This is a genomic window from uncultured Phascolarctobacterium sp. (genome assembly GCF_937920985.1).
In the GTDB taxonomy this organism is placed as follows: Bacteria; Bacillota; Negativicutes; order Acidaminococcales; family Acidaminococcaceae; genus Phascolarctobacterium_A.
Map to the genome: position 1 here is coordinate 1 of NZ_CALDXR010000033.1, position 57,158 is coordinate 57,158.

Sequence of the window (57,158 nt, forward strand, 5' to 3'; positions counted from 1 at the left end):
TTATTTGTGTTGCATAAAATACCACTACATATACGGAATTTTTTTCTTACCAACCTCTTGACTTTTTATAGTTAGTCTTCCCCTTTAATTATATACCTATCAATTTGACGATTATACACTAATTGTTTCATATGATATTGCTCCTTTCAGACCAAGTATTTACACTATAACAAATCTAATTTTGCGAACGTATCAGCAGCATGTTTTTGTAGATTTGGCACCAGATTATAGTAGATATTAAGCGTTGTAGAGACCGAACTGTGCCCAAGACGTTCGCTCACAGCTTTAATATTTTCGCCTGCTAACAACAGCAGTGTTGCATGGGTATGCCTCAGACCATGAAAATTAAACCCTTCTGGTAAACCGGCTGCTTTAACTAATTTCCGCCAATAACGACGATAAAAATTAGTGTGATTGTACATTTTACCCCAACTATTAGTAAAAACCAAATTTATTTCATTGTCGTAAATTGAATGGTATTGCTTTGCATAACGATTCTGATATTCCCGCCATTCTTTCAGCAAGTTGATTGTTTTTTCATCTATTTGGATAAGTCGTTGAGACCTTATCGTTTTTAATGTTCCAAGTTCTCTACCGTTAGATCTATGCTGTAAATTTCTTCTAATCATAATATTGAATTTATCAAAATCAACATCATCCCAAGTTAAAGCAAATAGCTCCCCTATTCTCAGTCCCGTAGCAATATCCAAAGCAATAGCATAGTAATAACACTTTCGTAAGTACTTTTTCCCTTCATCTTCTATAAAATTCTGTTTGACATCAGTATAAATATAATCTGCTTTAGATGCAGTACTTAATAACGCTATTACCTGTTCTTTTGATAACGCAATTACTTTTTTATCTGCTTTTTTTAACGGCTTCGTAGTTGCAGCTGGATTCATTCTTATGACTCCATTTTTTACAGCATATTCCAAGCATGTTTTTAACGTTCTTCGCATACCGTTAATTGTAGTTGCTGATAATGCCCTGCCTTTTTTACCATTTTCACCAACCATTTGGTTAAAAAATTCCTGTAGCATTATAGGTGTTAACTCCTTCACCTTTTTCTCTCCTAAATTAGGATTAATATAATTGCGAAGAAACATATCATAATAATCGTAAGTGCTTATTTTAATAGTGGGTTTTATCACCGTAAGCCAATTACTGCTCCAATCAGCTAATTTTACATCTGATATATTAAGCTCTTTCTTACTTTGATACTCCTTAATTTTTTCTTGCAACCCTTTTTTGGTCTTAGCTGTTAAATATTTCTCATGCTTTAACCCATCCTCTCCTAAAAATTTCAATCGCCAAATATAACGATCATGCTTATTGTCATATCTTATAGATCCTTCACCTTTTGCTCGTCTCACCATTTATACTGACATCCTCTCCAAGTCTGCGCTTTGCTTCTTTAAATTTGAAATCCTAATAGTAACTTGATTATCATGTCTCTTATCTATTATTATTGTAAAATTGTGATAATTATAACTATACCCAACCATGTTTATTTCCTTAATGGCAAGCCTTAGGTAACGATTAAATGCCTTGTTTTCTTCACCCTCGTTTCTTCCGACACGCTTCCCTAACTCATCATAACTAACACGTATTACACCATTTACCTCAATAGCACGTCTGAGTACATATAAATATAATTTATATGAGTATTTTCTTTTCAATTTTATTGATATAAATATATTTTGAGATAAATTTCTAGCAATCCAATTAAAATACAGCATTAAAAATGGATTGATTTCATACATTACGCAAACTTTTCTTTTATCAAGTTTATCGCTGAAAATAGCCAAATTAGTTACTATACTTGATCGTATATTAGCTTTATTGTTGACAACCCTACGTGATATATCAAGTATAACAAAACTTAATCGTTGAAAAAAATCATAAAATCTATTATAATCTTTTGATCCTGGACGTTTAATTCCCTTTACATAAAAATAATCACATGCTGATACATAATGCATCTTTTGCGAAACAGTATTGTTATTCAACGCCCACCAAACAATAAAATCTACAAACTGATGTAACTCTACACTTAACTCATGATCATATTCCTTTAAATTATATTTTATATCTATCAAATCATACATTGGCCTAATAATTGGATTATAGCGATCAATCTCCTTCATAGTTAGCTCCCTTTGCCAAAGCTATTTGCTGCTTAACCCACCAACACGGAATAAAAATCCTACGCATCACACGTATAGATGGTATTTGACCTGCATGTACCATATTTTGGAGCGTTGCTAACGATATTTCTTGACCATATATTTCCTCTCTAATTTCCCTCAATGTGTAAAATAATTTTTCCTTTTCCATTTTTTCCTCCTTTTTGTGCCTTTTTGTGATATGTGATATAATTAGTGTTAGTTAGACTTTATTGTTCGCTAGATTATTTTTAGCGTTTCTGCTAGTTATATTTTAGCATCGTTGTATTATCAACGCAACCTTTAGATTGTAAAAAAATGTGAATTCAATGAAGGGATATTATTATGTTATCTTTTAGTGAGAGTATCAAATTACTGCGAACAGCATATAAATTATCTACAAGAGATTTGGCAATGATTCTAGATATCAAAGCTCCCTCTATTACTGCGTGGGAAAGCGGCAAAAGCCAGCCGACACTCGAAATGTTTAAGAGTATCTGTAATTTATTTGCTGTTTCTAGCGATTTCATGCTTGGTTTTTCTTCAAAAATATACAACGAAGATTTTCTCCTTGAGTTAGAGAAAGAATTAACTGCTTTTTGCTTTAGCGAGCACTACTCTGGATCTCATAAAGACCTTATACATGATTTTCCACTCCCTCAAAAATATATTGATGAAAAGCTAAGAGTAAGCAGCTATACCCAAGTTATGAGGGCAAATATTATTTTTTTGACACGCATGTATATTGCATATCGCATTGCCCGCTATACAGTAGCTGCACCCTCTGAACAACGTTATTGTAAAGCTCTGATAGACAACAAAGACCTCCTAAAGAAATACGAGGATCAGGAGTACATGTACATATGCCGCCTAAACGATGCTCTTTTCAAAAGCACTATTGATTCCATTTACGATATCGAGCAACTTCTTCATCAACGAGGCTTGGGCTAACTCCAGATTTAAACATAAAAACCAGTGAAGTTTTACCATCAAGTAAATTTCCACTGGTTTTTTAGTACACAAATCTTAGAGAATACTTAAATTTTAGCTATCCATTAGTTTGAGATGCTATATTATAGTCTTAGTCTCCAAACATCAATTAACGGTTTTTTGCACACCTCCAACAATTAGATGACGGTTTTTTGCACACTTTTTACGGTTTTTTGCACACCTTAATCACGCGCAAACCCAGCAACAATGGGCTTTTGCAGCAATCCTATATTATTATAACTAGAGCTCGCGATAATCTCGCTCTAGTCTTTCTCCCCATACTTTCGCACCATTATTTTACAATGTTGGCAGAAAGGTAGACAAAAAGGTAGACAAATCCCCTATTTTTTTTCGCACGAAAAAAAGCACCCTACGGCTTAAAACCCGCATGGGTGCTTGATTTTTTAATGGAGCTACTGACGGGATTTGAACCTGCGACCTACTGATTACGAATCAGTTGCTCTACCAGCTGAGCTACAGTAGCACATAAGCCTATTAAATTTCCTGCTGCATCGCAGCCTCTTCCGCTGCCTTAGCTGCTGCCATCTCTGCCTTAGTACGGCGCTTTCTGGCCTTCTTGGCACTGTTAATACCAGCCTTTTTGATGACCTTAGCCAATTCAGAAATAATATGCAGCTCGTCTACAGAACAATCCTTAACCAAGTCAGCCAGCTCATTGCAGTAAATCTGCTCACTGTGATGAATGTTGTCACACAACAGCTCGTCCACAGAAACATCCAGTACATTAGCCAGATGAATAATTGTAGGCAGGCCAAGCTTAGTATTACCGGTTTCTATATTGCTGATATGCGGAGTTGACAGACCAGTTAGATTAGCTATATTTCCCTGAGTTAATCCTTTTCTGGCACGAGCGGCCTTTATCCTCAGTCCAATAGCCTTGTAATCAATATCTAACTTCACAAACGTTCTCCCCTTCTACTTAATCACATACTAATAACATTACAATTATATCTGATATCATCGTAAAAGGCAAGAGCCATTTATTTTTTTATAGAATTTTATTTTTTCAACACAGGCACTGTCAAACTACCCTGCGGCATCAACAAAACCTTATAATCTTTGCCAACATATTTTTCTGCCAGCTGTATTGCTTCCTCTACACTGTCCACGGATTCAAACAGCAATTTCTTAGCAAGCTCTTTATCCAAAGCAGAAACAAGGATAAAATGCGCTTTCTTCATCAGACGGGTGATAGCAAACGCCTTATGCGCACCGATAACAAAATTCTTTTCCAGCTCAGCTTTAATAGCATCCGGCGAAGGATTTTCCTCCAATGCTTTTTCCAAAGCAGCACTGCCGCTGCCTTCTTCACATTCGCCAAGGATTATAATCACGCCGCCGTCCTTAACAGCGCACCAGGCGTTATCCATCGTCTTCTGCAGCTGGTAGATGTTAATATCCTTAGGATAACCGCCACAGCTGGCAATTACTACATCCGCAGGCTCGTTGATAGGTACGCCATAAACTTGCTCCACAAATTTGCAGGCCTCAAGATGTGCTTCATCCCAGTCACCGGCAAAAACCTTCAGGAAGTGCTTTTGCGCATCTAAGATAGAATGGAACAGGAACATCTTATGCTCTTTGGCAAAAAGACGCACGCCCTCTACCTGATCATCGTATACAGGATTACCATGCAGCTTGCCTAATTTGGCCTCCGGGCTCATCATCAGGCTATGGTTTTTGCGTACCGTTTCCATAGCGGCAACACCGGGCAGCACAGCCTTGCGTCCGCCGCCAAAGCCGCTGAAGAAGTGATAAACAACGGTACCGGTCAAAATAACCAGGTCAGCATCGCAGACATGCTTATTGAGCCATACAGGCGTACCATGCTCTGTTTCACCAAAATATTCAAAATCATCCTGCACGTGGCAGTCACTATTATACATTTTCAGGCGTTTGGCAACGTCCTCGCCAACCTGCTCCACCATTTCCTCATGGCTCATGCAGCGATGGGTGCCTAACGCAAAGACAATATGCATATCCTCATCCTTAACGCCCAGTTTATTCATTTCGTTAACCAAAATGGGCATAAAGGAATGCGTGTTGGCAACACGGGTTGAATCGTTACAGATAAAGGCAATTTTCATTCCGGGCTGCACCAGCTCATTAATCGGTGCGCTGGCGATAGGATGATACAAAGCATCCAGAACAGCTGCTTTTAAATTCTCCAGCGGCTGCATCTGCTTCATTTTCAGTTCGCCCAGAACATGCTCCTCCGGCAGAGAAAACTCCTTGTAGCCATGACCATATTTGTACTTATAATCAGTCATCTCCGTACCTCCTCCTGCTTAGCTTAAGCTATTTTACTTAATTCTATTCTATCATATCTGCTATGAAAAATGTTTATTTTTTGGGCAGTGAAAGTAATAAAACCGTGAAAATAATGCACGCCATACCGATATAGTCAGCAACTGCCAATTTTGTGTTCAGCAACAAAACTACGGAGATAATAGAAGCCAAAGGCTCGGCGCAGGAAATCAGACTCGCCTTGGTAGGTCCGACAAATTTCAGGCCTGCCAAATATAAGGCATAGCTCGCAATAGTAGCACCCAACAGCAGATACGCAAACGCCAGATAACCGCTCATATCCCAATGACCTGCAGGAGCAAAGGGATTACGCCAGATAATCAATGCCACACCGCTGATAAGCTGGCCCCAGCCAATAAGCGTTGCCGCAGTATATTTTTTGAGCATTTGGCCCGGCTTAATGCTGTAATATGCATAGGAAAGCGCAGACAATACACCGATTGTCAATGCCATTGGCGAAATCGCCAGGCTATCCAGACTGCCGTGCGTTGCGATAAGAAAGACACCGACAAGTGCGCCGACAATGCCTATCAGTTCACGCACGTCAGGAATTTTTCTTGACTTATAACTCATCCACAGCATTACATAAATCGGTGCCATGTACTGCAATACCGTCGCTGTAGCAGCATTACACAGGCTGATTGTGTAATAAAAGCCCAATTGCGCGCCTAAAATACCTAAAAAAGAAAACTCAATAATATTCCAGGTATCTGCTTTGAGAATAGCAAAGATATCCTGCTTCTGCACAAAGGCCGCAAAAAGCAAGAACATACAGCCTGCCAAAATCTGCCGCGCCATGCAAAGCCAAATCATATCTGCCTGATGATATTGATACAAATACTGTCCTGCTACACCGCCCATGCCCCAGCAGGTAGCTGCGCCTATAATTAAAAATATACCCTTAAGCATACAGATAACCTCTTTCATATATGATGATTATCAATAATATAACACCCAATAAGAATATTTACAAGACAGATAAATTATACTTTGAAAAAACTACGTAAAAGAGCTGCCGCACCTGCGTGCGACAGCTCTCAAAAGCATTTTACAATGTTGCAATGAAGTAAGCAATGCTGCTTACCAGCACCGTTAAGGTAATCATCATCGGGTCAGCGATAGATGTACGGTAGTTTTCCGGGTTATAATGCGAACGCTTACGGAACGGTTTGGCATCGAGGAAATCCATCGGATTGCTCGTAAGATCCATAAACTTTTCGTACAGAACGCCCCAGGCTCCGCCCAGGCCGCCACTGATTGCACACAGCAGCATGCTGATACGAACGATGACAAAATCAATCGGCTTACGATAGAACCAGTCTGTATCGAGGCTGAGCGCTGTATGAGGCTCCATGCGCGGCAGGAACATCATAAACGGAACCATGGTTACGACAAGAATTTCTGCGTAGCTCAGCATATGTGCTGCAGTGAACGGCTGGTAATCTGGATAACCGAACGGCAGATAACGATACAGCAGGTCCGGATATACGCCGTACAGGAAGCAGAGCGCTGCGCCAAAGCCCATGCCAAGATACATATTCTTCGGCAGAGGATTTTTAATTTCTACATTCTTATCGGCATCACGCAGGAAGATAAAATAACCCATCTTCAAGGTAATGGACAAGAATGTACCTATGCTGGCAAGCTCCAGCAGTGTATATACCCAATCATAACCGGCAGCAGATGCGGCGGCAATCGTAATCGTTTTGCTGATGAAGCCGTTGAAGAACGGTACACCGGAAATGGAGAACGCCGCTACAAAGAAGCACACTGCCACAAACGGCATCTTTTTCGCCATACCGCTGAGCTGGTTAATCTTACGGATACCGGTTGCATAGATAATTGCACCGGCACACATGAAGAGCAGCGATTTATACAGGATGTGCGAGAAGGCATGAGCCGCAGCACCGTTCAGTGCCATTGCCGTGCCAACGCCTACACCAGCAACCATGAAGCCGACCTGGCTGATAATATGGTAACCGAGCAGACGGCGCATATCGTTTTCCATAATCGCATAGGCTGCACCGTAAAGCGCCATGAAGCAGCCAAAGCCCATCAGGAAATCAGTTCCGGCAAAGATACGGATTAAAGCGTAAACAGCAACCTTTGTCGTAAAGGAGCTTAAGAATACGCTGCCTGTAATCGTGCCTTCTGGATAAGCATCAACCAGCCAGGCATTAACCGGCGGAATTGCCGCATTGACAGCAACACCGATTAAAATCGCCCAGAAAGCAAGGTCATGCGGAGCCTTAGACAGATTTGCAATCAGAGAATCACCGCTGCCAACCTTCAGGAAGATACCGAGCAGCAGCAGGTTACCGCCGAGCATGTGCACCAAAAGATAACGCAAGCCTGCGCGACGGGACTGAGGAGTATTGCGGCACCAGATCAAGAACAGAGAGGTTACGGCAAGTGCTTCCCAGAAGAAAATCAGCGTCAGCCAATCCTTAGCCAGTGTTACACCAAGAGCACAGCCGGCATAGGACATGGAGCACAATGCTTCCATGCGGTTCTCGTTATGACAGGAATAAATGCCGCCGATGCAAGCCATCAGCGCAAAAATCATGCAGAATACATAGCTGAGCTTATCTACAAACATGTAGCCCAAATGATAGCCTGTACCAAGAAACTCAATGCTCAAATCTGTGCCAACCGGCATAGAAAGTGCAGCAAAGAGGGCAAAGAACGGGCCTACAGCCAAAATGAACTTGCGCAGCATTTTCGGCACAAGTACCGCAAGAACGCCCACGGCAATGAGGATCAGACCGGGATGAAGCAGATTACTCATCGTCCTCACCTCCCTTAGGATCATCATAGTAGGTTTCATCACGCTGCAGCAGCGGCGTCATGATAATTTTTGCCAGAATAATCAGCAGCCAACAGCCGACAAAGCCGAAGAAAATATCATAGCCAAACGGCAGCGGCCACCACGCAGGACTGTGCAGATGTACGCCGCAAAGCTCTCCGATTGCGGAAAGCACGAGCACGGCAGCAGCTATCATGTAAACAGTTTTCTTGCTCATTACATCCAACCTCCATTCCAGCCTGCGCAAATAGCGTTGGAGGCCATTGTTGCCAGCTCATAGAAGTGCGGATAAATATCCGGCACGATACCGAGGACAACAGCAATAATCGTTGTAATGCAGATAGGAATCAGCATCGAGTAGCTAATAGCGCCATATTCACGAAACTCCTCCTGTGGGTCCTTGCGGAAGTATGCCATCTGTACAACAGGCATCAGATAGCCGGCAGCCAAAAGTGCGCTGGCAACCCAGACGAGAATGTACAGAGGCTTGCCTGCCTGCAAAGCACCGAGTGCCAGATTCCATTTGCTGACAAAGCCAACGAGGAACGGCGTACCGGCGATACCCAGGGAAGCAATCGTGAAGCAGGCCATTGTTACCGGCAGCTTTTTGCCGATGCCATAAAGCTCACTTATATTGTTTCTGTGTGTACGCGCGATAATCAGACCGGCGCACATAAAGAGGGTAATCTTCATAACAGCATGAGCTACCAGATGCAGGTAAGCACCCTTGATGCTCAGCGGAGAAATCAGAGCAGCACCTAAAACGATGTAGGAAAGCTGGCCGATAGTAGAGAACGCCAGACGACGTTTCAGATGATCCTGACGCAGAGCGATAAGCGAAGAAATGATAATGCTTGCCGCAGCAGCCCACGCCAATACGTCAACGACACCGATTTCCGCCAACAGCTTCGGACCAAAGACGAAGCCGATGATACGCAGTACGGCGAAAACGCCGGTTTTAACAACGGCAACGGCATGCAGCAAGGCAGATACCGGAGTCGGTGCAATCATTGCTGCCGGCAGCCAGCCATGCAGCGGCATAACTGCAGCCTTTACGGAGCCTGCCAAAATCATCAGTACGAAGATAGCCTGCAGCACCCATCTCGGAGCCATGTCCGTAGTCAGAAAGCCGCCGGGAGTAAAGTCCATCGTACCGCTGATGCAGTAAACGGCGATAACGCCGGCCAGGAAAAGCTGACCGGAAATCAAGGTATAAATCAAATACTTACGGCTGGCCATCAAAGCTTCCTGGTTACGCTTATGCAGTACCAGCGGATAGCTTGCCAGAGTCAGCAGCTCGTAAAAGATGAAGAAGGTCAACAGGTTTTCGGCCATCGCAATGCCCATTACGGCACTCATGCAAATAGCAAAAGCAGCAAAGTAACCGGTCTGCTCGCTTTCGTTATTGCAACGCATATAGCCGATGGAATAGAAGTTCATCGGTACCCACAGCATCGAAGCCAGCACCGCAAAAATCATGCCGGCCGGATCGGTACGCAGCGTCAGTCCCACGGTATCGGTAATCTGGCACAGCGTCCACTGATACTGATTGCCGTCGAGAACAGCAGGCAGCATCGACAGGATGATACCGAATTTAAGTACGGAAGCGATAACGCTCCAGGTTTCACGCAGGTTAGGCCAGCGTCTGCTGAACGCGATAAGTACAGCAGCTATAAAGGATACACCAACCGCCAGAAATGGTCTGCAATCTATAATAGTCATCTCAGAAACACCTCCGGCAATCCTAACTTAACAACATCGGTAACGATGTCAACACTGTAGAAGCCAAGTACCAGAATCATGATACCGCCGACGAGAATCGGGATAACCATGGAAAGCGGTAAGCCCAGCTTGCCCTTATGCGGATGTACCTCGGTCAGCGAAGCTTCACGCTGAATAAACATCTGCTCAATAATGCGGAAGAAATAAATTGCGTTCAGCAGAGAGCTGATAACAAGTACAGCGATGTAAAAGTACTGTGCGCCGGTGTAGGCACCAAGCATAAGATACCATTTACTGAAGAAGCCGCAGGTCGGAGGCAGGCCGATCATAGACAGAGAAGCCAGCAGCACGGTGATCGTGCTGATAGTCATCTTTTTGTTCATGCCGCCTAAGCGGTAAAGATTAACCTCACCGAAGCGATACTCAATACCGCCGATAACCAAAAAGAGGCTGCTCTTCATAAAAGCATGGTTGATAGCATGCAGCACGGCGCCGATGAAGCCGTACATATTACCCATTGCCAGACCGATTGCAATGTAACCGATCTGTGCCACAGAGGAATATGCCAGCATACGGCGGAAGTCATACTGAGCCATCGCCATAATAGAACCGATAAGGATACCTGCTACACCGAGAATGCCCAAAACGTTGAGCGCACTCTGAACTACAGGGTTATCAACCTTAAAGATATAATATACAAAACGAATTAAAGCATATGCCGGAGCCTTACTCATGCAGCCTGCGATAAAAGCAGCAGCGCCCGGATGAGCGAAGGTGTAGGCATCAGGCTGCCAGCCATGCAACGGGAACAGCGCCATCTTGATACCGAAGCCAATAATAAAGCAAGCTACAGCAATCGCAAACAGTGGCGAGTTCAGATGCGGTACTACGCGTGCAGCAAGGTCAGCCATGTTCAGAGTACCTGTCATAGCATACAGATAACCGACGCCGAGCAGATACAGAGAAGCACCGATGGTACCGATTAACAGGTAACGGAAGGCTGCCAGCATTGACTTTCTGCCGCCAAGAGCAATCAGGCCGTAACCGGAAAGTGACATAATCTCCAGATATACATAGAGGTTAAAAACGTCACCGGTGATGATCATACCGGAAAGGCCAACAGTCAGCAGACCAAACAATGTATAATAGCCGCCTACATGCAGCCAATCCTCATCCTTGACGAACGGACGGCTGTAAAGCGAAACCATCAGGGAAATAAACGTTACCACTACTGCCAGAATACTGTTTAAGGGGTCAAGAGCAAATTCAATACCGATTGGCGGTTCCCAACCACCCATCCAGTAATGCCAGGTTTTGCCGCCGGACTCCATAACTCTTTGCAGTACGATGCAGGCATTGGCAAAGGCACCTGCGATAGAAGCCATAACTATCCAGGAGCCTAAATTTTTGCTCATACGGGAAAACAACATACACAGCAACGATGCTGTTAAAGGTAAAAGTACAATTAAGACGGGAGCATGCTGTGTCATTTACTAGCCCTCCTCAATACCTCTACCTCTTCAACAGAGCCGTAGATTTCTTTAATACGCATGAGGAGTGCAATTGCTACGCCTGTAGTACCAAGGCTTACAACGATCGCTGTCAGCATCAGGCCATGCGGCAGAGGGTTAATGTAAGCATTAGGATCTGTTGTCAGGCCGTTCTGGATAGGAATCATTGCGCCATCCTTCTGTGCAAAACACAGGTAAAAATAGATTACGGCAACCTGCATAACATTCATCGCCATCAGCTTCTTCATATAGTTTTTGCTGAGGACCATGCCATACACACCCAGGAAGAAAAGAATCATGACCAGGGAATAAATGCCTTTTGTTTTCAAAAACTCATTTAGCACTTCCATCTTCGTCACCCCTTTTCACAATTGCATCAAGCAGATTAATAATTGTCATCATTACGCAGATGGCAACGCCGATTTCAATAAGGAAAATGCCCATAGCATGCATTTCGTGCTGAGGCTCCATATGAATTGGCATATAATTGTAGTTCAGGAAAAAGTCTGCGCCGCCGAACAAGGTCAGCCAACCGGTGAAAGCATACAGGAAGGTGCCAACGCCGGCAAGAACAACAGAGGTTTTGCCTAAAACATTGAACTTTGTATCAAAGCCCAGAATAAGACGTGCCAGCAGCACGCCTACAGAAAGCAATGCGCCTGCCTGGAAGCCGCCGCCCGGAGAAAACTCACCCAGGCAGAGAACATAAATGCCGTAGGTAATCGTGAACGGCACCAGCATTCTGAAGGCCACATTCAGGATAAGACCGCCAAATGGTTCTTTCATTTGATAATCTCTCCTTCCTCCGGATCCTCCGGCTCTTCCTCAGGTCTGCGTCCTACAGGATTGCTGGTCAGCACCAGCACCGTTGTCAGACCGGCGAGGAACATTACCGAGGTTTCCCACATAGTATCGAAGCCACGATAGTCGATGATGACGCCCGTTACGATATTGGGCGAGCCTGTATCCTCCGCACTACGGGAGATATAGGTCGGAGTAACATGCTGGTTAGGCGCAGTGTTCGCGTCACCAATTTCGGGCAGGTAGGTTACAACAGAGCAGAACATGCCTGTCATAATCGCCAGGATAACAGCAACTAATCCACGCATTATTTACACCACCTATCAATTTTTTTCAACGAAGCTACGAAGAAGATGGTAGAAATCGTACCGATAACAGCCTCCGTAAAGGCAACGTCGGGCGAACCCATCATCAGGTACAGCAGCACAGCACAGAAGCTGAACGCACTGTAAATAATCGCAGCACTAAGAATATCCTTGCAGAAAATAACTGCACAGGTAATGAGAATCAGGAAGACAAGTAAAAGAGCTTCAATAGTATAAATCTCCATTTTATTTATCTCCTTTCTTCTTATGATATTTATGTACCTGATTACGATTTGTTTTTACAGTCTTCTTACGGATATGACCAACAGGCTCATCAGCGCTGTGGTCTGCCTTTTCCAGACCGACAAGCTTTTTGGCGCCCTTGCTTTGCAGTGTCCAGACAGGATGTCCGGATTTATAGGCTGCCTTGCTCAGAATATGCGAGCCGATTGGATTCGCCATAAAAACAAGTAAAAATACAAAAGCCATCTTTGCCGCTGTAAGTGTAGGTCCTTCATAAATCATCAGACCGATAAAGGAAAGCGTACAGCCAAGAGTTTCACTGTTACCGGAGGCATGGATTCTGGAATAGAAGTCCGGCAGGCGCAGCATACCGATAGCTGAGCCGACGAAGAATACCAGACCGCTTAACAGAAAGAGTGCAGCGATAACTTCGCGCAGGGAGGTAAAACCAAATTGTTCAATCATATCCTTTTACCTCCTATAAATTTAGCTACAATCAGCGAGCCGATAAAGCCTAAAATTGCATAAGAAATCGCTATATCAACATACATATCCGGACGTTTGTCAATATAGCCGAAAAGTACCAATAATAGAATTGTATCGGCACCGATAACGCCCAAGGCGTTCATTCTGTCAAAAATTGTCGGTCCGTTAAACAAGCGCTGCAGCATCGTACCGATGATCAGAAGAATGGCTACCATCATAATATAAAATATAATCTGCATAATCATTCCTCACTCTCTACTACTGCAAAATCAAATTTTTCGCCATATAAATCGGCAACCTTTTTCTGCATGCCGCCATCAAGCACGCCTGTGGCCGCACCAACGGTCAGTGCATGAATCTCATACACACCGTCGTCGGTAACATTCATTGTTACTGTACCCGGTGTCAGCGTAATTGAGTTCGCCAAAATAACAGATGCCATAGGATTATCGGCTCTGAAGCGGAAGCGGACAACCTTAGGATCAATGTTCAGCTCCTGACCTGTAGTTGCCAGCAGCACGTCAATATTGGCGAGCACCAGCTGCCACATCAGCCAGAAAAAGTACATGATCATTTTCGGAATCGAAAAACCGAAAACATAATACTTTTTACTGCCGTCCTTATTCGGGACCAGCAAAAGCGGGTATGTAACCCAAGTTGTCACCACAGCTGTGAGGATACCGTATACGACAAATTTTGTTTCTGTTCTGCCTGACAAAACCATCCAGAATGCAAACAGCACCAGAGCAAGACATGTCATATGCACCATAGGCGAGCCTACAATTTTTTTATCGTTCAATACTCCCTGCTTTTCCACAGCTACCACCTTTCTTTATATTATTTTTGAATATAATAGCATTTGCGTAACCAGTCATCTGCCGATACAGATGACATAGCTGCGAAAATATAAATACCTATTTAGACAACTCTCAAAGCAAGCTATCTTAATAGAAAGCCTTCTCACTCCTATTTACTATAAATTAGACATAAAAAAGAAAATTCCTGCTATTTTTTACGAACGGAATAAAAGTTATGCAATCAATTCTCCTTTAAATCAATTAAAGAAAAGTCGCAATCGTCGACAGGCAACATTCTGCCTGCCAAGCGCTCTACTCTTGCCAGATCAGCCGTGCAGCAAACCTGCAGACGTCCCTTGCCTTCTGTACGCAGCAGGCCTTCCTCCTTAAGTGCCGCAATGGCGTCAGCACTGGTGGCAGCCGCCGGGTCAAGCACCTTTACCTTCGGTCCTAAATCGGCTTCGATTTGTTCTTTGATAAAAGGATAATGCGTGCAGGATAAAATCACTGCTTCAACACCAGCTTTTTTAAAAGGCTCGGTATACTCTGCGATAGCCTGCTGCAGCTCCGGGCTGTCAAACTGCTCACCCTCGATTAACGGTACAAACTTGGGGCAGGCCACAGGATAAACCTGCGCTTGCGCGTTAGCGGCAAGAATAGCCTTTTTGTGCAGTCCGCTGGCAATAGTAAACTGCGTTGCCAGTACGCCGATTTTCTTATTCGGACTGGCCGCCAGCAGCTGCTTTGCCCCCTTGGACATCCCGACAACCCTGAACGGATGCGTCCCCCGCAAACTGTCTACACCAAGCATCGTCAGCGTATTGCAGGCTATAACTATCTGCTTGACGTTTTTTGCTGCCAGCCAACTGATTATTTCGCCCACAAAACCGCGGATTTCTTGTTCACTGCGTGTGCCGTAAGGCGTACGTGCAGTATCACCGACATAAATAAAATCCTCGTGCGGCAACATCCGATGCAAACATTTCAAAACCGACAGGCCGCCGACTCCTGAATCAAGTACGCCAATGGGCTGCATTTTATCCATAAAAATACCCTCCCGTATTTTTTATACTTTAATACATTAATTATATCACTTATATTCGTTTGCGTATATAAAAAACAGGCAAAGAAAAATTCTTTACCTGCTCTTTACCTGTTTTACATAAAAACAATATTAACAATATTCATCCGGCCGTCAGACCGCCATCAACAGTTACAATGCTGCCGGTCATAAAGCTGTTGGCAGGTGACGCCAGACTGCAGATTACGTGCGCTATCTCACCTGCTGCAGCAATCCGCTGCAGCGGATAGGCTGCAGCTACATCCGCCAGTGTATAACCGCCATTCGCATCCGCAAGCTGCTGCGCCAGCAGCGGCGTATCCACGTCTGCCGGACAGACGCAGTTCACGCGCACGCTCGGCGCCAAATCCAGCGCCAGCGCTCTGGTAAACGCAACTACCGCGCCTTTAGTCGCACAATAAAGCGCACAGCCGTAATTGCCGCTGACAGCAGCATCCGACGCAATATTTACCACGCTGCTTTTACTGCGCAGATAAGGCAGTGCTGCCTGCGTCAAGAACATCATGCCTTTGACGTTGACGTTCATCATCGCATCAAAATCTGCTTCCGTCAGCTGCTCCAGACGCTGCTCGCGATAAAAGCCGGCGCTGTTGACCAAAATATTCAATTGCCAGTCAGGCTTAGCTTCCTGCTCGGCAATCTTTGCCACTGCAGCCTTGCATTCAGCCTGCTTCGTCACGTCACAGGCAATATACACTGCCTGTTTCCCGGTCTGCTCCTCCAGATAACGCAAAGCCTGCGCACCGCGCTCTACGGAACGTCCCAAAATATATACCCGCGCACCATCTGCCAAAAAACGCAGCGCCGCCGCCAGCCCGATGCCCGACGTACCGCCGCTGATAGCAACGCAAAGGCCGTCACAGCCGTAATTCATCTTATTCATTTGCATACTCCTTTTCCTTCAGCTCGGGCGGCAGACTGATAATAATCGTTGTACCTTCGCCGAGCTTGCTCTGTAGCTCCAGCTGCATATCATGGCGCTGGGCAATCTGCTTGGCGATTGCCAGTCCCAAGCCACTGCCGCTCTTATTATGCTCATTGCGCGCCTTATAAAAGCGGTCGAAGGCATGCGGAATATCCTCTTCCTTAATACCGCAGCCATGATCAATCAGCTTCAGCCTGTTGCCTGCCAGCTCCAGCTTAATTTCACTGCCTTCGGGTGAAAACTTGATGCTGTTATGCAAAAAAATCATCAGCATCTGCCGCAAGCGTCCGTAATCACCATTCAGCATGTAAATGTCCTTATCCGCACTGCCTGTAATCTGCAGCTTTTTATCAGCACCGAGCTGCCTGCCGCTGCGCACTGCATCATGCATAACATCGACAAAGTTCAACGGAGCCTTTTCAATCGGAAAATCTGTATTCTGCAAACGCGACAAATCCAGCAGATCATTTATCAGTCGCTGCAAAAACAGGCTTTCCTTATACATCTGCTCATGGAATTCCTCTACATCCGCCTTTTCCGTAACTACACCGTCGCGCAGGGCCTCCAGACTGCCGCGGATAACCGTTACAGGCGTGCGCAGCTCATGCGAAATGTTGGCAATAAACTCGCGGCGCAGCTTTTCCAGCTTCTGGCTTTCGGCATCTGCCAGCTCCAGACGTTCTGCCAAAACATCAAGTGTACGTGCCAGCTCGCCAATTTCGTCATTTTGCTTAATGTTGGTGCGGGCGCTATAATCACGTTCCGCCAGACGCTCGGCAATTTTTTTCATTTTTTCTATCGTGCCGGTAAAGCGCCAGCTGAGCACTACCGAAAGCAACATGCCCAAAGCCATTGCCACCAGCAGACTGATAAGCAGAATGCGCAGACCGGACCAGATAGCATCTTGCAATCCTGCTACCGGAGAATGCAGCAAAAGCACAGCCTTTACCTGTCCCTTGCTGTCATAAATCGGTCTGCCTACAGTCAGCATAATGCCATCCAGAACAGGATTATATTCTTCTATAATAAATTCTTTGCCGCTAAAGCCCTCTTCAACCTTTTCCCTGACCTGTGCAGGAAGTCTTTCGTAGGCTTCCTTAGAAGTCTTAGGCGGTTCCTTCCAGGCAATCGGCGGCAGCGGACGCTTAAAAAGGCCAAAGCCGCTATGCTCATGATGCTTTTGTACCTCACGACGCTGACGCTGTACCCTGTCCTTATTGATGCTCAGCTGACGGTTGCTGTCTACCACCCAGACGATTTCCTGCGTCACATTATCCAGATAGCTGATAAATTTGCTGTTGGCAATACCGTCACCGTGACGGCTTTCCATGCGCTCCATATTATCACTCAGCACTTCGGCAATTTTCTCCGCCCGCAGACGCATTTCCTTTTCCTTGATTTCAATCGTCTGCTGTTTGAAGAACTGGTAAAAAACGCCGCCGATAATCAGCGCAAAAACAAGCAGCACCGCAGAAAAATACAGTGTCAGCTTTAAAGCAATTTTATTATTCATCCTTGTGTCCCTCAAAACGATAGCCTACGCCCCAGATAGTTTTGATTTCCCACAGAGGGTGCTCGTACTTATCCAGCTTGGCGCGCAGGCGCTTGATATGCGAATCGACAGTACGGCTGTCACCGAAATAATCGTAACCCCAGATGCTGTCCAGCAGATTATCACGGCTGAAAACCTTCGTAGAATTTTTTGCCAGTGTCCATAAAAGCTCGATTTCCTTTTTTGTCAGCGGCACATCCTCACCGTTAATCTGCACTGCGTATTTTTCCAAGTTAATGTACAGATTTGCATAAGACAGAGTCTGAGCGTTCGCCGGCTCCTGAGCGCCCAGGCGACGCAGTACCGCACGCACGCGGGCCATCACCTCCGGTGCGCTGAACGGCTTAATCACATAATCATCCGCACCGATATCCAAACCCATAATCTTGTCGTAATCCTCACCACGCGCCGTAATCATAATAATAGGCACCATGGATTCCTTGCGCAGACGGCGGCAAACCTCAAAGCCATCTATCTCCGGCATCATAACATCCAGCAGCACGACAGCAATTTCATGCTCATACTGCAGATATTTATCCAGTGCCTCTGCTCCGTCCAGCGCAACAACCGGCTCAAAGCCCTCCTTCTTGGCATAACCGGATAAAATTGTCGTAATCTGTTTATTATCATCAGCGATAAGTATTTTCTTCATTGCGGAACCTCCTTAAGCTGCTTTTCTTTCATTATATTACATTTTAACGTCTATGTGTGTTAAAAGTATGACGCAAAAAAAGATATTTTTCAGCTTAAATTAAGTCTAAAAACATAAAAAAGTCATAAAATGCCTGTACAATATAAGCAAAGTTAAGGAACTGCTAAAAGCCGGGCCTTAAGCAAAGCAAGATTCCACTAAACGATTTAAAGATATAAGGAGTGATTCTGATGTTGAACATGAAAAAGATTCTCGTTACCGGTACAGTTTTAACAGCCTTCTGCACCAGCGCTTTTGCTGCCTCTGCAGATTGTCCGCCGCAGCCTTCTATGAGCGAGCGTGTAAATGCTATTCTGCACGAAAATGACACAGACCGTCCCTGCCCGCCGCCGGTTCACAGAATGCATCGCCAAGGTCCTAAGCTTACACCGGAACAGCGTGCCGAGCGCCAAAAAATGCGTGAAGAATGGAAGAGCATGACACCCGAGCAGCGTGAAAAAGCTGTAGAGAAAATGCGTAAGGAGCGCAAGGAAGCTCATGAAAAGTACGCCAAAGAAACTATGTCTAAGCTCACTTCCGAGCAAAAGGCCGAAGTACAGCAGTTCATTAAGGACGATATGGCGCAGCGCCAGACACGCCACGAGCGTCTGCAGCATATGACTCCCGAGCAGCGCGAGGCTGTAAGAGCCAACAGACCGCTGCCGCCGAAGCCGCCCAAACATCATAAAGGTGAATACCGTGGCTACAAGCACCATAAGGAAGAATTCCACGGTTACAGACATCACAACGGCGAATTTCCCCAACCGCCTCAGGATTAACACAAGACAAAAATAGTAAAAATTAATTAATCCTCTTTCCCTTCAATATAACCGTAAAAAGCTTCATCCCCTGGGAGCTTTTTACAACATATTCTGTAGCTTGTGCGGCAACACAAGCTATACAGCTCAACCCCTTTTTTCTACTCAATACTCATCAAAAGCAAAACCCCGCAGGCCATATGGCCGCGGGGCTTTGTATTTTTTGCGCACAACGCAAAAAGCGTCCGTTTGCCGCCGGACGCCTTTTACGTTTTTTGATGAGTATGAGTATATCATGAAGCGAAGTCAAGTTCTTGACTAAACTCTATGTATATGATAATCTAAGTTGGGTAAAAAATCTATCTACAAAAATCGAAATTCGTACTTTAATGAACACTTTTCATAAATTGTACATTATCGGGAGAGGAGCATTGCATACCATGGACAGAAGACAAAAAAAGACCAGGCAGGCAATTATCGATGCCTTTGTCAAACTGCTTACCAAAACGAGCTATGAAAAAGTCAGCGTCAAGGAAATTATCGATGCAGCCAACGTCGGACGCAGCACCTTCTACAGCCACTTCGAAACCAAGGATGATCTGGCACGCCAAATCTGCTTCGAGCTTTTCGACCATATTTTCAGTCCGGTTGTTCCTCCCTGCTCCACACATAATTTTTCCGATATGCCGCAAAACACAGAAACACGTATTACGCACATTCTTTACCACCTGCGCGACAAGCGCGAATACTACCTGGGTATCATCAACTACGATGACGGTACGCTGTTCTTACGCTTCTTCCGTGATTATATGCTGCAGAATGTCAGCATCAAGATGAGCGGCTCCTATAATGAATACTCTCAAAGAGTGCCCGAGGATTTTTTAATCAACAGCCTCACCAGCAGCTTTGTCGGCATGATACGCTGGTGGCTCAAAAACAAAATGAATCCCGGTCCCGAGGTTGTCGCCGGTTATTATATGGCATTGATTAATCCTGCCATTGCCGAATTCCAGACCAAGGGAGAATAAAAATTGTTTACGCAACAAAAAAGAACTGCTAAAGCTTTGTACAGCAATACACTGCACAGAGCTTTCGCAGTTCTTTATTTTTTAAAGGTATTTAATCCACAGCGGATAGGTACTCAGCACTACTACCAGAAGGAGTACGAAAATATCTCCGAAGCGCAGCGGTGCCGGCGGCATATTCTTGTAGGTGTTGCCGCCAAAGCCCTTCAGCTCCATAGAAAGCGCCAGTGTTTCCGATTTGGCTACCGCACGCATAACCAGCGGACGAATAACAACCAGATAAGCGAAGAAACGCTTGAACATATTGCCACGGTTAGAATAGCCGCGACAGCTTTGTGCATCCAGCGTAATACCGCTGTCAGTCAGGAAGTTAGGCACAAAGCGCAGTGCCGTAGTCAGCATGAAGGCATATTCGCAGGGCATATGGAAACGGTCTACCAAAGCCTTGGCAATATCCTGAATTCGGCTCGCTGCCAACAGGCACAAAAACGCCATCGTCATAACAAGCATGCGCAGGCCACCAATCAGCGATACATCAAGTGGAGAGCCGAAAAGCAGCTGCAGTAAAATCATCATACCGGTGAAAACTGCCAGGCCGCCGATTGCAGCCATCGTCATTCTGTCATGCTTAATGTATAGCAGCAGCGCCAGCTCCAGAACAAGAATCGTAGCTACCGCTTCTACCGGCAGAATGAATACCCAGGCAGTAACTGCCAGAGTAACTATAATCTGTGTAAAGGCTGTCAGCTTCATCTGCTTCCCTCCTTACAAATAACTTGCTTGCAAAATTCTTCGGCAGTTGCGGCCTCAATGCCCAAAGAAGCAGCTAACGCTGCTACCGTAGGACGGCACAGGCCCCAGCGCTCTACAGGCTGGCTGCCGTCAAACAGCTTCGCCGGCGTACCATCGTAAACCAGCTTGCCGTAATGCAGTACAATCGCACGCTTAGCATAACGACGTACAATATCCATATCATGCGAAATCAGCACAATCGTAATACCGCGCTTTTCATTGATTGCCTGCAGGTAGCTCATCATAGCTTCCTTTTCCAACGCATCCTGGCCATTAGTAATCTCGTCCAGAATCAGTGTACGCGGATTAAGCGCCAAAGCCGCTGCTACGCCAAGGCGGCGCTTCTGTCCAAAGGACAGCAAACGCGGATACTCGCCCTTCAGCTCTGTCAGCCCCATCGCCTCCAGCGCTTCGTTTACCTGACGCTCTATAGTTGCTTCCGTCAGCTTTTTGGCACGCGGACCATAAGCAACCTCATCAAATACTGTATCCTCTAAAATCTGCAGGTCCGGGTTTTGGAATACGTAACCGATTTTGTCGGCTAAATCTGCCGGCTCACGCTTAACGATATCCTCGCCGTCAACAAAAACCTGGCCGCTGCGCGGATGGCACAGTGCCATAAACAGACGACTCAAGGTTGTTTTGCCGCTGCCGTTATGTCCCAGCAGCGCCACAAATTCTCCGTCCTCTATCTTGCAATCCATATCCTTGATTACAGGCTGCCCACGCATGTAAGCGAAATTGACATCCTTTGCTTCTAACATCAGTCAGCTCTCCCTTCTGCCGCAACAATCCCATAGGTGCGAAAATCAGCCAGCGCATCCTCTTCGCTGCGCCAATCGCCCAAATCCACGCCAAGCTTTTCCTCCAGGCCCAGCTTAATCTGCCACAGTGACGGCAGCAACGGACGTAATACGGGATTTTCATACATTTTAGGAGCTGCAGCCTCAAAGGTATCAGCCGCCACCAGCTCGCCCTCATTCAGTACAATCATATCCGTTACATAAGGCAGCACATAATCCACGCGATGCTCAACAGCAATAATTGTTGTACCATACTGCTTATGGATTTTATCTACCAGCTTATACAGGGAACGTGCACCATCCGGGTCCATTGCGGATACAGGCTCATCCAGCACAATAATCTCCGGATGCACGGCAAGCGTTGCAGCCAGCAGCAGACGCTGACGCTGACCGCCGCTGAGCTCGTCCAGCTGATAGCTTTCGCGCCCCGGCAGACCTACATCCTCCAGTGCCTGTCTGGTGCGCTCTTCAACCTCATGCGGCGCAAAGCCGTGGTTCAGCAGGCTGAAGGCAATTTCCTCACCGGCAGTCAGGGAAACCAGCTGGCTTTCGTAGTCTTCCATAATAAAGCCTACGCGCATGGCAATATCACTAACGCGTTTGCCCTTAGTGCTTTCGCCGTTAATTTTAACATCGCCGCTGTAGCGTCCGCCCATGTAATAGGGGACGATACCGGTCATAGCCTTACACAGCGTTGTCTTGCCGGCACCGCTCGGTCCGGTGATAACGGTGAAACTGCCTTTTTTGATTTCAAAGTTGATATCACGCAGCACCAAATCCGATTTTTTATAGGCAAAGTAAAAATTCTCTAAGTTGATTACGCTTTCCATTATTTTTCATCCTCCTGAAAGTAAAACAGCTTCCGCACGGGAGCATACAGGAAGAAGGTTATCAGACCGTTAAGCAGGCCTACAATCGCAACAACCGGCAGCATAGCATAAATCCATACGTGCAGCGGCAGGCCTAAAATAAGCTTCAGAATAAAAGTAAACAGACCGCCGCTGGTCATCGTAGCAACAAAGCCAGTGATAAACGGACGCAGCTTCCATTCGCTGATACCGGTTTTGAACATAGCCTCAACCAAAAGGCAGCAGACAGTCGCACCGGCCAGCTCACTGGCAACATTGCCCAGCGGGAAAGCCGATTTGGAGGACGGCACCAGCGTCAGACCGGCGATAAAACCGATACCGATAGCCTGAGACAGCTTAGGACGCGTCAGATTGATAACAATAGAATACATAGCAATTGTCCAGTTAGGCGTTACACCGCCGACGTTAGGACTTACAGTGTGCAGAATAATACCGATTGCCAGCAGCATCGCCGTAATTGCGACCCAGCGGTAGCCATCCTGCATTGGCTCCACCTCTATCAGCTGCGGCACAGGCTTATTATTTCTTTCATCCATGAGTAATTACACCTCTCCCTAAAATAGTGCCAGAAAATAATATGTTATCATTATACTATATTTAAATGCTTTTGTAATGCTTTAGCGAAAAAAAGTATCTTAGGTTATAGCAGGAGAAGAAAATTGTTACAAAGGTAATAAAAAAATCTACCACGCTTTCGCACAGCAGATTTCTGTTTTATGACAGGTTACGCGCCGTCTTTTCTATTTGGCATTTAAAGCATCATTACGTGTGAGCAGATACACACAATACTGATTCATACTGATACCTTCCTGCTTAGCATGCTGACTCAAAAGCTTATGCAAAGCCTTGGGCACACGAAGTTTAAACTGACCGGAATACTTATCCTTTTTTTCAGGCAGAGGAATTTCCATTTCATTTTCCAAGGCAACTTCCAACCATGTACGCTTAGCGTCAACTGCATTTGCCGCTGCCTCTTCAATAGTATCCCCCATAGTAATACAGCCGGGAAGCTCAGGAAAATAAGCAACATAACCGCCTTCATCTTCATCAGGTTCAAACTCAAGACGATAATTCAGCTTCATGTAATCTTCTAAAGTTTTCATTTTTCTTCCTCGCTTTCCACAATATTTTTCACTAACTTAATATACACCTTTTTGATTGGCTTATGCTTAGGAATAGTAATAACAGCTCTGCCCTTTTTACGAAACGAAAAATGGCTGCTGCCACTTCTCGGAGATTGCATTTCGTAGCCATAGCTTTCCAATATTTTCTGCAATTCCTCAAAGCGCATATCAGGTGATAATTTTTTCAGCTTGTACAGTAGCTTTTCCCATTGTGACATAGCTTCTTTCTATCTCCATTATACTTGGTGTCATATGCGATGTCAATAAAAAAGGCATCTGCCGAAAGCTCGACAGATGCCACTGACTCACACAGTCAGGCACGATCTTTTCGCTAAGTGAAAATAACCATGCAACTGTTTATAGTCTACCATACATATTGGGTTTTGTAAAATTTTCCTTACGCTCTCTTGCCCCCAAGCTCACGCAGCAGCTCCTCCGGCGTAATGTTGTGATAAGCCAGAAGCACCAGGCAGTGATACCACAAATCTGCCATTTCGTGCAGCACCTTATCCTTCTCGCCGTTCTTGGACGCGATAATCGTTTCCGTAATTTCGTTGCCCAGCTTTTGCAGCAGCTTATCCTGACTGCCGCTCATAAGGAACTTCATCTCTGCATCATCAGCCTGGCGCTTATACAAAATCATGCGGTACAGCTCGCTGATAACCTTCGGCAATCCTTCTACCTCAGGCACCGGCAGATTGGAAGTATGCCACAGCGGATTATGGAAGCAGGAATATTCACCTGTGTGACAGGCCACTCCCTGCTGCTCCACCTTTACGAGCAGCGCGTCACCATCGCAGTCATAGAACAGCTCCACAACCTTCTGCAGATTGCCGCTCGTCGCGCCCTTATTCCACAGCTCCTGACGGCTACGGCTCCAGAACCAGGTATAACCTGTTTCCAATGTTTTGAGCAGTGACTCCTCATTCATATACGCCAGCATAACAACATCGTTCGTGCGTACATCTACAACGACAGCAGGAACAAGTCCTCTGCTGTCAAATTTAATTTTAGAAATATCGATCTGCATTATAACCTCACCTCTATACCTCGAGAACGCAGATACTCCTTCACCTGCTTAATAGTGAAGGTTTTATAGTGAAAAACAGAGGCCGCCAGCACAGCGTCAGCGCCACCTTCTGTCAGCACATCATAGAAATCCTCCAGCTTGCCTGCACCACCGCTGGCGATAACAGGCACATTTACGGCACTACTCACGGCCTTCGTCAGAGCAATGTCATAGCCGTTTTTTGTGCCGTCGGCATCCATGCTTGTCAGCAGGATTTCACCGGCACCGAGCGCTACGCCCTTTTTCGCCCATTCTACAGCATCAAGGCCTGTCGGCTTACGCCCGCCCTGCACATAAACCTCCCACTTGTTCTCACCGCATTTACGTGCATCAATCGCGAGAACAATGCACTGGTTACCAAACAGCTTGGCACCGTCGGCAATCAGCTGCGGATTTTTTACGGCAGCGGAATTGAGCGAGGTTTTATCAGCACCGGCACGCAGAGCATTTTTGATATCCTCCACGCTGCTGATACCGCCGCCGACTGTCAGCGGCATAAAAACCTTGGCCGCAGTTCTGCTGATAACATCCAGCATCGCCTTGCGCTCCTCAAATGTCGCAGTAATATCAAGGAAAACAAGCTCATCGGCACCCTCGGCATCATAGGCTGCCGCACGCTCCACCGGGTCACCGGCATCACGCAGACCGACAAAGTTCGTGCCCTTGACCACACGTCCTTCCTTAACATCAAGACAAGGAATAATTCTCTTCGTAAGCATCTTATTCCTCCTTTGCCGCAGCAATTTTTAAAGCGTCCGGCAGATTAACGGCACCGGTATAAATTGCCTTACCGATAATGCAGCCTGCTACGCCATCCTTTTCGTATTTTTTTACGTTGCGAATATCATCGAGCGAAGCTACGCCGCCGCTAGCAATAATCGGTACGCCGCAGGCACGCGCCAGCGCCGCTGTCGCTTCGGCATTTACGCCGCTGAGCATACCGTCACGGCTGATATCGGTAAAGATAATCGTTGCCACGCCGTAGTCCGCCATTTTTTTGGCAAGCTCGGTTGCGGCAACGCCGCTGCCCTCGCCCCAGCCTTCGATAGCTACATCGCCGTTCTTCGCATCAATGCCGACAGCGATATGTCCGGGATATTTGGCGCAGGCCTCCTTGACAAGCTCAGGATTCTTTACGGCAGCACTGCCCAAAATCAGGCGTTCCACGCCCAGCTCCAAAAGCTTTTCAATCGCTTGCAGATTGCGGATACCGCCGCCAAGCTCCACCGGAATTTTTACAGTTTTGAGGATACGCTCAATCACAGGCAGGTTTTTGCCCTCGCCCGCCAGCGCACCATCAAGGTCAACAAGATGCAGCCATTCGGCGCCGCAGGCCGCCCACTTGGCAGCCATCTCCGCCGGGTCATCGGCAAAAACAGTTTCCGCATCAAAGCGTCCCTCCGTCAGACGCACACAGCGTCCGCCACGGATATCTATTGCAGGATATATAATCATAACTTTTCCCTCATAATTCAACAAAATTTTTCAGCAGGCGCATGCCGACTCTGCTCGACTTTTCCGGATGGAACTGAAAGGCCTGTACCTTACCGCGTCCTACGGAAGCAGTAACCTCCATACCGTAGTCGCAAACCGAGGTAATAATGCTTCTGTCCTCAGGCTCCGCATGAAAGCTGTGCACAAAGTAAACGTATTCACCCTCCGCACCCTCTAAAAGTGGGGACGGACTGCGCAGCTCCAGCTTATTCCAGCCCATATGCGGAATCTTCAGCTTGGTATGCAACAAGCGCACCTGACCTTTGAAGAAGCCAAGCCCTTTAACACCCGGTGCTTCATCGCTGCCCTCAAACAAAAGCTGCATGCCCAGGCAGATGCCGAGAAAAGGCTTGCCGCTGTGCAGGCTGTCCATAATAACGGGAATCAGCCCCGACTTTTCCAGGTTTGCCATGCAATCACCAAAGGCACCCACGCCAGGAAGCAGAATCTTTTCAGCATTCGCGATAACCTCTGCATCGCTTGTCACCACAGGCTCCGCTCCGATAGCGCGCAGTGCATTCTGCACGCTGTAAAGATTACCCATGCCATAATCTATAATCGTTATTTTTTTACTCATATATTTTCCCTCATGCTAACTTACAACACATGTGAAGCAACGGTGCTTTATAGTGTGTCTTAAAGTGTACCCTTGCTGCTCATAACACCATGTACACGGCTGTCAAAGGCTACTGCCTCGGCCAAAGCTCTGGCAAAGCCCTTGAAAATCGCTTCGATGATGTGATGCGTATTCTTGCCGTAAAGCACGCGGATGTGCAGCGTGAGGCCTGCCTGCATTGCCAAAGCGCGGAAAAATTCCTCCGTCATTTCGGCATCGTAAATGCCCAGCTGTACCTTAGGAATATCCGCATCAAAAACAAGATACGAACGGCCGCTGAAATCGAGGCACACCTGTACCAGCGCTTCATCCATCGGCAAAAAGCAGTTTCCGTAACGGTGAATGCCTGCCTTATCGCCCACAGCCTCCTTCAGCGCCTGGCCGAGGACAATACCGCAGTCCTCCACTGTATGATGACTATCAACGTCCAAATCACCAACAGCATGCACCACCAGATCACTGAAGCTGTGCTTTGCCAAAAGCGTCAGCATATGGTCAAAAAAGCCGATGCCGGTATTAACCTCACAGCTACCGCTGCCATCAAGACACCATTCAGCGCTGATGCCTGTTTCTAGCGTTTTTCTTTCTACATTACCGCTTCTCATGCTCTTACCTCCGCACACAGCTCGGTGATTTTAGCAATAATCTGCTTGTTTTCTTCAGGTAAGCCGATGGTGATACGCAAGCAACCCTGCAGCACCGGATGCGTGCTGAAATCACGCACCAGAATACTGTTGGTCAAAAGATATTTAAATATCAGCTTGCCTCCTGCCGCCTGCTCCGGCAATCTTTCGCTAAACTTCGCCGCATAAGCATTAGCGAGCTGCTGCATCAGCTCACCCTCCGCACGGAAGGTAACAAAATTAGTTGCCGTCGGCCATACCTTAAAGCCTAAGGTTTTCAGGCAGTCCGCAAATTTATCGCGTTCCTCACGGATTGTTTTGATGCGTTCTTTATACAATTCCTTGTTTTCATAAACAGTTTTGGTGGCCATAAGCGTAAAGGCATTTACATGATACGGCAGCAGTGCCTTGCCCAGCTGACGCACCAGCCCCAGCGCACCTACTGCGTAACCGCAACGCAATCCTGCCAAGCCATAGGCCTTGGAAAAGGTGCGGAAGACCATCAGATTGCTGTAGCGTCCCACTAAGCTCAAAGTAGAGCCTGCTACCAGCCACAGCTTATGCATCGGACGCAAATCATTCGGTGCCAGATCCTTGCCATCGGCAAATTCCATGTAAGCCTCATCCATAATAACAGGGCAATCTACATTAGCAAGAATTTTTTCCATAGCTGCCAGGCTGTTATAGTTGCCTGTCGGGTTATTCGGATTGCAGACAATTAAAAGTGACGGTTGCTGCTCCTTGCAAAAGCTGATAACGCTGTCAGCATCAACAAAGCCTTCGGCTGTCAGCGGATAGCGCACCTCCTCGCTGTCGGAAAGGGCAGCGTACTCGCCGTACATGGAAAATGACGGCCAGGGTACGGCAATCTTTTTACCGGGTCCGCCAAAAACATAGCAGGCCTTTTCCAACAGCTCGCTGGAGCCGTTGCCGATTTTTACACAGTCAATATCTACATCCAGCTCTTTGGCAATAACCTCGCACAGGTTTTCCGATTTAATCGGCGGATAACGGTTAAACGGGAAGCGTGCGGTACGCTGGGTAATTTTTTCCGCAATCTCCTGCGGCAGCGGGTAATTGCTTTCGTTGGCATTAACAATAATGTCCGCAGCCACGCTTTCTACGGCATATTCCTCCATCGCCTCAATACTTTGGCGAACAGTAAAGCTACTCATTTTCTGCCTCCTTATTTACCCACACGTTTACGGATAGCGTTGGCATGAGCCTGCAGGCCCTCTGCCTCGGCTAAGGTGATAATATCGTCAGCAGCGGCCATAAGTGCCGGAGCAGTGTAGGCAATAATGCTTGTTTTCTTCATAAAGGTTTCTACGTTCAGTACGGAATAGAACTTCGCCGTACCGCCTGTCGGCAGAACGTGGTTCGGTCCTGCATAGTAATCGCCCAGCGGTTCCGGAGAATAAGCACCCAGGAACATAGCACCGGCATTACGGATATACGGCATAATTTCAAACGGTGCCTTAGTCATGATTTCCAAGTGCTCCGGTGCGGACAGATTTGCCATTTCGATAACGGTAGGCATATCCTTGGCAAGGATAATCTTGCCTGCCTGCTGCAGCGAGGTACCGGCGATTTCCTTACGCGGCAGCTGTGCCAGCTGCACTTCGATTTCCTCGCCCACAGCGTTAGCTACACGCTCGCTGTCGGTAATCAGGATAGCGCAGGCCAGCGGATCATGCTCTGCCTGGCTCAGAAGGTCTGCTGCCAGATAAGTCGGGTTAGCGCTGTCATCTGCTACAATCAAAATTTCGCTCGGACCGGCAAGCATATCAATATCAACGTGACCGATAACGGCTTTTTTAGCCAAAGTTACGAAGATATTGCCGGGGCCGGTAATTTTTTCTACCTTCGGTACGGTTGCGGTGCCAAAGGCCAGCGCAGCAATCGCCTGTGCGCCGCCCATTTTATAAATTTCGGTAACACCGATTAATTTTGCTGTTACCAGCACGTTCGGATTAACCTTACCGTCCTTTCCGGGCGGTACGGCCATCACAATGCGGGGAACGCCTGCTACCTTTGCCGGGCAGGCATTCATCATTACAGACGAAGGATAAGCAGCAGTGCCTCCGGGAACATAAATACCGACGGAATCAACCGGGGTAACCTTTTGTCCCAGCAGTGAACCGTAAGGACGGTTCGTAAGCCAGGTTTTCGGCATCTGCTCTTCATGGAACTTCATAACATTGGCGATGGCACGCTCCAAAGCAGCCTTTACTTCCGGTTTGACGATAGCTTCCGCTTCCGCAAATTCTTCCTCGGTTACGCGGATATTTTCCGGCGTCAGCTCTACGCGGTCAATCAGCTTAGTATAGTAAAAAAGGCTTTCGTCACCATTTTTGCGCACATCAGCAACAATCTGGTCAACAACCTGTGCCGCCGTCATGTGTCTGCCGAACATAGCATCCGTGCCTGCCTGAATGCGCGGAGATAATTCCACCTCGTCAAAAGCTTTCTTCTTCATTAAAACAGCAATCTCTGCTGCGCTCATCTTTCTTGCGTCTGTAACCTGCATTTTATTTATCCTCCTCATTTAAAACAATACGTAAATCCTCAACCAGTTTATGTAAGCGGGCAAATTTCAGCTTGAAGCTGGCGCGGTTAGCAATCAGTCTGGCAGTAGCGGTAAAAATAGAATCAACCTCCGCCAGTTTATTTTCTTTCAGGGTGCGCCCTGTTTCTACTATATCTACAATCATTTCGCTCAGGCCTACGATAGGTCCCAGCTCAATTGAGCCGTTGAGCTTCACAATTTCCGTCTGAATGCCCAGCTTATTGAAATAAGCCTTGGCGCAGTTAGGATACTTCGTTGCTACCCTCAGGTGAGCGTAATCCGTCAGCTTGGCGCGTCGCTTAGCCTCCGGCACTGCCATCATTAAACGGCAGCGGCCAAAGCCCAAATCCAGAAGCTCCACTACGTCCTTATCCTGCTCCAACAGCACATCCTTGCCGATGATGCCGATATCCGCCGCACCGTATTCCACATATGTCGGCACATCAACAGTCTTGGCAATAATGAAGCGTACCTTGGTTTCCTCGTTGCTGATAACCAGCTTGCGCGAATCCTCGGTAACATTTTCGGCGCTGTAGCCTACCTTCGCCAGCAGGCGTACAGACTTATCGAACAGCTTGCCCTTCGGCAATGCTATAGTAATGTATTCGTCCATAAAAATACCCCTCTATATTTCCCAGCTGTAAGCTTAATGAGTATAATGTTTTTTCTTTAAGCTTATTCTACATATACTAACGATTTACAGCCATATTCCTTTACTGCGAGCGCTGCTCCCTGCAGGTCCGCAGCCTCGGTCAGCAGCTTCACGCTGCGGCCTTCGCGGCGCAATGCTGTCGCTTTGGCAATCGCCTCCGGCAGCTTGCCTTCGCTCCAGGCTACCAGCACGTCCCAGGTGCGGTTATTAGTAGCAACGCCGTTGCGTTCCAAAGCCAGCAGTACGCGGTCAACGCCAACGGCAAAGCCTGTTGCCGGGCACTCGAGGCCGAAGCGCTGCATCATTTTGTCGTAGCGGCCGCCGCCTGCCACCGGATAACCCATTTCCGGCAGATACACTTCAAAAAGCATACCCGTGTAATAATCAAGTGAACGGTACAAACCAAGGTCAAAGCTTAAATAGTCTGCAGCACCGTAAGCCTCCACCAGCTTGTAGATTTTGTGCAAATCATTCAGCGCGCCTTGGCATTTAGCGTTAGTTACTATTGCAGCAACCTTGTCCAAAAGCTCTATGCCGCCCTGCAGGAAGAGGAAATCGGCAAAAAGCTGCTTGATTTCCGGGCGGATATTTTCCATCGCATCTGCCATCTGCTGCATGCCCACAGCATCATGACAGCGCAGGCAATCCTTCAGCTGTTGCAATTGCACGTTATCGAAGCCCGCTTCCTCCGCCAGGCCGTTGATAAAATCAACGTGGCCCAGGCTGATAGCGAACTTCTGCAAGCCTGCAGCCTGCAATGCTTCGGCTGCCAAAACAATAACCTCGGCATCAGCGGCAGCACCGCTGGCCCCCAGCATTTCTACACCGGCCTGTTCGAATTCACATTGGCGTCCCGCCTGAATTTCTTCATAACGGTAAAGATTTGCCAGATAGCAAAGACGTTTAATCTTTTCGCCGCCCTGCAAGCGTGTCGCTGTCAGACGGGCAATCGGTGCCGTCATATCATTGCGCAGTGCCAGCAGATTATTGCTGCGGTCAAAGAAACGAAAGTCACCTTTGGAACCGGCAGCGCCGAAGGTCTCAACATATTCAAAATCGGGTGTTTTTACCTCATCATAGCCCCATTTGTCAAAAACGTTGATAATTGCATTTTCAATTCCGCGGCGTGTCTTCATCTCTCCCGGCAGAATATCCTTGGTTCCATAGGGAACCTGGTATACCTTATTAGTCATCTTCTTTCTTCCCCTCTTTTATAACTTGCATGACTGAATTATAACCATCAGCGCCATAAACAAGACAACGCTTAACGCGTGAAATGGTTGCGGTGCTGGCACCGGTTTTCTCTACAATAGTTTCGTAGATACAGCCATCATCCAGCATGCGTGCCACCTCCAGGCGCTGTGCCATGGCCTTCAGCTCGCTGATAGTACAGATATCCTCAAAAAATTTATAGCATTGCTCCTCATCCTTTAAGCTGAGAATCGCTTTGAATAACTGGTCTGTTAAATGATCATGAATATTTGCTGCCATTTTTTAGTTTCCTCCTGTGCGTTACGTGCATATAACGATTGTACTTTAACTCACTAACTCGTAAAAATACTTTAATACTTTATCTCGTGAAAGTCAAGAAAAATTTACAAAAAATCTTTTTTCCGCAGGTTTTGTAAAAAATTTCGCATTTCGCTTTACAATTACCTAGTATTTTGATATAATTTGAGCAATTCCTGAAATCCATTGGACGCAGCTTTACAGCTTTACAGTTTTTTAGTAAATTTTACGCAAAACTGTTGACAATATCCTAAAATAGATGTATGATTATTTCATTCAAACTTAACAGAGATTTCATCAAGAGTAGCTGAGGGACTGGCCCGATGAAGCTACGGCAACCACACATCAGTGAACGGTGCCAATTCCAACGGATAATTCCGGCAGATGAAGATTACAGATGCAACGTATCCTTCGCCGTGCCGGTGAAGGATTTTTTTTACGCAGCAGTCAGTTAGCTGATGGCTGATGTACACCGGAGGATGCAATCTACAAGGAGCATTCGCTGCCTTCTATTGGAAAATAATCTCTCACACTTAAATAAGGACCGTTGAAATTATCGGTCGCATTAGAAAGGAACACAAGAATGATAGAACTAGTTAATGTAGAAAAAACCTACTACAGCAAAGCTGGCGACATCCATGCTCTGCACAAAACAAGCCTGAGCATCAAGGCTGGCGAAATTTTCGGCATCATCGGTCTTTCCGGTGCCGGCAAATCCACATTGGTGCGCTGCATCAACATGCTGGAAAAGCCGACCGCAGGCCAGGTATTTGTTGACGGTCAGGAGCTGACCGCCATGAGCGAAGCACAACTGCGTAAAGCCCGTCAAAGCATTGGCATGATTTTCCAGCACTTCAACCTGCTGGCAAGTCGCACTGTTTATGATAACATCGCTTTTCCGCTGGAAATCCAAGGTCTGAGCAAGAGCGAAATCGACAAGCGCGTTCGCCCTCTGCTGGAGCTGGTACAGCTGGAAAGCCGTGCCAACTATTATCCCAGCCAGTTATCCGGCGGCCAGAAGCAACGTGTAGGCATTGCCCGCGCCCTGGCAAGTAATCCTAAGGTACTGCTGTGCGACGAAGCAACCAGCGCCCTCGACCCGCAGACTACCAAATCTATTCTGCATCTGCTGCAGGACATCAACAAAAAGATGAACCTGACCATCGTGCTGATTACGCACCAGATGGAGGTTGTAAAAACCATCTGTGACCGCGTTGCTGTTATCGAAAGCGGCGATATCATTGAGGAAGGCCCGATGATTGATGTTTTCACCAATCCGCAGCACCCCACCACCAAAGAATTTACCAAGAGCGTTATCAACGCCGAGCTGCCTGACATCGTTAAGCAGATGAAATTAAGCGATACCTATACCGAAGGCAGCAAGCTGCTGGTACGTATCTCCTTCATCGGTGACAGTGCCAGCGAGCCTATTATTTCCGGCATGGTAAAACATTTTGATGTTGACGTAAGCATTATTTCCGGTAATACCGACCAGCTGAAGGATGTCCTCTTCGGCACATTGCTGATTGAGATTTCCGGTAACCGCGAGCGCATTAAAAATGCTTTGGAATATCTGCATCAGCAGCATCTGAAAACGGAGGTAATTGGCTATGAGTCCTGATATGATTGACCTTTTAATAAAATCCTTTTGGGAAACCTGCTACATGGTTTTCGCTTCTACCGCACTTTCCACTTTAATCGGCATTCCGCTAGGCGTAATCCTTACCGTAACCCGCAAGGACCACATTCTGCCGAACCAACCGCTTAACACTATTCTGGGCGCGATTGTCAACGCAACGCGTTCCACTCCTTTCATTATATTGATGGTAGCAATTATTCCGCTGACACGTATGATTGTCGGCTCTTCTATCGGTACTACCGCAGCAATTGTGCCGCTGACTATTTCCGCAGCACCGTTCATTGCACGTATCATTGAATCTTCTTTGCTGGAAATCAACCCCGGCATTATCGAAGCAGCACAGGCTATGGGTGCAAGCCCGATGCAGATTATCACTAAGGTACTGCTTCCCGAAGCAATGCATTCCATCGTACTGGGCGTAACGCTTGCCATCATCAGCTTAATCGGCTATTCCGCAATGGCCGGCACCTTAGGCGGCGGCGGTCTTGGTGACCTGGCAATCCGCTACGGCTACCAGCGCTTCCAGATGGACGTTATGATTGCCACCGTTGTCGTACTCATCGTCATGGTACAGGCAATGCAGTCCTTTGGCGACTACGCATCCAAAAAGCTTAACAAAAACAAACTGTAATCTACAGGCCAAATGAGGGTTTACAACGATGAAGCGAGTTTCATCGACGTAATAAAGAAAAAAGCCGCTGCTGTCTGACAGCAGACCACCATTATTTTAGGGAGGAATAACTTATGAAGAAGATTACTAAACTTTTACTGACCGTTGCGCTTTGCGCACTGACCATCATCGCCGCAGGCTGCGGTGGTGACAACAAGGCAACCGACAAAAAGGCTGACCCGAACGCACCTGTTAAAATCGGCGTAACTGCAGGTCCGCACGCTGAAATCATGGACAACGTTAAAAAGCTGGCTGAAAAACAAGGCCTGAAAATTGAGGTTGTCGAATTCTCCGACTATGTAACCCCGAACGTATCCCTGGCACAGGGCGAGCTGTTTGCCAACTCTATGCAACATGCTCCGTATCTGGCAGCAACTCTGAAAAAAGAGCCTAAATTCGAGCTGGTTGAAGCTTTCAAAACCGTAAACTTCCCGATGGCTATCTATTCCACCAAATACAAAAAGGTTGAGGATATCCCGGCAGGCGCAACCATCGGCATTCCTAACGATCCGTCCAACGGTGCACGCGCACTTCTGGTTCTGGCTGACAAAGGCTTCATCGAAGTTAAGGATAAAAACGATGTTTCCACCTCTGTAGCAAGCATCACCAAAAATCCGAAAAACTACAAGATTCAGGAGCTAGACGCTGCTTCTATTCCTAAAGCAATGGGTGACCTTGATATTGCCGTAATCAATGCCAACTATGCACTGGTTGCCAAGCTGAATCCGTCCAAAGACAGCCTGCTGGTTGAACGCGCTGATAACCCGTTTGTCAACATCTTCGTAACCACCAAGGCTAACGAAAAGGATCCGCGTATGGAACAGCTGAAAAAGATTTATACCTCTGCTGAAAATAAAAAATTCATTGAGGATCACTTCAAAGGCTCCATTACTCCGGCATTCTGATTTGTCAAAGTATAACATGAAGTCCTCGCAGCCTTCCTGCGAGGGCTTTTTCTTACCCATCCGTAAATTCCCAAAAAATTTTGCGTTTAGCACTTTACAAATTTAGCATACTAAAGTATAATGGGTACATAGTTAAATGCTAATTAACAAATGAGGTGTGGAAAATGAAAAAATTAGTTGCTTTAGTAATGGGCCTGATGATGATGCTCATGATGGTTGCCGGTTGCGGCAGCGATGGCCCGAAAAAAATGGTAATCGGCCTGGACGATAACTTCGCTCCTATGGGTTACCGCAATGAAAAGAATGAAATCGTCGGCATGGATATCGATCTTGCACGCGAAGCCTGCAAGCGTGCCGGCATGGAAGTAGAATTCAAACCTATCGACTGGGGTGCAAAGGAAGCAGAGCTCAAATCCAAACGCATTGATGCCATCTGGAACTGCTTCACCGTTAACCCGGACCGTGAAAAGGTCTATGGCATGTCCAAGCCTTACATCACCAACTCCCAGCTGATTGTTGTTCCTAAGGATTCTCCGATTAAAACTATTGCAGATTTAAAAGGTAAAGTCGTAGCAGTGCAGGATGACAGCACCGGCTCTTACCTCCTCGAGCAGCCTGCACACAAAGAGCTGGCAGCTTCCATGAAGGAAGTTCGCAAATATCCCGACTTCGCAGCTATTTACATGGAAATAGACAACAAACGTGTTGATGCTGCTATCGTAGACGCAGTTCTTGCTCGCGGCTATTATGACAAAAAGAAACCCGGTGCCTACAGAATTCTTGAACAGACCATGGGAGATGAGGTTGTAGCAGTTGCCTTCCGTAAGGATGATAAAGACTTCAAAGACCGCATCGACAAAGCTATGGACGAAATGAAAAAAGACGGTACCTGCAAAAAGATTTCCGAAAAATGGATGGGCGCAGATATCACAAAATATTAATTTGTTATCACTTGAGGGCTGTCGCATTTAGCGGCAGCCCATATTATAATTATATGGAGAGAAATAGTTTATGGATTACGTTTTAAATATCATTCCTCAGATGATCGATGGTTGCCTGGTATCATTTCAAGTTTTTATTATTACCATCGTCCTGAGCATTCCTTTGGGCATTCTGCTCAGCCTTGGCCGTGTTTCCGGCATTAAACCCCTACAGGCCCTCATCGGCGGCTACGTTTGGATTCTGCGTGGCTCCCCGCTGATGCTGCAGATTTTCTTCGTTTACTTCGTACTGCCGTCCGTAGGCATTCGCCTGCCGGACTTTGAATCGGCCATCGTAGCCTTTGTATTAAACTACGCTGCCTACTTCTGTGAAATTTTCCGCGCCGGCATTCAGGCAATTCCTGCAGGCCAATACGAAGCAGCGCACACTTTGGGCATGAACTACGTGCAGACCATGCGCCGCATTATTCTGCCGCAGGTTATCCGCATTATCCTGCCGCCTATCAGCAACGAAACCATTACTCTGGTAAAGGATACCTCCTTGGTATACGTTCTGGCGATGAACGATCTGATGCGTACCGCACGTAATCTGGTACAGCGCGACTTTTCTATTACCCCCTTCATCGTTGCAGCTGTCTTCTACCTGCTGGCAACTCTGATTTTAACCCTTGTTTTTGAACGTCTGGAAAAACGCTTCTCCAGATATGACCAATAGGAGGAGTAACCACCATGACAACTAAAATCAAAGCAACCAATATCTGGAAAAAATTCAATAACTTGGAAGTACTCAAGGGCATTGACCTGGAAGTAAATGAGGGCGAAGTTGTTGCCGTTATCGGCCCTTCCGGTGGTGGCAAGAGCACCCTGCTGCGCTGCCTCAACAAGCTGGAAACAATCGACAAAGGCAGCATCACCATCGACGGCGAAGAGCTGTGCCGTGAAACCTCCAGTGGTACGGAATATGTCAAGAATAATGACGTGCGCCGCATCGCCTGCAAAATGGGCATGGTATTCCAGCAGTTCAACCTTTTTCCGCATATGACTGTTCTGGAAAATCTTATTGAAGCACCTGTCAACGTACAAAAGCGCGATAAAGCAGAAGTAATCAAGGAAGCAGAGGTTTTGCTGGCGAAGGTCGGACTTTCCGACAAGCGCGATGTTTATCCGCGTAAGCTCAGCGGCGGCCAGCAGCAGCGTGTAGCTATCGCCCGCGCTCTGGCAATGAAGCCTGCCATCATGCTCTTTGACGAGCCTACCTCTTCTCTGGACCCGGAGCTGACCGGTGAGGTTTTGCGTACCATGCGCGAGCTGGCAGACGAAAAAATGACCATGGTAGTCGTAACACATGAAATGGGCTTTGCCCGTGAGGTTGCTACCAAGGTTGTTTTCATGGCTGACGGTCATGTGCAGGAGCAGGGCCGTCCGGAAGAAATTTTTGTTAACCCTAAAAACGAACGTCTGAAATCCTTCTTAAAAGTAATTTTAAAGTAATCAGATAAAGGTTTCTAAATTAATTCACAGATTACACCTACCTTTGTCATATATGTTTGTTACAATAATACTCGAGGATGAAAGGAACCTATTGAACAAGGCAAGCAAAGAAAGGTGATTTCAATGCACGTTAAAATTCTTGGCCCCATGACTAAGCAGGCAGAGCTGCTACTGCAGAATACTGCTATTGCTTTAAAGAAGCTCAAGGTTAAGGCTGAGTTTGAAAAAGTTTCCGAATTCCAAAAGGTAGTAGCCTATGGAGTTATGGCCTTCCCCGCTTTAGTCATCGACGAAAAGTTAGTTGCTGTCGGCAGCACGCTTTCGGTAGATGAAGCCATGACTCTTATAAAGCAACTCTCCTAAACATATCTTTTCATCATACACCTCTCCTTAAATACACCGCACTGTCCGAAATGTGCGGTGTATTTTTTTATTTTGAAAGCATTTTGATTAATGTAAAATTTATGTAAAGTTCCTTACGCACTTTTAACATCATAAAATTTCGAGTATAATAAGTATAGGTATATGCTGTTTTTACAGCAATCATGGATGCATACAAATTAAAAAAGGGGACTTATTTTTTATGCTTGCTTATTTCTTGGCATTTTTAGGCGGTATCGCCTTATTTATGTATGGTATGCAGCTGATGGGTGACGGTCTGCAAAAGGCTGCCGGCGCCAAGCTGCAAAAGATTTTAGAGGCCATGACCGGTGTGCTCGCCATGGGCATTCTGTTGGGCGCAGTTGTTACTGCAGTGCTGCAGGCCAGCGGTGCTACCACCGTTATGACCGTAGGCCTGGTAAATGCGGGCCTGCTCACACTGAAGCAGGGCTTCGGCATTATCATGGGTGCCAACATCGGTACTACTATGACGGCACAGCTCATCGCCTTCAAGCTTTCCGATTATATCACGATTTTAATCTTCATCGGCTTTTTGATGCAGCTGCTGGCGAGAAAAAGCCGCACAAAATATCTTGGTCAGGTTATGCTGGGCTTCGGTATTTTGATGCTGGGCATGGATATGATGGGCAAGGCGGTTATGCCTCTGCGTAACTATCCTGGCTTTGTACATTTCATCGAGGTTTTCTCCAGCAATCCTCTGCTGGGCATCGGTATCGGTATGATTATGACTGTACTGATTCAGTCCAGCAGTGCTACCATCGGTATTCTTATCGCCATGGCCGGTCAGGGCCTTATTCCGCTGGAAGGCGCGATTCCTGTACTGCTCGGCGACAACATCGGTACCTGTATTACTGCTGTACTCGCTTCGCTGCGTGCTAACCTTACAGCTAAGCGTGTAGCTGCAGCTCACGTAATGTTCAACGTCATCGGCAGTATAATTTTCGTAATCTTTATGCCGTTCTTCATTAAGTTCGTGTTAATCGTATCGCCTGATGGCGACATCGCGCGTCAGATTGCGAATGCGCACTCGGCGTTCAACATTTTGAACACATTGCTCTTTATGCCCTTTGTCAACCCTTTCATCAAGCTGGTAGAAAAGATTGTGCCGGGCAAGGCAGAAATCATCTCCATGCGCCCTGTTTATCTTGACAAAAACATGCTGAACACTCCCTCTATCGCTATCAGCCTTGCTGTCAAAGAGGTTGTGCGTATGGGCGAGCTGGCACGCAAGGACGTGCGTCTAGGCATGGAGGCTATTCAAAGCTTTGATGCCAACAAGGTAAAATATGTTCTGGAGCACGAGCCTGTTGTCGATGCGTTGGAACGAGATATTACCGACTATCTGACGCAGATGAGCTCCTCTGAAATGAGCGAAAGCCTGACGACACGCCACACCGGTCTTTTGCACGCCTGCACGGATATCGAACGTATCGGTGACCATGGTGAAACATTGGCTAAACGCGCACGCAAGCTTGTTGAGGAGGATGTAGTTTTCTCCGATGAGGCTAAGGCCGAGTTGCTGCAGCTCAGCGAAATGGTACTGCGTGCCTCCGGACGTTCATTAGAAGCACTGGAGAAAAACGATAAGGTTATTGCGGAAGACGCTGTACGTCTGTGCCGTGAGGTTAAGCAATACCAGAAGGAAATCCGTAAGAATCACATCACGCGCCTTAACGAGCACATCTGCAATCCGACTGCCGGCTTCGTCATGATGGAGCTGCTGATTAATATGAAGCGTGTATCCGATCATTCCAAAAACATTGCCCAGCTGGTGCAGGGAACCTTCTAAAAACTATAAAATCATCAAGCATACAGACTACCACTAAGCATAGTCTGTATGCTTTTCTTTTGCGTAAAATTATCGCTGAGCTGGCAGGCATCTATATAATTAAGGCACACTTTTTCATACGCGCCTCTAAAATTACTCAAGTATACTTTAGTAAATCGTACTTGAGTAAATTTACTCGAAGTGCCGCAACCCCTGCTCGCCTAAAACAATAATATAATTACAACAGCCTTATCATTACAAGCCTATATTAATACACTTATAAAATCACAACTTTTTCACAAAATCTTTGCTATAATTTAGATAAGCAAGGACTGCGCTTCCGACTGCTACAGTCTTAGCGCAGTCCTTTTGTTATGCGTAGAGCCACATATGGCTTTACGGTTTTTTATTATATTTATTACTAAAAAGTTTTTTATCATGTACATGCTTAGCAAATATATGCTACATATTGAACACAATAAAAGTAAACCACAAGGTTTCACACTTTTTTTACTTTAAATATTGTTGGCACCTTTTACTAATTACAGCTAAAGTATTACAATATAAACTGAGGAATTTTCAGCCTAGATTATAAAAAAGAATGTGAACAGGCATCAGGCACCAGTCTGAAAGTCATATTCGCAGGAGGTTACTATGCAGATAGGATTAGATGTTGGCAGTACTACCATTAAAATCGCCGTACTCGACGATGCGGGCAATCTGCTATTCCATAAATACGAAAGACATTACAGCCAGATAGCAGAAAAAATTCTGGCCTTACATAAAGAATTGATGACTAAATTCCCTACCTTGCATAGCGCACGTCTAGCCATCAGCGGCAGCGGCGGTATCGGTGTAGCGGACAGCTGCGGACTGCAGTTTGTGCAGGAGGTTTTTGCGGAAAAAATCTGCGCCGAAAAGCTCAATCCCGGAACCGACGCCGTTATCGAATTAGGTGGCGAGGATGCCAAAATTCTCTTCTTAGGCCGCCATTTTGATGCGCGCATGAACGACAGCTGCGCCGGCGGCACTGGCGCCTTCATCGATCAGATGGCTTCCCTGCTGAATGTAGAAACACCCCAAATGAACGAGCTGGCACAGCAGGCACAGAACACATACACCATTGCCAGCCGTTGCGGCGTTTTTGCCAAGAGCGATATTCAACCGCTACTAAATCAGGGAGCAGAAAAAAGCGACCTGGCAGCCAGCATCTTTCACGCTGTAGCCAGCCAGGCCATCACAGGTCTTGCCAAAGGCCGTCCCATCAGCGGCAATGTGCTGTATCTTGGCGGACCGCTCACCTTTATGAGCTGTCTGCGTGATGCCTTTGACAGTATTCTGAATATCAAGGGCATCTGCCCGGAAAACAGTCTGCTTTATGTAGCAATGGGTGCAGCCTTCTGCGCCGAGCATGAGGTGGATCTTACCACGCTGCCCGACAAACTGCAGACAGCAGCAGCACAGCACAGCTTTGAGCATCTGCCGCCGCTTTTTAAAAACGAAGGTGAATATACTGTTTTCAAGATGCGTCACTCTAAAGAAAGTGTCGCTATAGGTACCCCTGCGGAGGCTGGCGAAGCCTTTATCGGTATCGATTCCGGCAGCACGACTATTAAAATCGCTGTTATGAGTCCTGACGGCAAATTGCTTGATTCCTTCTACCAAAGCAATAAGGGTAATCCTGTTGTTGCCGTCCGCAATTATCTTACCGATTTCTACACAAAATATCCTAACTGCCACCTGTTGGCAGGTGCAGTCACCGGCTACGGCGAGGAACTGATTCGCCACGGCTTTGGTGTTGACTATGGTATCGTAGAAACCATGGCGCACTTTTATGCTGCCCAATATCTGGAGCCGGAGGTAGACTTTATTCTCGATATCGGCGGCCAGGATATGAAGTGCCTGAAAATCCACAACGGCGCTATCGACAACATCTTTCTGAACGAAGCCTGCTCCAGCGGCTGCGGCAGCTTTTTGCAGACCTTTGCCGAAATTCTAGGCTACACAGCCGAGCAGTTCGCACAAATCGGTCTTAAAGCAGATATGCCGGTAGATTTAGGCAGCCGCTGCACCGTGTTTATGAACAGCAGCGTCAAGCAGGCCCAAAAGGACGGTGCCTCCGTTGCCAACATCAGCGCCGGTCTGTCCATTAGCATCGTAAAAAACGCTTTATATAAGGTTATCCGTCCGGCCAGCAAGGAGGCCATCGGCAAGCACATCGTTGTTCAGGGAGGCACCTTCCTCAATGACTGCGTGCTGCGCGCCTTTGAGCAGGAGATGGATTTGAACGTTATCCGTCCCAACATTGCCGGCCTTATGGGAGCCTACGGCGCTGCCCTGTACGCACAACGCCGCTACAAGGATGCACCGCATCAGACAACGCTGCTTAACCTGCAGCAGTTGGGTGAATTCGTCCACACAGTCAAGGGCATGACCTGCGGCCTGTGCAATAACCATTGCCATCTCACTGTTAACACCTTTGCCGGCGGCAAACGCTTTATCAGTGGCAACCGCTGCGAGCGCCCCATCACCCACATGGCACCCAAGGATGAGCTGAACCTGTACCGCCAGAAGCTGCAGCTGCTCAAGGAATTGCCTGTTAACGAAACACCTAAACGCGGCATTATGGGTATACCTATGGGCCTGAATATGTATGAGCTGCTCCCCTTCTGGAACGCCTTACTCTCCAGCCTGGGCTTCAAGGTTGTCCATAGTCCGATTGAAGATAAAACTATTTACCGTCTTGGTCAGGGAACGATCCCCAGCGACACCGTCTGCTATCCGGCCAAGCTGATGCACGGCCATATCAAATGGCTGCTGCAGCAGGGAATCACCAATATCTTCTATCCCTGCATGACCTACAATATAGATGAACAGGGCACGGAAAACTGCTATAATTGCCCTGTTGTAGCCTACTATCCAGAAGTGCTGCACGCCAATGTCCGTGATTTGAATAAGCCCGAAATACATTTCTTCTATGATTATCTTGGCCTGCTCCATAAAAAGAAGCTGGTCAAAAAACTACAGGAAATGTTTGCCAAGGCCTACCCGGATATCACCAAGGAAGAAATCCGCAAGGCTGTTGACGCTGCCTTCACTGCCTTTTATGAATATGAAGCGCAGGTCAAGACAAGAGGACAGCAAATCATCAGCAAAGCACGCGAACTGCATAAGCCTATCGTTGTACTAGCAGGCCGTCCCTATCACATCGACCCCAAGGTCAACCACAGCATCGACCGCCTGATTACCAACATGGGCGCTGCCCTCGTCAGTGAGGATGCCGTAAGCAGTCATATCAAGACCAAGGAGCTCAACCGCGATTTGCAGGTGCTCAACCAATGGACCTATCACGGCCGCCTGTATGCGGCAGCCGAATATGTTGCCCAAAATCCTGATATGCATCTGATTCAGCTCGTCAGCTTCGGTTGCGGCTGCGATGCGATTACGGCCGATGAATGCCGCCGCCTCCTCGAAGAACGCGGACGCATCTATACACAAATAAAAATAGACGATATCGACAACCTTGGTGCTGCCAAAATCCGCATCCGCAGTCTGTTCTCCGCAGCCCAGCTTTTCGATATAGATAATCATTAAAGGAGATTTGCATATGCTACCAGCAGCTAACGTTAAGTTTACCCCCTTCACGGAGGATATGAAAAAAACGCATACTATACTTGTACCCGGCATGCTGCCTATGCATTTTTCACTGCTGCAGGCAGCACTCGTAAGCTGCGGCTACAAAGCCGAGGTTCTGCACAACACCGGCCGCGAGGTAATCGAAACCGGTCTGAAATACGTCAATAATGATATCTGCTATCCGGCACTGCTTGTTATCGGCCAGCTGATAAACGCTTTGGAAAGCGGCAAATATGATTTGGAGCACACTGCGCTGATTATCACCCAAACCGGTGGCGGCTGCCGTGCCTCCAACTATATCTATCTGCTGCGCAAGGCTTTGGAAAAAGCCGGCCTTACGCACATCCCTGTCATCAGCCTCAACGTCAACGGTCTGGAGCAGCAGCCCGGCTTCCATCTGGATGCATCCATGGTGCATAAGTTTTTAGCTGCCGTAATTTACGGCGATACCCTGATGTACCTGACGAATAAAACACGTCCCTACGAAGTTGTACACGGCGCAGCCGACAGATTGGCGCAAAAATGGCTGGCACGCTTAAGCGAAGCCTTCAAAAGCGGCAAGGCGCAGGCCTTAGGTACTATCAAGCAGCTTACTAAGGCTATTGCGCACGAATTTGCGGATTTGCCTATCACCAATAAGGAAAAAATCAAGGTTGGTATTGTCGGTGAAATCTACATCAAATATGCAGCTTTGGGCAACAACAATCTGGAAGCCTTCCTGCAGCGTCAGAACTGCGAATATATGCTGCCCGGTCTGATGAATTTCATCATGTACTGTGTTGATACTTATCTTACGGACTATAAGCTCTACGGCGGCAGCCTGCTCAAATACAGCGTCAACAAAGGCGCTATGTGGTATTTGAAATATATGGAAGGCATCCTGCACCAGGCGCTCAGTATTGCGCCCTTCAGCGCCCCCGCTACCTATGAGGAAACCAAGGCTATGGCCAAGGGCGTTATCGGCTACGGCAACAACATGGGCGAAGGCTGGCTGCTGACTGCCGAAATGTTGGAGTTGGTGCACAGCGGCTACACCAATATCATCTGCGCTCAGCCCTTCGGCTGCCTGCCTAACCACATCGCAGGCCGCGGCATGATTAACAAAATCAAGGAGATTGCCGAGGAGGCCAATATTCTGGCACTGGACTACGATGCCAGCGCTGCCCGCGTTAATCAGGAAAACCGCATTAAGCTGATGCTGGCGACAGCAAAGTAAAAAAAGCATAAAAGATTTCCAAGGCGTTCTACCGTACTTAAGTAGAACGCCTTTACTGTTTTTGCCCCTTAACGACAGTCCTTTTCAAAGAAAACCTCCGCACTATCCCGCAACAAATAATTTACAATCTTTTTGCTTGTAGCACACAAATATGCTGTGCTATAATATTCAGCGCAATTTTATAGAATGAAAGTAAGGTGCTTTATATATATGGAAAACAAAATAACTACCCGCGAATGGCTGCCGTTAATCGGCATGACCGTTTCCGCTTTTATTTTTAACACATCGGAATTTATGCCCATAGGCCTTTTATCCGATATCGCCGCAGATTTTCGCATGACAGAAGCGCAGGCCGGTATGCTGATTACCATTTATGCCTACGTCGTAATGCTCATGAGTCTGCCGCTGATGATTGCTGCTTCCCGCTATCCGCTGCGCAAGCTTTTGCTGGCAACCATCAGCCTGTTCGCCGTATCGCATGTAGCCTCTGCCTTTGCCACCGGCTTTTGGACGCTGCTGCTTTCGCGCATCGGCGTAGCCTTCGCCCACTCCATTTTCTGGTCCGTCGCCTCGCCTATCGCCGTGCGTCTTGTCAAAGGTCCCTTTAAAGCACTGGCTATGAGTATGATTGTAACCGGCACGGCCATCGCCATCATCGTCGGCCTGCCTTTAGGACGTATCATCGGCCTTTACGTAGGCTGGCGCATGGCCTTTATGTGTATCGCCGTTTTAGCCTTTATCGTACTAGCCTACATGTTCCTGGTATTTCCCAAGCTGGAAAAAAGCGAACCGTTTACGCTTTCGCAGTTGCCGGTAATGCTGAAAAATCCTGTGCTCATCGGCCTCTATATGATGTCCTTTTTGCTCCCCACCGGCTATTATACCGCCTACAGCTATATCGAGCCTTACCTGAAGCAGATTGCGCTGATGGATGATGCCTGGATAACCATCACCTTGGTTATTTTCGGTGCAGCCGGACTTTTGGGCAGTGCAGCCTTTTCCAAATTGTACGATAAATGCCGTTACCATTTCTTCCGCATCACCGTACTTGGCGTTGCAGTTGTTTTGCTGCTGCTCTACCCCGTAAGCATCAATCATTATCTGCTGGTGCTGCTCTGTGCTGTCTGGGGCATCTTCGTTACCGCCTTCAACGTTGTAGGCCAGGCAGAGCTTTTGCGCACAACTACTATGAGCACCTCCGCTGTGGCTATGTCGATTTACTCCGGCATTTATAATCTTGGTATCGGCAGCGGCAGCTATCTGGGCGGACTTATCTGTACGCATGCTTCCATCGCTTATATAGGTCTCGGCGGCGGCGCAATCGTGCTGCTTTCCTTTATTTACTGTGCCTTTTTCCTTATTCCCGCTATGCGTCGCCAGAAAGTAGAGGCTGAAAAATAAATTTAACCGCCGAAAAGCGTATAATAAACTGTATATTAAATTTCCTCACTTGCTATATTTCCTGTTTTTATTTATAATTAAGAGATACGTAAGATTACAAAGAAGGAGATTTTCTATCAATATGTCTGCAAGTACAACCAAAACCAAGAATCAACCATCCCGTAAACCTGTATTGCTGGATTACTTAAAAGCCTTCACTAAGGATAAATTGATTTTTGCAGCTCGTCAGCTCTGCATCACCTACAGCAAGCTCAAAAAGGACGAGCTTGCTGAAAAAATCTGCACAGAAATGCAAAAGCCGGAAATTGCAGCAAAACGCTTTGCTATTATGCCGGACGAAAACATTCAGGCCTTCGAAGCAGCCATGGAGAAAAAATGTTTCCATCCTACCTACAGTGAATATGCACTGCTGCTGCCCTTTATTTCTATGGGCTACATTGTTTCCTATCCCGATGACTGCTTCGAAGCAGTAAAGGAAGCACGCACCGTCTACAAAAAAATCAACACCGCAGATTTCCAGGCTCACCGCCAACAGCTGGCATGGCTTTTGGACTGCATCACCGCTATGTCCAGCCTGCACCTTATCCTGCCTGTAGAATTTTTCTGCGAAATGTATAATCAAAAAGCAGGCTTTGAGCTTACTCCGGAAACTCTGCCGCAGCTGCTGGACGAGGTTCCGAGCAACTTTAACCCCTGCGCAATTAAAGATGGCCGCATCCTGCTCAAGAAAAATGACAGCGATGACTTCTACACCAGACTGGAGCAAGGCAGAAAGCCCTTCGGCCTGTACCTGCCTACCGTAAAGGAAATCACCATGCTTTCCCACTACGGTTATATGCAATCTACTACCGCATATCAGGATCTGCATGACTTCTTCACTCAAGAGCTGAATGTTGCGGCACTGGATGCACATTACTGGTGCCAGTACATCTATGAATTTGAAAACTCCAACACCGACGGCAATACCTCTGAGCTGATTCAGAAGCTGCAGGCTAATATTCCCACCTGGAACAATTACAGCCATCTCGGCAGACTTTCCGTACTGCTGCAGAACGCCCGCAACAATGCTACCCGTATGTTCTGCCTCGGTGGCCACACTCCTAACGAAACTATCAAGCTGCTGCGTGACGCACAGCAGGCAGCTCAGCAAAATACCCGTGTAGGTGCCAAAGCGAAAAAGGTTTATCCTAACGATCCCTGTCCCTGCGGCAGCGGCAAAAAGTATAAAAAATGCTGCGGTAAAAAGCACTGAGCAGCAGGCTATGCTTTAGTGTAAGAAGGAATTGCAATGAAGAAATTTTTAGTCGTTGATTTTGAATTTACTACCTACGAGCGCCCTGTCGGCCGTCCGCGCGGCTTCTTTTCCGAGATTATCGAAATCGGTGCAGTGAAGCTGGACGACGAACCGCTCACCGACTGCGGACGCATACAAAGCTTTGTCAAACCGCATTTTTATCCTAAGCAGGCTAAGGATTCTATGGATTTTTGCATGATTACCGCTAAGGATATGCAGCAGGCCATTGAATTTCCTGACATGGTGCAGGAGCTGGCAGCGCTGTATGAAAGCGGCGAAACCTACTTTGTAGCTTGGGGAACCGAGGATTACAAGGTACTGCAGACAGGCTGCGAGCGTCATAAAATCGAAAACCCCGTAAAATACGAGGACTATCTTGATTTGGCGCTGGCCTACCGCCTTTGGAAGGGTGATGATTACACCACCGGTCTGAAAAAGGCTACCGAGGAACAGGAGGTCAACACAGCCGGCCTGTGGCACACCGCCTTTGACGATGCCAACAACACCGGCAAGCTGCTGATTGAAATGTTTAACCGTGGCTGGAAGCTGGGGGATTTCTTCGCTGCCCGCGAGGTTTACGAAGCGGAGCGCGCTGCCCGTCAGGCAGAACGTGCCAAGCACCATAACGGTTACAGAAGATGGTAAAATTTTAAAGCGCACCATAAAAAAGCTATCACCGGGCTTTGCCCGCTGATAGCTTTTTTGCTTTTATGCTGTTTATCTTTTAGTAACAACTGAAAATCTCCTGCACCTCGTTGCGCTCCTGCGTCCGCAAAAGTGCCAGCTGCAGCAAAAGGCGTGCCTTTTGCGGATTAAGATTATCCGCATACAAAAAGCCTTGCTCCTGCCAACGCTCCAGACCTGCGGCAACAATACCGCTGCCGGTGCGGCTGGAACGCACTACTACAACGTCGCGGCCAACAGCCTCCGCCAGCGCCGCTTCCACAGCCTCATGAATGCTGCCCATACCGCTGCCGGCGTAGATAAGGCCATGTGCGCCTGCTGCCAGTGCCGCATCCACAAATACGCGATCCTCACCGATATGCGTGTAGATGATATCCACGCGCGGCAAAGCAGTAACACCGCTCACATCAAATTCGCTCTGCAGTGTGTGCGGACGCACGCTGCGATAATAGTAATGTACCTCACCGCCAACTATAAAGCCTAAAGGACCACCGTTCGTTGCCTTGAAGGTTGCCACATTCGCCGTGTTCGTCTTGGTCACGTCACGCCCGCTGTAGATTTCATCGTTCATCATCACCAGCACGCCCTGTCCGGCGCTTACAGCATCCACAGCTACCTTAACAGCGTTGATAATATTCAAAGGTCCGTCGGCACTGACTGCGGTGGCAGGACGCATTGCGCCCACGAGTACCACCGGCTTAGCACTCTTTAGCGTCAGATTCAGAAAGAAGGCCGTTTCTTCCATAGTATCGGTACCATGGGTAATAACAACGCCGTCGACATCATCCTGCGCCAGCAGCTCATTGCAGCGCTGCGCCAAGCGCAGCAGCAACGCATCGGTAATACTGCTGCTGTCGATGTTGCACAGCTGCTCGCCGCTGATATGCGCCAGCTCGCCCAGTTCAGGCACACCTGCCAGCAAATCGGCAACGCTGTAGGCACCAGCAGTATAGCCTGTCATCTGGATACCGGAGGCAGCCTTGCCGGCAATAGTACCGCCGGTTGCCAAAATTACAATATTTTTCAACTCAGTTTTTTCCATCAGCCTGACCTCCCTCAGTCCTTCTGCAAGCTCCGCAGTTAAGTATTATTTTACCATGCCCTTTTCCTGCAGATAATCAGATACCATGTCTGCCGCTTCGGCAGTAATCTTAATACATTTAGTTCTGTATTCCGGTGTACCGAAGCTCAGGCGATTCAGTGCTCTACAGCAGGAAGTGCCGAAATGCTTGGTAAAGCGCTCATGAAACTCATGCGTATATTTATAGACCTCTGTCTGATGCTTTTCAGACGGATCCAATCTGCCAACGATAGAACTGATAACCAGGCAGGAACCGCTCAGCGCACCGCACACGCAGCCACTGCGGCCGATACCGCCACCCATGCCGGACACCATGCGGATTGCTACATCCGGCAGGCCCAGCTTTAAGCCGTCATTGCACGCCTTAACTACGGATTCTACGCAGTTATTGCCCTCGTTATGGTACTGCTCTGCTAAATCATAAATTTCCTTCATATTCTATGCCTCCAAAAAATAACCTAATCCTGTTTATTTTAGCAAGCATAGAACAAAATAGCAAGAAAAATGCTGTAACCGAAAAGCCACAGCATTGTATATCAAAGACCGAACATAGTCTTTGCCAGCTTTATTCCGCTCTCTGTTTTAAAAATCCGCTCCACAGCCTTGGCAATATTCTCCTTCGGCGTACCGTCCTCATAAAAATTTACTATAAAATCAGCTTCCACAAGCAGCTGATAATCAAGGCCGTCAATCATATTATATGTATGATGATGACCGACAAGATAGCAGATGCGTTCAATTTTTTCAGGTGTATAGCCAACCTTTTGCAAAAGCCCGCGTGCTACCGACGGTCCCTCCTGCTCCTGAATTTTACCGGTGCAATGACCGGCACCGTACTTGGCTTCACCCGGCTTAATACCGCAGTCATGCACAAGACCTGCCGCCTCAACAAGCTCTGTCAGCTCTGCATCTGCACCCTCGCTCTCAGCCAGCTGCTTGGCCAAACTGGCAACCTTGATAAAATGCTGGCAGCGGCGTGCATCTCCGGCAAAAAAAGCTATCATCTCATTATATAAAGCAACGTTTTTATTCATAGCATTCACTCCAATCCGACTAAAATACGATTCAATCTTATTTTGGCCTAAACAATGCAGTTTTGCAAGTTTTTTCGCCATAATAAGATTATAAAAGCATTCTCCTCCAACACACAGAAAAGCGCTCTTAGCCTGCATTACGCAAGACATCGAGCGCCTTCCTGTTTTATTAGGGAGTTAGATTAGGGAGAAGCAAATTATTTTTCCTCAATAGGATAATCCTGCAGAGCATCATAGCCTGTTTCACCGGTACGAATCTTAACAACATCCTCAACATCATAGATGAAGATTTTGCCATCGCCGTATTTGCCGGTATACAGAACCTGCTTAGCAACATTGACTACTGCTGCAACAGGAATTGCGGAAACAATCATTTCAACCTTTACCTTCGGCAGCAGGTGTGCAGCAACCTCAGCACCACGATACATTTCCGTAGAGCCCTTCTGGATGCCGTAGCCCAAAACCTTGGTAACAGTCATGCCGGTAATTCCCAGCTTATCCAAAGCATTTTTCAATGCTTCGAAACGATTTTGCGAGGTGATAATAACAACCTTGCTCATCTTTACTGCGCCTGCAGGCTTAGCTGCAGTTTCCTTGACCGGAGTAACATAAGTAGTAGTAACAGAGGTCTGTACCTCCAACGGAGTTTGCATAAAGTCGGCATAGCTGCTGAGCAGGCCATGCTCTTCCATATCCAGGCCTTTGATTTCTTCGGATTCCTTAACACGCAGACCAAAGAGCTTATCAAGAACTTTAAAGATAATCGTCATCGTAATCGCAACATAGATTGCTACAACTACAACGCCGAGGATTTGTTTTACCAGGAAATCAGTACCGCCGCCATAGAAGAGGCCACCGTCAAGAGCGAAGAGACCGGTTGCGATAGTACCGAAGGCACCGCAAACACCGTGAACAGAAATGGCACCGACAGGATCATCAATCTTCAGCTTCTGGTCGAAGAATTCAACAGCAGCAACTACCAGCACACCGGCAATCAGGCCGATGATTAAAGCGCCGGCCGGACTTACCATGTCGCAGCCTGCGGTAATTGCTACCAGACCTGCAAGCACGCCGTTCAGTGTCATGGAAACATCAGGCTTGCCGTAACGAATCCAGGTGTAAATCATAGTTGCGGTAGCAGCAGCTGCTGCAGCCATGTTAGTGGTAATGAAGATAGCACCCATGGAAACCAAGGCGTCATCACCGGTTGCGCAGACGGTGGAAGCACCGTTGAAGCCAAACCAACCGAACCAGAGAAGGAAAACGCCCAAGGCCCCAAGCGGAATGCTGTGACCGGGAATAGCGTTTACCGTACCGTCGGCATTGTATTTGCCGATACGCGCGCCAATCATCTTGGCACCGACGAGAGAAGCAACGCCGCCTACCATATGAACGGCAGTTGAACCGGCGAAATCGTGGAAGCCCATCTGTGCGAGCCAGCCGCCGCCCCAAATCCAGTGACCGCTAATCGGGTAAATAATAGCGCTGATTAATACGCTGTAAATGCAATAAACCAGAAAGTTGGTACGTTCTGCCATAGCACCGGAAACAATTGTTGCTGCTGTAGCACAGAACATCGTCTGGAAGATAAAGTACGCAGTGCTTGGATAGCTGGCACCGTAATCACCTTTTACAAAGAAGTCCGGCGTGCCGATGAAGCCGCCGATATCGGTACCAAACATCAGGCCAAAGCCCAGAACCCAGAAAACAATGGAGCCGAGGCACATATCCATGACATTTTTCATGACGATGTTGCCGGCATTTTTGGCTCTGGTAAAGCCTGTTTCAACCATTGCGAAGCCCGGCTGCATAGAAAATACCAAGAAGGCACCTATCAGCACCCATATAGTATCGGCAGATACATATTTGTCCATTTGTAAACACCCCTCAAATTATAATATTTTTTAACGTGTCATTGAGCAGCGCTCACATGGCATTAGCTAAAGAAAAAGGGGCGTACCCGATTTTTCGGATACACCCCATTGTGTATGAGTTTATATATATTATTTTATCTTAACACACCTTACTCAAGGCTGTCGAGAAGGCAACTGCAGCTTACTCATTTACACCAAACAACAACTCACCATAAGTCGGATAGTCGAGATACTTACCACCGGTCAAAGCTTCGGCAGCATCAACAGCACTTCTCAGCTTGCCCATTTCTTCAAGAACGGTATCGTGATAGTACAGAGCCTGCTTCTCGCTATCGCCGATTTCTGCTGCTTCCTTCAAGCCATCTTCCAGCTTCAGGGAGGATGCATACATTTCTCCGCCCAGCTTGCTCAGCTTATCGGCAAGTGCGCCTTCAAATCCTGCACTGATACCGGCAGCCTTTTTATCAAGTACTGCTTTGGTCAAATCTCCGGTATAAGCGGTAACTGCCGGGAGGATGTCCTTATGGAACATATCCAGCATGGTTGCTGCTTCGATAGAAATCGTGGTGCTGTAGTTCTCCAGCAGGATTTCTACACGGGATTCAACCTCGGCTTTAGTGAAGATGTTATGCTTTTCGAACAGCTCGATGTTCTTGGCATGTCCCAGATACGGCAGAGCCTCCGGAGTAGATTTGAGGTTCAGCAGGCCACGTTTAGCTGCTTCCTCAACCCATGCATCGGTATAACCGTTACCGTTGAAGACAATGCGCTTATGAGCCTTGTAGGTTTCTTTAACCAAATCATATACTGCTGCTTCCAGATCAGGAGCATCTGCCAGCTTATCAGCAAATTCATCCAGCTCTTCGGCAACGATGGTGTTCAGTACGATGTTGGGACCAGCGATGGAGAACATGCTGCCCAGCATACGGAATTCAAATTTATTGCCGGTGAAGGCGAAGGGAGAGGTTCTGTTTCTGTCGGTGTTATCCTTAACAAGAGCAGGAATGGTATCGTCGCTTACTTTAATGTAGCTTTCCGGGTTGCCGTTGTAAACCTTGTCTGCTGCAATAGCTTCGAGAACTGCAGTCAGCTCAGTGCCAAGGAACATGGATACGATAGCCGGAGGAGCTTCATTTGCGCCCAGACGATGGTCATTGCCGGCGCTGGCAACAGATACACGCAGCAGATCTTGATATTCATCAACAGCCTTGATAATTGCTGCCAGGAAGGTCAGGAAGCGGATGTTTTTGTACGGCTCCTTGCCGGGATCCAGCAGGTTCAGGCCTTCTTCCGTAGATAAGGACCAGTTGTTATGCTTACCGCTGCCGTTTACACCATCAAAAGGTTTTTCATGCAGCAGGCAAACAAGACCGTGACGCAGAGCAACACGTTTCATGAACTCCATCATCAGCTGGTTATGGTCAGATGCTACGTTGGTAGTTGTGAAGATAGGTGCCAGCTCGTGCTGTGCCGGAGCAACCTCGTTATGCTCGGTCTTGGCGAGTACGCCCAGCTTCCACAGCTCCTCGTCCAAATCCTTCATGAAGGAAAGAACTCTTTGCTTGATAATGCCGAAGTAGTGGTCGTCCAGCTCCTGCCCACGCGGAGATTTCGCACCGAAAAGGGTACGGCCGGTGTAAACCAGATCTTTACGTTTTTCCCACATTTTTTTATCTACGAGGAAATATTCCTGTTCCGGACCAACAGTGCTGTTGACGCGGATGGTATCAATGCCGAACAGCTTCAGCAGCTTGCAGGCTGCTTTGCTGGCTGCATTCATGGAACGCAGCAGCGGAGTCTTTTTATCCAGCACTTCGCCGGTGTAGGAGCAGAAGGCTGTAGGAATGCACAGGCAGTTATCTTTGATAAATGCATAGGAGGTCGGGTCCCATGCTGTATAGCCGCGGGCTTCAAAGGTTGCACGCAGGCCGCCGGACGGGAAGCTGGAAGCATCAGGCTCGCCCTGAATCAGCTCTTTGCCGGAGAAGTCCATAATAACACGGCCTTCGGCAGTAGGAGAAATGAAGCTTTCATGCTTTTCAGCAGTAATACCGGTCATCGGTTGGAACCAATGGGTGAAATGAGTGCAGCCATGCTCCAGAGCCCAGTCCTTCATAGCATTGGCGATGATATTAGCAATTTCCAGATTCAGCGGAGTGCCTGCAAGCACTGCTGCCTTATATGCCTTATAGGTTGCAGTCGGCAGACGGTCCTTCATAACGCTTTCGTTAAAAACTAAGCTGCCAAACAGTTTCGGTACATCATTCATTGTAAAACCTCCCTAATTTCTCTCTGAGAATTTCCTTGGGTTTACGAAGTGTAAGCCCCTCATTTGAAATACAGTTTTTTGTGCTTTACAGATTTTCTTCTCTCTGGCTCTGTAAATAAGAAAGCACCGTCAGCTGCGCCTTGCGCTGCTACGGTGCTTCGTTGCACTTATCATGGGTAAGATATAAATTATAATTCTCACCGCTGATATAACAGAAAAAGCAACCACGAAGTTTGGATCTTTCAATCCAACAACCACGTCGTTGCTTTATGCGCTTATTATAATACTAGGATTTGAATTTGTAAAGGGGGGTAAGAGGAAAAATTTTTATTTTTTTCGTGGAAAACGCTTTTTCTGTTAGCGTCACAATTAACATTTCTTTCCGTTCAGAAAAAATTTTCCGTGCCCAAAGGGCACAACGCAAATTTCGTGTGGAACCATATGCGAAGTGCTGCAAAACTCGCGCGAAGCTAGGAATTTTTGCAAGATAAACATACAATAGCGCTCAAACAATGCAGCACTTCGATGCTTCCAGACACTCATTTGCTAAAATTTTTATTCACTTCCCGATATGTTAATTGCTTTTCGCATGAATATCTTCAAAAAATAATGCTAATATAAAATTAACGGTTATACTACACACGCTTCAGCAGGATTTTTGCGTTCTGTAAAGAATTGTACAGTATAGAGTATGCAATGCAAAACGCAATATAACTAATTGCCAAGGAGGAACCCTTATGGAATTAACCGCTGTTGCGCAGCTGCGCCGCATGGTGCTGGAGCATTTATCCCGCTACACCTGGAATAACGAGTTGCCTGATCATGTCTACGATATTCTGCAGGAGGTACGCGAGGACACTCCGCGTTACCGTTGCTGTGTTTATAAAGAAAGAGCTGTACTGAAAAACCGTATTGATATGGCGCTGGGTCAGGAGTGCTCCAGCAATATCATCGAGGCTGCCAAGCTGACGCTGAACGAGCCTGAGCGCACCGATTTGCCGATTATCGACGTGCTCCCCGCAGCCTGCGACCAATGCCCGATTGATGCTTATTACGTTACCGATATGTGCCGTCACTGCATCACCCACAAATGCATGAATAACTGCCCGAAAAAGGCTATCAGCATAATTCAGGACCGCGCCTTTATCGATAAAACGAAATGTATCGAATGCGGTCGTTGCAAGCAGATGTGCCCCTACGGTGCGATTATCGAAATCCATCGTCCCTGCGTGCGTGCCTGCGCCATCGGTGCCATCAGCATCGGTGAAAACCGTAAGGCTGTCATTGACCACGAAAAATGTGTTTCCTGCGGTGCCTGCCGCAACGCCTGCCCCTTCGGCGCCATTGACGAGCGCAGCAATATTATCCGCGTTATCCGCGAAATCCAGCAGGGCAAGCAGGTTATCGCCCTTGTGGCACCGTCCATCGTAGGCCAATACGGTTTGAAGATTACCATGGCGCAAATTTACGAGGCACTGCAAAAAGCAGGCTTCGCTGAAGTTGTAGAGGTTGGCGTTGGCGCCGATATCACCAGCGTTAAGGAAGCAGAGGAATATTTGGAGAAGGTTCCTGCCAAGCAGGGCTTTATGACCAGCTCCTGCTGTCCTGCCTTTGTTAAGCTGATTAAAACGCAGGTACCGGAGGCAGCAGACAAGATTTCCGACACTCCCTCCCCCATGCTTACCTGTGCCGAATTAATCAAGCAAAAATATCCCTATGCCGTTACCGTGTTCATCGGTCCCTGCATCGCCAAAAAGGTGGAAGCACGCGAGCACCGCGAAACCATCAACTACGTGCTGACCTTTGAAGAGATTATGTGCATGCTGGAGGGCAAGGATATAAAATTTGCGGAAATGAGAGGTGATACTGCTTATGAACGCGATGCCTCCAAGCTTGGCCTGAGCTTCCCGCTGACGGCCGGCGTAAGCGCTGCCGTGCAGGATACGGTTGCAGCTATGGGCGGTGAGGTACATAATGCGCAATACTGCTCCGGACTGGACAAATGCCGTGATACGGTTAAGGCTGCTGCCGCAGGCAAGCTCGACTGCAGCTATATCGAAGGCATGGCCTGCTCCAACGGCTGTATCGACGGTCCTGCTGCCGTAGGCGACTTCCACATTACGAAGGTTGCCCTGACGAAATACGCAGCAGCAGCCCCCAATAAGCAGGCTGCCGAAGACAAGCACACAAAATAAAATTTTACAAACTATCCCTTCTGTTGCATTGGCAGAGGGGATAGTTTGTTCATAGCAGGATTTTAGTCTGCTAAAATCATAGAGTGCGTTTTACTGCACACTAAAAGAACGGAGATTCCCAAGCAAATGCAAAACACTCGCTACATCGGTCACATTGCTGCCCTCATTACAATTGCTACCTGGGGCACGACCTTTATTTCTACCAAGGTTTTACTTACCGGCTTTCAGCCGCTGGAAATTCTTTTTTTCCGCTTTATTATGGCCTTTTTCGCCCTTTGGCTGGCCTATCCTAAAATGCTGAAAACAGATAAAAAGCAGGAGCCTGTTTTTATGGCAGCAGGCCTCTGCGGCA

The 57,158-nt window shown here is 47.2% G+C and carries 60 protein-coding genes, 1 tRNA gene and 1 riboswitch (1 of these 62 running past the window's edge); of the genes, 18 read left to right on the forward strand and 43 right to left on the reverse strand.

The features are described 5' to 3' along the window. Nucleotides 1-164 precede the first annotated feature (164 nt). From Q0612_RS05800 to Q0612_RS05810, 3 genes are read right to left on the reverse strand one after another with little or no spacing between them, the layout of a single operon-like run. Complete coding sequence (locus Q0612_RS05800) at nt 165-1,376, reverse strand: site-specific integrase (RefSeq protein WP_293823400.1); 1,212 nt, start codon at nt 1,374-1,376, stop codon at nt 165-167. Beyond that, on the reverse strand, nt 1,377-2,147 hold the full coding sequence (locus tag Q0612_RS05805; protein WP_293823401.1) for a hypothetical protein: 771 nt from the start codon (nt 2,145-2,147) through the stop codon (nt 1,377-1,379). Beyond that, nucleotides 2,134-2,337 (reverse strand): hypothetical protein, encoded by a 204-nt coding sequence (locus Q0612_RS05810; RefSeq protein WP_293823403.1) that lies wholly within the window; start codon nt 2,335-2,337, stop codon nt 2,134-2,136. The genes Q0612_RS05805 and Q0612_RS05810 overlap by 14 nt, the downstream gene beginning before the upstream one ends. A 173-nt stretch (nt 2,338-2,510) precedes the next feature. On the opposite strand from Q0612_RS05810, the gene Q0612_RS05815 reads away from it, so the two are divergent. Continuing rightward, complete coding sequence (locus tag Q0612_RS05815; protein WP_293823404.1) at nt 2,511-3,116, forward strand: helix-turn-helix domain-containing protein; 606 nt, start codon at nt 2,511-2,513, stop codon at nt 3,114-3,116. Nucleotides 3,117-3,563: 447 nt separating this feature from the next. On the opposite strand, the gene Q0612_RS05820 is transcribed toward Q0612_RS05815, so the two are convergent. The 19 genes from Q0612_RS05820 to Q0612_RS05910 form a co-directional block, all read right to left on the reverse strand. Further along, nucleotides 3,564-3,639 (reverse strand) — tRNA-Thr (locus Q0612_RS05820). 11 nt (nt 3,640-3,650) lie between these two features. Continuing rightward, nucleotides 3,651-4,076, reverse strand: coding sequence for a helix-turn-helix domain-containing protein (locus Q0612_RS05825; protein WP_293829232.1), 426 nt, complete (start codon nt 4,074-4,076; stop codon nt 3,651-3,653). 98 nt (nt 4,077-4,174) lie between these two features. Then, on the reverse strand, nt 4,175-5,446 hold the full coding sequence (larA, locus tag Q0612_RS05830) for a nickel-dependent lactate racemase (protein ID WP_298881994.1): 1,272 nt from the start codon (nt 5,444-5,446) through the stop codon (nt 4,175-4,177). 73 nt (nt 5,447-5,519) lie between these two features. Continuing rightward, a complete protein-coding gene (locus Q0612_RS05835) occupies nt 5,520-6,392 on the reverse strand; it encodes a DMT family transporter (protein WP_298881997.1) in 873 nt (290 codons plus the stop codon). A gap of 139 nt (nt 6,393-6,531) precedes the next feature. Further along, nucleotides 6,532-8,271, reverse strand: coding sequence for a Na(+)/H(+) antiporter subunit D (locus tag Q0612_RS05840; protein ID WP_298881999.1), 1,740 nt, complete (start codon nt 8,269-8,271; stop codon nt 6,532-6,534). Then, nucleotides 8,264-8,506 carry a hypothetical protein gene (locus Q0612_RS05845; protein WP_293692322.1) on the reverse strand — a complete coding sequence of 81 codons (243 nt, stop codon included), beginning with the start codon at nt 8,504-8,506 and terminating at the stop codon, nt 8,264-8,266. Before Q0612_RS05845 ends, Q0612_RS05840 begins: the two co-directional genes overlap by 8 nt. Next, a complete protein-coding gene (locus Q0612_RS05850) occupies nt 8,506-10,011 on the reverse strand; it encodes a monovalent cation/H+ antiporter subunit D family protein (protein WP_298882004.1) in 1,506 nt (501 codons plus the stop codon). Before Q0612_RS05850 ends, Q0612_RS05845 begins: the two co-directional genes overlap by 1 nt. Further along, the gene (locus tag Q0612_RS05855; protein WP_298882007.1) at nt 10,008-11,426 is read right to left on the reverse strand and encodes a monovalent cation/H+ antiporter subunit D family protein; all 1,419 of its coding nucleotides are present in this window, start codon (nt 11,424-11,426) and stop codon (nt 10,008-10,010) included. The genes Q0612_RS05850 and Q0612_RS05855 overlap by 4 nt, the downstream gene beginning before the upstream one ends. 71 nt (nt 11,427-11,497) lie before the next feature. After that, a complete protein-coding gene (locus Q0612_RS05860) occupies nt 11,498-11,872 on the reverse strand; it encodes a sodium:proton antiporter (protein WP_009146421.1) in 375 nt (124 codons plus the stop codon). Continuing rightward, nucleotides 11,856-12,308, reverse strand: a complete 453-nt coding sequence (locus Q0612_RS05865) for an MnhB domain-containing protein (protein ID WP_298882012.1) — start codon at nt 12,306-12,308, stop codon at nt 11,856-11,858. Before Q0612_RS05865 ends, Q0612_RS05860 begins: the two co-directional genes overlap by 17 nt. Beyond that, the gene (gene mbhE / locus Q0612_RS05870; RefSeq protein ID WP_009146419.1) at nt 12,305-12,631 is read right to left on the reverse strand and encodes a hydrogen gas-evolving membrane-bound hydrogenase subunit E; all 327 of its coding nucleotides are present in this window, start codon (nt 12,629-12,631) and stop codon (nt 12,305-12,307) included. The genes Q0612_RS05865 and mbhE overlap by 4 nt, the downstream gene beginning before the upstream one ends. Then, nucleotides 12,631-12,873 carry a hydrogenase subunit MbhD domain-containing protein gene (locus tag Q0612_RS05875; protein WP_009146418.1) on the reverse strand — a complete coding sequence of 81 codons (243 nt, stop codon included), beginning with the start codon at nt 12,871-12,873 and terminating at the stop codon, nt 12,631-12,633. Before Q0612_RS05875 ends, mbhE begins: the two co-directional genes overlap by 1 nt. A gap of 1 nt (nt 12,874) precedes the next feature. Then, nucleotides 12,875-13,336 carry a monovalent cation/H(+) antiporter subunit G gene (gene mnhG / locus Q0612_RS05880; protein WP_293829228.1) on the reverse strand — a complete coding sequence of 154 codons (462 nt, stop codon included), beginning with the start codon at nt 13,334-13,336 and terminating at the stop codon, nt 12,875-12,877. Beyond that, nucleotides 13,333-13,596 (reverse strand): monovalent cation/H+ antiporter complex subunit F, encoded by a 264-nt coding sequence (locus tag Q0612_RS05885; protein ID WP_021720122.1) that lies wholly within the window; start codon nt 13,594-13,596, stop codon nt 13,333-13,335. Before Q0612_RS05885 ends, mnhG begins: the two co-directional genes overlap by 4 nt. A 2-nt stretch (nt 13,597-13,598) precedes the next feature. Next, nucleotides 13,599-14,174, reverse strand: coding sequence for a Na+/H+ antiporter subunit E (locus tag Q0612_RS05890; protein ID WP_298882017.1), 576 nt, complete (start codon nt 14,172-14,174; stop codon nt 13,599-13,601). Between the two features lie 221 nt (nt 14,175-14,395). Beyond that, the gene (gene murI, locus Q0612_RS05895; RefSeq protein ID WP_298882019.1) at nt 14,396-15,199 is read right to left on the reverse strand and encodes a glutamate racemase; all 804 of its coding nucleotides are present in this window, start codon (nt 15,197-15,199) and stop codon (nt 14,396-14,398) included. A 139-nt stretch (nt 15,200-15,338) separates the two neighbouring features. Beyond that, nucleotides 15,339-16,118: an SDR family NAD(P)-dependent oxidoreductase gene (locus tag Q0612_RS05900; RefSeq protein WP_298882022.1), complete on the reverse strand. Its 780-nt coding sequence runs from the start codon at nt 16,116-16,118 to the stop codon at nt 15,339-15,341. Then, nucleotides 16,111-17,673 carry a cell wall metabolism sensor histidine kinase WalK gene (locus Q0612_RS05905; protein WP_298882025.1) on the reverse strand — a complete coding sequence of 521 codons (1,563 nt, stop codon included), beginning with the start codon at nt 17,671-17,673 and terminating at the stop codon, nt 16,111-16,113. Before Q0612_RS05905 ends, Q0612_RS05900 begins: the two co-directional genes overlap by 8 nt. Beyond that, the gene (locus Q0612_RS05910) at nt 17,666-18,364 is read right to left on the reverse strand and encodes a response regulator transcription factor (RefSeq protein ID WP_293823414.1); all 699 of its coding nucleotides are present in this window, start codon (nt 18,362-18,364) and stop codon (nt 17,666-17,668) included. The genes Q0612_RS05905 and Q0612_RS05910 overlap by 8 nt, the downstream gene beginning before the upstream one ends. Before the next feature lie 230 nt (nt 18,365-18,594). On the opposite strand from Q0612_RS05910, the gene Q0612_RS05915 reads away from it, so the two are divergent. Both Q0612_RS05915 and Q0612_RS05920 read left to right on the forward strand, forming a co-directional pair. Continuing rightward, a complete protein-coding gene (locus Q0612_RS05915) occupies nt 18,595-19,182 on the forward strand; it encodes a hypothetical protein (RefSeq protein WP_293847656.1) in 588 nt (195 codons plus the stop codon). Between the two features lie 419 nt (nt 19,183-19,601). After that, nucleotides 19,602-20,189, forward strand: coding sequence for a TetR/AcrR family transcriptional regulator (locus tag Q0612_RS05920; RefSeq protein ID WP_293847658.1), 588 nt, complete (start codon nt 19,602-19,604; stop codon nt 20,187-20,189). Between the two features lie 81 nt (nt 20,190-20,270). Here Q0612_RS05920 and Q0612_RS05925 read toward each other — a convergent pair whose 3' ends face one another. From Q0612_RS05925 to Q0612_RS06000, 16 genes are all read right to left on the reverse strand, one after another. Next, on the reverse strand, nt 20,271-20,939 hold the full coding sequence (locus Q0612_RS05925) for an energy-coupling factor transporter transmembrane component T (protein WP_293692662.1): 669 nt from the start codon (nt 20,937-20,939) through the stop codon (nt 20,271-20,273). Next, nucleotides 20,936-21,742 (reverse strand): energy-coupling factor ABC transporter ATP-binding protein, encoded by an 807-nt coding sequence (locus Q0612_RS05930; RefSeq protein ID WP_021719138.1) that lies wholly within the window; start codon nt 21,740-21,742, stop codon nt 20,936-20,938. Before Q0612_RS05930 ends, Q0612_RS05925 begins: the two co-directional genes overlap by 4 nt. After that, entirely contained in the window at nt 21,742-22,611 is an 870-nt protein-coding gene (locus tag Q0612_RS05935; protein WP_293829220.1) for an energy-coupling factor ABC transporter ATP-binding protein, read from the reverse strand. Before Q0612_RS05935 ends, Q0612_RS05930 begins: the two co-directional genes overlap by 1 nt. Next, a complete protein-coding gene (locus Q0612_RS05940; protein WP_293692665.1) occupies nt 22,611-23,186 on the reverse strand; it encodes a tryptophan transporter in 576 nt (191 codons plus the stop codon). The genes Q0612_RS05935 and Q0612_RS05940 overlap by 1 nt, the downstream gene beginning before the upstream one ends. A 204-nt stretch (nt 23,187-23,390) precedes the next feature. Then, nucleotides 23,391-23,753, reverse strand: a complete 363-nt coding sequence (locus Q0612_RS05945) for a type II toxin-antitoxin system HicB family antitoxin (protein WP_298882039.1) — start codon at nt 23,751-23,753, stop codon at nt 23,391-23,393. Continuing rightward, on the reverse strand, nt 23,750-23,992 hold the full coding sequence (locus tag Q0612_RS05950) for a type II toxin-antitoxin system HicA family toxin (protein ID WP_293389878.1): 243 nt from the start codon (nt 23,990-23,992) through the stop codon (nt 23,750-23,752). The genes Q0612_RS05945 and Q0612_RS05950 overlap by 4 nt, the downstream gene beginning before the upstream one ends. Before the next feature lie 179 nt (nt 23,993-24,171). Further along, nucleotides 24,172-24,804 carry a bifunctional phosphoribosyl-AMP cyclohydrolase/phosphoribosyl-ATP diphosphatase HisIE gene (gene hisIE / locus Q0612_RS05955; RefSeq protein ID WP_021719141.1) on the reverse strand — a complete coding sequence of 211 codons (633 nt, stop codon included), beginning with the start codon at nt 24,802-24,804 and terminating at the stop codon, nt 24,172-24,174. Next, nucleotides 24,804-25,562: an imidazole glycerol phosphate synthase subunit HisF gene (hisF, locus tag Q0612_RS05960; RefSeq protein ID WP_021719142.1), complete on the reverse strand. Its 759-nt coding sequence runs from the start codon at nt 25,560-25,562 to the stop codon at nt 24,804-24,806. The genes hisIE and hisF overlap by 1 nt, the downstream gene beginning before the upstream one ends. Nucleotide 25,563: 1 nt before the next feature. Next, the gene (gene hisA / locus Q0612_RS05965; protein WP_293829217.1) at nt 25,564-26,298 is read right to left on the reverse strand and encodes a 1-(5-phosphoribosyl)-5-[(5-phosphoribosylamino)methylideneamino]imidazole-4-carboxamide isomerase; all 735 of its coding nucleotides are present in this window, start codon (nt 26,296-26,298) and stop codon (nt 25,564-25,566) included. Between the two features lie 10 nt (nt 26,299-26,308). After that, entirely contained in the window at nt 26,309-26,914 is a 606-nt protein-coding gene (gene hisH / locus Q0612_RS05970) for an imidazole glycerol phosphate synthase subunit HisH (protein ID WP_298882050.1), read from the reverse strand. Nucleotides 26,915-26,973: 59 nt separating this feature from the next. Then, nucleotides 26,974-27,558: an imidazoleglycerol-phosphate dehydratase HisB gene (gene hisB, locus Q0612_RS05975; RefSeq protein ID WP_298882053.1), complete on the reverse strand. Its 585-nt coding sequence runs from the start codon at nt 27,556-27,558 to the stop codon at nt 26,974-26,976. Continuing rightward, nucleotides 27,555-28,751 carry a histidinol-phosphate transaminase gene (locus Q0612_RS05980; RefSeq protein WP_298882056.1) on the reverse strand — a complete coding sequence of 399 codons (1,197 nt, stop codon included), beginning with the start codon at nt 28,749-28,751 and terminating at the stop codon, nt 27,555-27,557. Before Q0612_RS05980 ends, hisB begins: the two co-directional genes overlap by 4 nt. A gap of 11 nt (nt 28,752-28,762) precedes the next feature. Beyond that, nucleotides 28,763-30,106 (reverse strand): histidinol dehydrogenase, encoded by a 1,344-nt coding sequence (hisD, locus tag Q0612_RS05985; RefSeq protein ID WP_298882059.1) that lies wholly within the window; start codon nt 30,104-30,106, stop codon nt 28,763-28,765. Between the two features lies 1 nt (nt 30,107). Continuing rightward, nucleotides 30,108-30,758 (reverse strand): ATP phosphoribosyltransferase, encoded by a 651-nt coding sequence (gene hisG, locus Q0612_RS05990; RefSeq protein ID WP_009146395.1) that lies wholly within the window; start codon nt 30,756-30,758, stop codon nt 30,108-30,110. A gap of 62 nt (nt 30,759-30,820) precedes the next feature. Further along, the gene (hisZ, locus tag Q0612_RS05995) at nt 30,821-31,990 is read right to left on the reverse strand and encodes an ATP phosphoribosyltransferase regulatory subunit (RefSeq protein WP_298882063.1); all 1,170 of its coding nucleotides are present in this window, start codon (nt 31,988-31,990) and stop codon (nt 30,821-30,823) included. Then, nucleotides 31,983-32,288 (reverse strand): YerC/YecD family TrpR-related protein, encoded by a 306-nt coding sequence (locus tag Q0612_RS06000; RefSeq protein WP_298882066.1) that lies wholly within the window; start codon nt 32,286-32,288, stop codon nt 31,983-31,985. The genes hisZ and Q0612_RS06000 overlap by 8 nt, the downstream gene beginning before the upstream one ends. A gap of 309 nt (nt 32,289-32,597) precedes the next feature. Further along, nucleotides 32,598-32,697, forward strand: a riboswitch (SAM riboswitch). 192 nt (nt 32,698-32,889) lie between these two features. Between Q0612_RS06000 and Q0612_RS06005 the strand changes: the two genes are divergently transcribed. The 13 genes from Q0612_RS06005 (at nt 32,890) to Q0612_RS06065 (ending at nt 48,314) form a co-directional block, all read left to right on the forward strand. Beyond that, nucleotides 32,890-33,927 (forward strand): methionine ABC transporter ATP-binding protein, encoded by a 1,038-nt coding sequence (locus Q0612_RS06005; RefSeq protein ID WP_009146392.1) that lies wholly within the window; start codon nt 32,890-32,892, stop codon nt 33,925-33,927. Then, on the forward strand, nt 33,917-34,576 hold the full coding sequence (locus Q0612_RS06010; protein WP_298882072.1) for a methionine ABC transporter permease: 660 nt from the start codon (nt 33,917-33,919) through the stop codon (nt 34,574-34,576). The genes Q0612_RS06005 and Q0612_RS06010 overlap by 11 nt, the downstream gene beginning before the upstream one ends. 113 nt (nt 34,577-34,689) lie before the next feature. After that, complete coding sequence (locus Q0612_RS06015) at nt 34,690-35,520, forward strand: MetQ/NlpA family ABC transporter substrate-binding protein (RefSeq protein ID WP_298882077.1); 831 nt, start codon at nt 34,690-34,692, stop codon at nt 35,518-35,520. 164 nt (nt 35,521-35,684) lie between these two features. After that, nucleotides 35,685-36,461, forward strand: a complete 777-nt coding sequence (locus Q0612_RS06020) for an amino acid ABC transporter substrate-binding protein (RefSeq protein ID WP_298882079.1) — start codon at nt 35,685-35,687, stop codon at nt 36,459-36,461. 70 nt (nt 36,462-36,531) lie between these two features. Beyond that, nucleotides 36,532-37,176: an amino acid ABC transporter permease gene (locus Q0612_RS06025; protein ID WP_293692675.1), complete on the forward strand. Its 645-nt coding sequence runs from the start codon at nt 36,532-36,534 to the stop codon at nt 37,174-37,176. Between the two features lie 14 nt (nt 37,177-37,190). After that, nucleotides 37,191-37,952: an amino acid ABC transporter ATP-binding protein gene (locus Q0612_RS06030; RefSeq protein ID WP_298882085.1), complete on the forward strand. Its 762-nt coding sequence runs from the start codon at nt 37,191-37,193 to the stop codon at nt 37,950-37,952. Nucleotides 37,953-38,075: 123 nt separating this feature from the next. After that, nucleotides 38,076-38,315: a thioredoxin family protein gene (locus tag Q0612_RS06035; RefSeq protein ID WP_009146386.1), complete on the forward strand. Its 240-nt coding sequence runs from the start codon at nt 38,076-38,078 to the stop codon at nt 38,313-38,315. Nucleotides 38,316-38,535: 220 nt separating this feature from the next. Beyond that, nucleotides 38,536-40,143, forward strand: a complete 1,608-nt coding sequence (locus Q0612_RS06040; protein ID WP_298882093.1) for a Na/Pi cotransporter family protein — start codon at nt 38,536-38,538, stop codon at nt 40,141-40,143. Nucleotides 40,144-40,776: 633 nt separating this feature from the next. Then, on the forward strand, nt 40,777-43,716 hold the full coding sequence (locus Q0612_RS06045; RefSeq protein WP_298882097.1) for an acyl-CoA dehydratase activase-related protein: 2,940 nt from the start codon (nt 40,777-40,779) through the stop codon (nt 43,714-43,716). A gap of 13 nt (nt 43,717-43,729) precedes the next feature. Further along, on the forward strand, nt 43,730-44,974 hold the full coding sequence (locus Q0612_RS06050) for a 2-hydroxyacyl-CoA dehydratase (RefSeq protein WP_298882099.1): 1,245 nt from the start codon (nt 43,730-43,732) through the stop codon (nt 44,972-44,974). A 210-nt stretch (nt 44,975-45,184) separates the two neighbouring features. Further along, on the forward strand, nt 45,185-46,375 hold the full coding sequence (locus tag Q0612_RS06055) for an MFS transporter (RefSeq protein WP_298882102.1): 1,191 nt from the start codon (nt 45,185-45,187) through the stop codon (nt 46,373-46,375). A 121-nt stretch (nt 46,376-46,496) separates the two neighbouring features. Continuing rightward, nucleotides 46,497-47,627 (forward strand): SEC-C metal-binding domain-containing protein, encoded by a 1,131-nt coding sequence (locus Q0612_RS06060; RefSeq protein WP_298882105.1) that lies wholly within the window; start codon nt 46,497-46,499, stop codon nt 47,625-47,627. Between the two features lie 36 nt (nt 47,628-47,663). Beyond that, nucleotides 47,664-48,314, forward strand: coding sequence for an exonuclease domain-containing protein (locus Q0612_RS06065; protein WP_298882107.1), 651 nt, complete (start codon nt 47,664-47,666; stop codon nt 48,312-48,314). 79 nt (nt 48,315-48,393) lie between these two features. On the opposite strand, the gene Q0612_RS06070 is transcribed toward Q0612_RS06065, so the two are convergent. The 5 genes from Q0612_RS06070 to Q0612_RS06090 all read right to left on the reverse strand — a co-directional run bounded on the left by Q0612_RS06070 (nt 48,394) and on the right by Q0612_RS06090 (nt 54,611). Continuing rightward, nucleotides 48,394-49,413 carry an asparaginase gene (locus Q0612_RS06070; RefSeq protein ID WP_298882175.1) on the reverse strand — a complete coding sequence of 340 codons (1,020 nt, stop codon included), beginning with the start codon at nt 49,411-49,413 and terminating at the stop codon, nt 48,394-48,396. Between the two features lie 27 nt (nt 49,414-49,440). Next, a complete protein-coding gene (locus Q0612_RS06075) occupies nt 49,441-49,869 on the reverse strand; it encodes a C-GCAxxG-C-C family (seleno)protein (RefSeq protein WP_298882109.1) in 429 nt (142 codons plus the stop codon). A 101-nt stretch (nt 49,870-49,970) separates the two neighbouring features. Next, nucleotides 49,971-50,468, reverse strand: a complete 498-nt coding sequence (locus tag Q0612_RS06080) for an HD domain-containing protein (protein WP_298882111.1) — start codon at nt 50,466-50,468, stop codon at nt 49,971-49,973. A 197-nt stretch (nt 50,469-50,665) separates the two neighbouring features. Then, complete coding sequence (locus tag Q0612_RS06085) at nt 50,666-52,342, reverse strand: ammonium transporter (RefSeq protein ID WP_298882114.1); 1,677 nt, start codon at nt 52,340-52,342, stop codon at nt 50,666-50,668. Nucleotides 52,343-52,523: 181 nt separating this feature from the next. Continuing rightward, nucleotides 52,524-54,611 (reverse strand): glutamine synthetase III, encoded by a 2,088-nt coding sequence (locus Q0612_RS06090; protein ID WP_298882117.1) that lies wholly within the window; start codon nt 54,609-54,611, stop codon nt 52,524-52,526. 737 nt (nt 54,612-55,348) lie between these two features. Here Q0612_RS06090 and Q0612_RS06095 point away from each other — a divergent pair. Both Q0612_RS06095 and Q0612_RS06100 read left to right on the forward strand, forming a co-directional pair. Beyond that, the gene (locus Q0612_RS06095) at nt 55,349-56,806 is read left to right on the forward strand and encodes a monomeric [FeFe] hydrogenase (RefSeq protein ID WP_298882120.1); all 1,458 of its coding nucleotides are present in this window, start codon (nt 55,349-55,351) and stop codon (nt 56,804-56,806) included. A gap of 126 nt (nt 56,807-56,932) precedes the next feature. Beyond that, on the forward strand, nt 56,933-57,158 hold the 5' portion of the coding sequence (locus Q0612_RS06100; protein WP_298882122.1) for a DMT family transporter. It continues 665 nt past the right edge of the window; only the first 226 of its 891 coding nucleotides appear in the window; the start codon lies at nt 56,933-56,935; the stop codon falls past the right edge of the window.

Coding starts and splice junctions, on each gene's coding strand:
- Q0612_RS05845 (WP_293692322.1), bottom strand. CDS start 8,506: ATGAGCAAGAAAACTGTTTACATGATAGCTGCTGCCGTGCTCGTGCTT.
- Q0612_RS05915 (WP_293847656.1), top strand. CDS start 18,595: ATGTTGAACATGAAAAAGATTCTCGTTACCGGTACAGTTTTAACAGCC.
- Q0612_RS05935 (WP_293829220.1), bottom strand. CDS start 22,611: ATGGAAAGCGTAATCAACTTAGAGAATTTTTACTTTGCCTATAAAAAA.
- Q0612_RS05925 (WP_293692662.1), bottom strand. CDS start 20,939: ATGAAGCTGACAGCCTTTACACAGATTATAGTTACTCTGGCAGTTACT.
- Q0612_RS06080 (WP_298882111.1), bottom strand. CDS start 50,468: ATGAATAAAAACGTTGCTTTATATAATGAGATGATAGCTTTTTTTGCC.
- Q0612_RS06065 (WP_298882107.1), top strand. CDS start 47,664: ATGAAGAAATTTTTAGTCGTTGATTTTGAATTTACTACCTACGAGCGC.
- Q0612_RS06090 (WP_298882117.1), bottom strand. CDS start 54,611: ATGAATGATGTACCGAAACTGTTTGGCAGCTTAGTTTTTAACGAAAGC.
- Q0612_RS05855 (WP_298882007.1), bottom strand. CDS start 11,426: ATGAGCAAAAATTTAGGCTCCTGGATAGTTATGGCTTCTATCGCAGGT.
- Q0612_RS05950 (WP_293389878.1), bottom strand. CDS start 23,992: ATGTCACAATGGGAAAAGCTACTGTACAAGCTGAAAAAATTATCACCT.
- Q0612_RS05810 (WP_293823403.1), bottom strand. CDS start 2,337: ATGGAAAAGGAAAAATTATTTTACACATTGAGGGAAATTAGAGAGGAA.
- Q0612_RS05875 (WP_009146418.1), bottom strand. CDS start 12,873: ATGGAGATTTATACTATTGAAGCTCTTTTACTTGTCTTCCTGATTCTC.
- Q0612_RS05920 (WP_293847658.1), top strand. CDS start 19,602: ATGGACAGAAGACAAAAAAAGACCAGGCAGGCAATTATCGATGCCTTT.
- Q0612_RS05940 (WP_293692665.1), bottom strand. CDS start 23,186: ATGGATGAAAGAAATAATAAGCCTGTGCCGCAGCTGATAGAGGTGGAG.
- hisH (WP_298882050.1), bottom strand. CDS start 26,914: ATGAGTAAAAAAATAACGATTATAGATTATGGCATGGGTAATCTTTAC.
- Q0612_RS05850 (WP_298882004.1), bottom strand. CDS start 10,011: ATGACTATTATAGATTGCAGACCATTTCTGGCGGTTGGTGTATCCTTT.
- Q0612_RS06075 (WP_298882109.1), bottom strand. CDS start 49,869: ATGAAGGAAATTTATGATTTAGCAGAGCAGTACCATAACGAGGGCAAT.
- mbhE (WP_009146419.1), bottom strand. CDS start 12,631: ATGCGTGGATTAGTTGCTGTTATCCTGGCGATTATGACAGGCATGTTC.
- Q0612_RS06045 (WP_298882097.1), top strand. CDS start 40,777: ATGCAGATAGGATTAGATGTTGGCAGTACTACCATTAAAATCGCCGTA.
- hisB (WP_298882053.1), bottom strand. CDS start 27,558: ATGAGAAGCGGTAATGTAGAAAGAAAAACGCTAGAAACAGGCATCAGC.
- Q0612_RS06095 (WP_298882120.1), top strand. CDS start 55,349: ATGGAATTAACCGCTGTTGCGCAGCTGCGCCGCATGGTGCTGGAGCAT.
- Q0612_RS06025 (WP_293692675.1), top strand. CDS start 36,532: ATGGATTACGTTTTAAATATCATTCCTCAGATGATCGATGGTTGCCTG.
- Q0612_RS06050 (WP_298882099.1), top strand. CDS start 43,730: ATGCTACCAGCAGCTAACGTTAAGTTTACCCCCTTCACGGAGGATATG.
- Q0612_RS05840 (WP_298881999.1), bottom strand. CDS start 8,271: ATGAGTAATCTGCTTCATCCCGGTCTGATCCTCATTGCCGTGGGCGTT.
- murI (WP_298882019.1), bottom strand. CDS start 15,199: ATGGATAAAATGCAGCCCATTGGCGTACTTGATTCAGGAGTCGGCGGC.
- Q0612_RS06085 (WP_298882114.1), bottom strand. CDS start 52,342: ATGGACAAATATGTATCTGCCGATACTATATGGGTGCTGATAGGTGCC.
- Q0612_RS06005 (WP_009146392.1), top strand. CDS start 32,890: ATGATAGAACTAGTTAATGTAGAAAAAACCTACTACAGCAAAGCTGGC.
- Q0612_RS05815 (WP_293823404.1), top strand. CDS start 2,511: ATGTTATCTTTTAGTGAGAGTATCAAATTACTGCGAACAGCATATAAA.
- Q0612_RS05905 (WP_298882025.1), bottom strand. CDS start 17,673: ATGAATAATAAAATTGCTTTAAAGCTGACACTGTATTTTTCTGCGGTG.
- Q0612_RS06040 (WP_298882093.1), top strand. CDS start 38,536: ATGCTTGCTTATTTCTTGGCATTTTTAGGCGGTATCGCCTTATTTATG.
- hisIE (WP_021719141.1), bottom strand. CDS start 24,804: ATGCAGATCGATATTTCTAAAATTAAATTTGACAGCAGAGGACTTGTT.
- larA (WP_298881994.1), bottom strand. CDS start 5,446: ATGACTGATTATAAGTACAAATATGGTCATGGCTACAAGGAGTTTTCT.
- Q0612_RS05885 (WP_021720122.1), bottom strand. CDS start 13,596: ATGCAGATTATATTTTATATTATGATGGTAGCCATTCTTCTGATCATC.
- Q0612_RS05800 (WP_293823400.1), bottom strand. CDS start 1,376: ATGGTGAGACGAGCAAAAGGTGAAGGATCTATAAGATATGACAATAAG.
- Q0612_RS05945 (WP_298882039.1), bottom strand. CDS start 23,753: ATGAAAACTTTAGAAGATTACATGAAGCTGAATTATCGTCTTGAGTTT.
- Q0612_RS05980 (WP_298882056.1), bottom strand. CDS start 28,751: ATGAGTAGCTTTACTGTTCGCCAAAGTATTGAGGCGATGGAGGAATAT.
- hisZ (WP_298882063.1), bottom strand. CDS start 31,990: ATGACTAATAAGGTATACCAGGTTCCCTATGGAACCAAGGATATTCTG.
- Q0612_RS06035 (WP_009146386.1), top strand. CDS start 38,076: ATGCACGTTAAAATTCTTGGCCCCATGACTAAGCAGGCAGAGCTGCTA.
- Q0612_RS05930 (WP_021719138.1), bottom strand. CDS start 21,742: ATGTTAGAAGCAAAGGATGTCAATTTCGCTTACATGCGTGGGCAGCCT.
- Q0612_RS05860 (WP_009146421.1), bottom strand. CDS start 11,872: ATGGAAGTGCTAAATGAGTTTTTGAAAACAAAAGGCATTTATTCCCTG.
- hisG (WP_009146395.1), bottom strand. CDS start 30,758: ATGGACGAATACATTACTATAGCATTGCCGAAGGGCAAGCTGTTCGAT.
- Q0612_RS06000 (WP_298882066.1), bottom strand. CDS start 32,288: ATGGCAGCAAATATTCATGATCATTTAACAGACCAGTTATTCAAAGCG.
- Q0612_RS05865 (WP_298882012.1), bottom strand. CDS start 12,308: ATGAAAGAACCATTTGGCGGTCTTATCCTGAATGTGGCCTTCAGAATG.
- hisA (WP_293829217.1), bottom strand. CDS start 26,298: ATGATTATATATCCTGCAATAGATATCCGTGGCGGACGCTGTGTGCGT.
- Q0612_RS06010 (WP_298882072.1), top strand. CDS start 33,917: ATGAGTCCTGATATGATTGACCTTTTAATAAAATCCTTTTGGGAAACC.
- Q0612_RS06015 (WP_298882077.1), top strand. CDS start 34,690: ATGAAGAAGATTACTAAACTTTTACTGACCGTTGCGCTTTGCGCACTG.
- Q0612_RS05910 (WP_293823414.1), bottom strand. CDS start 18,364: ATGAAGAAAATACTTATCGCTGATGATAATAAACAGATTACGACAATT.
- Q0612_RS05835 (WP_298881997.1), bottom strand. CDS start 6,392: ATGCTTAAGGGTATATTTTTAATTATAGGCGCAGCTACCTGCTGGGGC.
- Q0612_RS06060 (WP_298882105.1), top strand. CDS start 46,497: ATGTCTGCAAGTACAACCAAAACCAAGAATCAACCATCCCGTAAACCT.
- hisF (WP_021719142.1), bottom strand. CDS start 25,562: ATGCTTACGAAGAGAATTATTCCTTGTCTTGATGTTAAGGAAGGACGT.
- Q0612_RS05900 (WP_298882022.1), bottom strand. CDS start 16,118: ATGAATAAGATGAATTACGGCTGTGACGGCCTTTGCGTTGCTATCAGC.
- hisD (WP_298882059.1), bottom strand. CDS start 30,106: ATGCAGGTTACAGACGCAAGAAAGATGAGCGCAGCAGAGATTGCTGTT.
- Q0612_RS05805 (WP_293823401.1), bottom strand. CDS start 2,147: ATGAAGGAGATTGATCGCTATAATCCAATTATTAGGCCAATGTATGAT.
- Q0612_RS06020 (WP_298882079.1), top strand. CDS start 35,685: ATGAAAAAATTAGTTGCTTTAGTAATGGGCCTGATGATGATGCTCATG.
- mnhG (WP_293829228.1), bottom strand. CDS start 13,336: ATGATTGAACAATTTGGTTTTACCTCCCTGCGCGAAGTTATCGCTGCA.
- Q0612_RS06055 (WP_298882102.1), top strand. CDS start 45,185: ATGGAAAACAAAATAACTACCCGCGAATGGCTGCCGTTAATCGGCATG.
- Q0612_RS06030 (WP_298882085.1), top strand. CDS start 37,191: ATGACAACTAAAATCAAAGCAACCAATATCTGGAAAAAATTCAATAAC.